64 protein-coding genes, 1 pseudogene and 2 other annotated features (1 of these 67 running past the window's edge) are annotated in these 57671 nt (G+C 46.2%); of the genes and pseudogenes, 61 read left to right on the top strand and 4 right to left on the bottom strand.

Annotated elements, in window-relative coordinates; all coding sequences use genetic code 11:
- The 9 genes from I2H74_RS01590 to I2H74_RS01550 all read left to right on the top strand — a co-directional run.
- Positions 1-666, top strand: partial view of a D-alanyl-D-alanine carboxypeptidase family protein gene (locus I2H74_RS01590; RefSeq protein WP_229106279.1) — the 3' portion only. The gene continues 471 nt to the left of window position 1, outside the view; only the last 666 of its 1137 coding nucleotides appear in the window; its start codon lies beyond the left edge, outside the window; the stop codon is at positions 664-666.
- 65 nt (positions 667-731) lie between these two features.
- Positions 732-1343, top strand: coding sequence for a nucleoside recognition domain-containing protein (locus I2H74_RS01585; RefSeq protein WP_420707414.1), 612 nt, complete (start codon positions 732-734; stop codon positions 1341-1343).
- A gap of 33 nt (positions 1344-1376) precedes the next feature.
- A complete protein-coding gene (locus tag I2H74_RS01580; RefSeq protein WP_195571056.1) occupies positions 1377-1910 on the top strand; it encodes a spore maturation protein in 534 nt (177 codons plus the stop codon).
- 134 nt (positions 1911-2044) lie between these two features.
- On the top strand, positions 2045-2779 hold the full coding sequence (locus I2H74_RS01575; protein WP_195571055.1) for a pseudouridine synthase: 735 nt from the start codon (positions 2045-2047) through the stop codon (positions 2777-2779).
- Positions 2780-2965: 186 nt separating this feature from the next.
- Positions 2966-3499 carry a thiol-disulfide oxidoreductase ResA gene (gene resA / locus I2H74_RS01570; RefSeq protein ID WP_195571053.1) on the top strand — a complete coding sequence of 178 codons (534 nt, stop codon included), beginning with the start codon at positions 2966-2968 and terminating at the stop codon, positions 3497-3499.
- A 16-nt stretch (positions 3500-3515) separates the two neighbouring features.
- On the top strand, positions 3516-5186 hold the full coding sequence (gene resB, locus I2H74_RS01565) for a cytochrome c biogenesis protein ResB (protein WP_324253972.1): 1671 nt from the start codon (positions 3516-3518) through the stop codon (positions 5184-5186).
- Complete coding sequence (gene ccsA, locus I2H74_RS01560) at positions 5183-6436, top strand: cytochrome c biogenesis protein CcsA (protein WP_195571050.1); 1254 nt, start codon at positions 5183-5185, stop codon at positions 6434-6436. The genes resB and ccsA overlap by 4 nt, the downstream gene beginning before the upstream one ends.
- A 72-nt stretch (positions 6437-6508) precedes the next feature.
- The gene (locus tag I2H74_RS01555) at positions 6509-7225 is read left to right on the top strand and encodes a response regulator transcription factor (RefSeq protein ID WP_195571048.1); all 717 of its coding nucleotides are present in this window, start codon (positions 6509-6511) and stop codon (positions 7223-7225) included.
- 1 nt (position 7226) lies between these two features.
- Positions 7227-8675 carry a HAMP domain-containing sensor histidine kinase gene (locus I2H74_RS01550; protein WP_195571047.1) on the top strand — a complete coding sequence of 483 codons (1449 nt, stop codon included), beginning with the start codon at positions 7227-7229 and terminating at the stop codon, positions 8673-8675.
- Between the two features lie 152 nt (positions 8676-8827).
- Here I2H74_RS01550 and serA read toward each other — a convergent pair whose 3' ends face one another.
- Entirely contained in the window at positions 8828-10417 is a 1590-nt protein-coding gene (serA, locus tag I2H74_RS01545; RefSeq protein ID WP_195571045.1) for a phosphoglycerate dehydrogenase, read from the bottom strand.
- Between the two features lie 67 nt (positions 10418-10484).
- Positions 10485-10727: a binding site (T-box leader), on the bottom strand.
- Positions 10728-11082: 355 nt separating this feature from the next.
- On the opposite strand from serA, the gene I2H74_RS01540 reads away from it, so the two are divergent.
- The 8 genes from I2H74_RS01540 (at position 11083) to ypeB (ending at position 16941) form a co-directional block, all read left to right on the top strand.
- Complete coding sequence (locus I2H74_RS01540) at positions 11083-11673, top strand: CPBP family intramembrane glutamic endopeptidase (RefSeq protein ID WP_195571044.1); 591 nt, start codon at positions 11083-11085, stop codon at positions 11671-11673.
- The gene (locus I2H74_RS01535; protein ID WP_195571043.1) at positions 11670-12041 is read left to right on the top strand and encodes a hypothetical protein; all 372 of its coding nucleotides are present in this window, start codon (positions 11670-11672) and stop codon (positions 12039-12041) included. Before I2H74_RS01540 ends, I2H74_RS01535 begins: the two co-directional genes overlap by 4 nt.
- Positions 12042-12057: 16 nt before the next feature.
- Positions 12058-12897, top strand: a complete 840-nt coding sequence (locus I2H74_RS01530) for a metallophosphoesterase (RefSeq protein ID WP_195571041.1) — start codon at positions 12058-12060, stop codon at positions 12895-12897.
- A gap of 75 nt (positions 12898-12972) precedes the next feature.
- Positions 12973-13434 (top strand): DNA-directed RNA polymerase, encoded by a 462-nt coding sequence (locus tag I2H74_RS01525; RefSeq protein WP_195571040.1) that lies wholly within the window; start codon positions 12973-12975, stop codon positions 13432-13434.
- A 296-nt stretch (positions 13435-13730) separates the two neighbouring features.
- Positions 13731-14339 carry a genetic competence negative regulator gene (locus I2H74_RS01520; RefSeq protein WP_195571038.1) on the top strand — a complete coding sequence of 203 codons (609 nt, stop codon included), beginning with the start codon at positions 13731-13733 and terminating at the stop codon, positions 14337-14339.
- A gap of 150 nt (positions 14340-14489) precedes the next feature.
- Positions 14490-15236 (top strand): glutamic-type intramembrane protease PrsW, encoded by a 747-nt coding sequence (gene prsW / locus I2H74_RS01515; RefSeq protein ID WP_420707413.1) that lies wholly within the window; start codon positions 14490-14492, stop codon positions 15234-15236.
- 107 nt (positions 15237-15343) lie between these two features.
- Positions 15344-15493 carry a hypothetical protein gene (locus tag I2H74_RS01510; RefSeq protein WP_195571036.1) on the top strand — a complete coding sequence of 50 codons (150 nt, stop codon included), beginning with the start codon at positions 15344-15346 and terminating at the stop codon, positions 15491-15493.
- Positions 15494-15603: 110 nt separating this feature from the next.
- Complete coding sequence (ypeB, locus tag I2H74_RS01505) at positions 15604-16941, top strand: germination protein YpeB (protein ID WP_195571034.1); 1338 nt, start codon at positions 15604-15606, stop codon at positions 16939-16941.
- Between the two features lie 116 nt (positions 16942-17057).
- Here the strand turns inward: ypeB and I2H74_RS01500 are convergent, their stop codons facing one another.
- Together I2H74_RS01500 and I2H74_RS01490 are read right to left on the bottom strand one after the other, a co-directional pair.
- Entirely contained in the window at positions 17058-17432 is a 375-nt protein-coding gene (locus I2H74_RS01500; protein ID WP_195571032.1) for a hypothetical protein, read from the bottom strand.
- 340 nt (positions 17433-17772) lie between these two features.
- A complete protein-coding gene (locus I2H74_RS01490) occupies positions 17773-17964 on the bottom strand; it encodes a metallophosphoesterase family protein (RefSeq protein ID WP_195571028.1) in 192 nt (63 codons plus the stop codon).
- A 278-nt stretch (positions 17965-18242) separates the two neighbouring features.
- On the opposite strand from I2H74_RS01490, the gene I2H74_RS01485 reads away from it, so the two are divergent.
- The 12 genes and pseudogenes from I2H74_RS01485 (at position 18243) to I2H74_RS01430 (ending at position 29159) form a co-directional block, all read left to right on the top strand.
- Entirely contained in the window at positions 18243-18896 is a 654-nt protein-coding gene (locus I2H74_RS01485; RefSeq protein WP_195571026.1) for a flagellar brake protein, read from the top strand.
- Positions 18897-19020: 124 nt separating this feature from the next.
- Entirely contained in the window at positions 19021-19272 is a 252-nt protein-coding gene (locus tag I2H74_RS01480; RefSeq protein ID WP_195571024.1) for a hypothetical protein, read from the top strand.
- A gap of 161 nt (positions 19273-19433) precedes the next feature.
- Entirely contained in the window at positions 19434-20135 is a 702-nt protein-coding gene (gene cmk / locus I2H74_RS01475) for a (d)CMP kinase (RefSeq protein WP_195571022.1), read from the top strand.
- A gap of 4 nt (positions 20136-20139) precedes the next feature.
- Positions 20140-20730 (top strand): lysophospholipid acyltransferase family protein, encoded by a 591-nt coding sequence (locus I2H74_RS01470; protein ID WP_195572088.1) that lies wholly within the window; start codon positions 20140-20142, stop codon positions 20728-20730.
- A 108-nt stretch (positions 20731-20838) separates the two neighbouring features.
- Positions 20839-22038, top strand: a complete 1200-nt coding sequence (gene rpsA / locus I2H74_RS01465) for a 30S ribosomal protein S1 (RefSeq protein WP_195571020.1) — start codon at positions 20839-20841, stop codon at positions 22036-22038.
- A 107-nt stretch (positions 22039-22145) separates the two neighbouring features.
- The gene (locus I2H74_RS01460; RefSeq protein ID WP_195571018.1) at positions 22146-22760 is read left to right on the top strand and encodes a hypothetical protein; all 615 of its coding nucleotides are present in this window, start codon (positions 22146-22148) and stop codon (positions 22758-22760) included.
- Between the two features lie 71 nt (positions 22761-22831).
- Entirely contained in the window at positions 22832-24154 is a 1323-nt protein-coding gene (der, locus tag I2H74_RS01455) for a ribosome biogenesis GTPase Der (protein WP_195571016.1), read from the top strand.
- 12 nt (positions 24155-24166) lie between these two features.
- The gene (plsY, locus tag I2H74_RS01450; RefSeq protein WP_195571014.1) at positions 24167-24781 is read left to right on the top strand and encodes a glycerol-3-phosphate 1-O-acyltransferase PlsY; all 615 of its coding nucleotides are present in this window, start codon (positions 24167-24169) and stop codon (positions 24779-24781) included.
- Positions 24771-25802, top strand: a complete 1032-nt coding sequence (locus I2H74_RS01445) for an NAD(P)H-dependent glycerol-3-phosphate dehydrogenase (protein ID WP_195571012.1) — start codon at positions 24771-24773, stop codon at positions 25800-25802. The genes plsY and I2H74_RS01445 overlap by 11 nt, the downstream gene beginning before the upstream one ends.
- A gap of 81 nt (positions 25803-25883) precedes the next feature.
- Positions 25884-26165: a stage VI sporulation protein F gene (locus tag I2H74_RS01440; protein ID WP_195571010.1), complete on the top strand. Its 282-nt coding sequence runs from the start codon at positions 25884-25886 to the stop codon at positions 26163-26165.
- A gap of 256 nt (positions 26166-26421) precedes the next feature.
- Positions 26422-27443 (top strand): annotated as a pseudogene (locus tag I2H74_RS01435) (ABC transporter substrate-binding protein).
- A 102-nt stretch (positions 27444-27545) separates the two neighbouring features.
- Positions 27546-29159, top strand: coding sequence for a helix-turn-helix domain-containing protein (locus I2H74_RS01430; RefSeq protein WP_229106278.1), 1614 nt, complete (start codon positions 27546-27548; stop codon positions 29157-29159).
- Here the strand turns inward: I2H74_RS01430 and I2H74_RS25235 are convergent.
- Positions 29043-29318: a hypothetical protein gene (locus I2H74_RS25235; protein WP_195571006.1), complete on the bottom strand. Its 276-nt coding sequence runs from the start codon at positions 29316-29318 to the stop codon at positions 29043-29045. The genes I2H74_RS01430 and I2H74_RS25235 overlap by 117 nt on opposite strands.
- Here I2H74_RS25235 and I2H74_RS01420 point away from each other — a divergent pair.
- The 32 genes from I2H74_RS01420 to I2H74_RS24420 form a co-directional block, all read left to right on the top strand.
- Positions 29278-29457 (top strand): DUF2768 family protein, encoded by a 180-nt coding sequence (locus I2H74_RS01420; protein ID WP_195571004.1) that lies wholly within the window; start codon positions 29278-29280, stop codon positions 29455-29457. The genes I2H74_RS25235 and I2H74_RS01420 overlap by 41 nt on opposite strands.
- 9 nt (positions 29458-29466) lie before the next feature.
- Positions 29467-29766: a 2Fe-2S iron-sulfur cluster-binding protein gene (locus I2H74_RS01415; RefSeq protein ID WP_195571002.1), complete on the top strand. Its 300-nt coding sequence runs from the start codon at positions 29467-29469 to the stop codon at positions 29764-29766.
- 52 nt (positions 29767-29818) lie between these two features.
- Positions 29819-30424 carry a hypothetical protein gene (locus I2H74_RS01410; protein WP_195571001.1) on the top strand — a complete coding sequence of 202 codons (606 nt, stop codon included), beginning with the start codon at positions 29819-29821 and terminating at the stop codon, positions 30422-30424.
- Complete coding sequence (locus I2H74_RS01405; RefSeq protein ID WP_195570999.1) at positions 30421-30771, top strand: 2Fe-2S iron-sulfur cluster-binding protein; 351 nt, start codon at positions 30421-30423, stop codon at positions 30769-30771. The genes I2H74_RS01410 and I2H74_RS01405 overlap by 4 nt, the downstream gene beginning before the upstream one ends.
- A gap of 29 nt (positions 30772-30800) precedes the next feature.
- On the top strand, positions 30801-31520 hold the full coding sequence (locus I2H74_RS01400; protein WP_229106277.1) for a hypothetical protein: 720 nt from the start codon (positions 30801-30803) through the stop codon (positions 31518-31520).
- Between the two features lie 89 nt (positions 31521-31609).
- Positions 31610-31862, top strand: a binding site (T-box leader).
- A gap of 49 nt (positions 31863-31911) precedes the next feature.
- On the top strand, positions 31912-33591 hold the full coding sequence (locus I2H74_RS01395) for a glutamine--tRNA ligase/YqeY domain fusion protein (protein ID WP_229106276.1): 1680 nt from the start codon (positions 31912-31914) through the stop codon (positions 33589-33591).
- Between the two features lie 315 nt (positions 33592-33906).
- Complete coding sequence (gene spoIVA / locus I2H74_RS01390; protein WP_195570997.1) at positions 33907-35385, top strand: stage IV sporulation protein A; 1479 nt, start codon at positions 33907-33909, stop codon at positions 35383-35385.
- A gap of 189 nt (positions 35386-35574) precedes the next feature.
- Complete coding sequence (locus I2H74_RS01385) at positions 35575-35844, top strand: hypothetical protein (protein WP_195570995.1); 270 nt, start codon at positions 35575-35577, stop codon at positions 35842-35844.
- Between the two features lie 130 nt (positions 35845-35974).
- On the top strand, positions 35975-37117 hold the full coding sequence (locus tag I2H74_RS01380; protein ID WP_195570993.1) for a zinc-dependent alcohol dehydrogenase: 1143 nt from the start codon (positions 35975-35977) through the stop codon (positions 37115-37117).
- Between the two features lie 218 nt (positions 37118-37335).
- Positions 37336-38460, top strand: a complete 1125-nt coding sequence (locus I2H74_RS01375; protein ID WP_195570992.1) for a sugar ABC transporter substrate-binding protein — start codon at positions 37336-37338, stop codon at positions 38458-38460.
- Between the two features lie 127 nt (positions 38461-38587).
- A complete protein-coding gene (locus tag I2H74_RS01370; RefSeq protein WP_195572084.1) occupies positions 38588-40072 on the top strand; it encodes a sugar ABC transporter ATP-binding protein in 1485 nt (494 codons plus the stop codon).
- Positions 40073-40077: 5 nt separating this feature from the next.
- Positions 40078-41091, top strand: coding sequence for an ABC transporter permease (locus I2H74_RS01365; RefSeq protein ID WP_195570990.1), 1014 nt, complete (start codon positions 40078-40080; stop codon positions 41089-41091).
- A 167-nt stretch (positions 41092-41258) separates the two neighbouring features.
- Complete coding sequence (locus I2H74_RS01360; protein ID WP_195570988.1) at positions 41259-41531, top strand: HU family DNA-binding protein; 273 nt, start codon at positions 41259-41261, stop codon at positions 41529-41531.
- Between the two features lie 207 nt (positions 41532-41738).
- Positions 41739-41966 (top strand): trp RNA-binding attenuation protein MtrB, encoded by a 228-nt coding sequence (gene mtrB, locus I2H74_RS01355; RefSeq protein ID WP_195570987.1) that lies wholly within the window; start codon positions 41739-41741, stop codon positions 41964-41966.
- Between the two features lie 104 nt (positions 41967-42070).
- On the top strand, positions 42071-42622 hold the full coding sequence (locus I2H74_RS01350) for a hypothetical protein (protein ID WP_195570985.1): 552 nt from the start codon (positions 42071-42073) through the stop codon (positions 42620-42622).
- A gap of 128 nt (positions 42623-42750) precedes the next feature.
- Positions 42751-43581, top strand: a complete 831-nt coding sequence (locus tag I2H74_RS01345) for a heptaprenyl diphosphate synthase component 1 (RefSeq protein ID WP_195570983.1) — start codon at positions 42751-42753, stop codon at positions 43579-43581.
- A gap of 77 nt (positions 43582-43658) precedes the next feature.
- Positions 43659-44396, top strand: a complete 738-nt coding sequence (locus tag I2H74_RS01340) for a demethylmenaquinone methyltransferase (RefSeq protein ID WP_195570981.1) — start codon at positions 43659-43661, stop codon at positions 44394-44396.
- Positions 44389-45258, top strand: coding sequence for a UbiA-like polyprenyltransferase (locus tag I2H74_RS01335; protein WP_195570979.1), 870 nt, complete (start codon positions 44389-44391; stop codon positions 45256-45258). Before I2H74_RS01340 ends, I2H74_RS01335 begins: the two co-directional genes overlap by 8 nt.
- On the top strand, positions 45258-45863 hold the full coding sequence (locus I2H74_RS01330) for a UbiX family flavin prenyltransferase (protein ID WP_195570978.1): 606 nt from the start codon (positions 45258-45260) through the stop codon (positions 45861-45863). Before I2H74_RS01335 ends, I2H74_RS01330 begins: the two co-directional genes overlap by 1 nt.
- Complete coding sequence (locus I2H74_RS01325; protein ID WP_195570976.1) at positions 45853-46734, top strand: menaquinone biosynthesis protein; 882 nt, start codon at positions 45853-45855, stop codon at positions 46732-46734. The genes I2H74_RS01330 and I2H74_RS01325 overlap by 11 nt, the downstream gene beginning before the upstream one ends.
- Before the next feature lie 8 nt (positions 46735-46742).
- A complete protein-coding gene (gene hepT, locus I2H74_RS01320) occupies positions 46743-47717 on the top strand; it encodes a heptaprenyl diphosphate synthase component II (RefSeq protein WP_195570974.1) in 975 nt (324 codons plus the stop codon).
- 240 nt (positions 47718-47957) lie between these two features.
- Positions 47958-48401, top strand: coding sequence for a nucleoside-diphosphate kinase (gene ndk / locus I2H74_RS01315; protein ID WP_195570972.1), 444 nt, complete (start codon positions 47958-47960; stop codon positions 48399-48401).
- Between the two features lie 157 nt (positions 48402-48558).
- Positions 48559-49437, top strand: coding sequence for a CheR family methyltransferase (locus tag I2H74_RS01310; protein ID WP_229106275.1), 879 nt, complete (start codon positions 48559-48561; stop codon positions 49435-49437).
- Positions 49438-49542: 105 nt separating this feature from the next.
- A complete protein-coding gene (locus I2H74_RS01305) occupies positions 49543-49731 on the top strand; it encodes a hypothetical protein (RefSeq protein ID WP_195572154.1) in 189 nt (62 codons plus the stop codon).
- Positions 49732-49945: 214 nt separating this feature from the next.
- Complete coding sequence (aroC, locus tag I2H74_RS01300) at positions 49946-51115, top strand: chorismate synthase (protein ID WP_324253971.1); 1170 nt, start codon at positions 49946-49948, stop codon at positions 51113-51115.
- A gap of 9 nt (positions 51116-51124) precedes the next feature.
- Entirely contained in the window at positions 51125-52243 is a 1119-nt protein-coding gene (gene aroB / locus I2H74_RS01295; protein WP_195570970.1) for a 3-dehydroquinate synthase, read from the top strand.
- A gap of 5 nt (positions 52244-52248) precedes the next feature.
- The gene (gene aroH, locus I2H74_RS01290; RefSeq protein WP_195570968.1) at positions 52249-52623 is read left to right on the top strand and encodes a chorismate mutase; all 375 of its coding nucleotides are present in this window, start codon (positions 52249-52251) and stop codon (positions 52621-52623) included.
- Between the two features lie 388 nt (positions 52624-53011).
- Complete coding sequence (locus tag I2H74_RS01285) at positions 53012-54433, top strand: chorismate-binding protein (protein WP_195570966.1); 1422 nt, start codon at positions 53012-53014, stop codon at positions 54431-54433.
- Complete coding sequence (gene trpD / locus I2H74_RS01280; RefSeq protein WP_195570964.1) at positions 54430-55470, top strand: anthranilate phosphoribosyltransferase; 1041 nt, start codon at positions 54430-54432, stop codon at positions 55468-55470. The genes I2H74_RS01285 and trpD overlap by 4 nt, the downstream gene beginning before the upstream one ends.
- Positions 55460-56281 carry an indole-3-glycerol phosphate synthase TrpC gene (gene trpC, locus I2H74_RS01275; protein WP_195570962.1) on the top strand — a complete coding sequence of 274 codons (822 nt, stop codon included), beginning with the start codon at positions 55460-55462 and terminating at the stop codon, positions 56279-56281. Before trpD ends, trpC begins: the two co-directional genes overlap by 11 nt.
- A 26-nt stretch (positions 56282-56307) precedes the next feature.
- Positions 56308-57030, top strand: coding sequence for a phosphoribosylanthranilate isomerase (locus tag I2H74_RS01270; protein ID WP_195570960.1), 723 nt, complete (start codon positions 56308-56310; stop codon positions 57028-57030).
- The coding region (locus I2H74_RS24420) for a pyridoxal-phosphate dependent enzyme (RefSeq protein ID WP_229106274.1) at positions 56996-57671 on the top strand (676 nt) is incomplete at its 3' end. The genes I2H74_RS01270 and I2H74_RS24420, both read left to right, overlap by 35 nt.

Genomic DNA, 57671 nt, shown 5'->3' with positions numbered 1-57671 from the left:
GAAGGGTTTGTCCATATGATGAATGAGAAAGCCAGAGAGATTGGATTACTGCATACCTCCTTTCGAAACCCGCATGGGCTAGATGATAAAGAGCATTATACAACAGCTAATGATTTAGCGAGACTTACAGCTTATGCCCTGCATAATCCGATCTTTCGCCATATTGTGAAGACTAAGGTTAAAACGGCGCCCAATCCGAATGATGCCTGGGATTATAAGTGGATGAACAAAAATAAAATGCTATCTCTATATGAAGGTGCAGATGGAGTGAAGACGGGTTACACGAAAACAGCACTGCGATGCCTTGTCAGCTCCGCTACTCGTAATGGCCAGCAGCTTGCCGCAGTAACCCTTAATGATGGAAGTGATTGGGTTGACCACAGTCGCATGTTGGATTATGGATTCGAGGCATATCCTTCAACAACCTTGTTCAAGCGTGGCCAGCCTGTAGAAGGAAGCTCATTTGTAGCGATGTTGGATTGGAGCTACCCTTTATCGGAGAGTGAGAAAGGACAGATAAGCTATAAAATTATTCCGTATCCACCTACCAGTGTGGAGTACAAATTCGGTACGCCTGCTAAGCTGGAAATCTACTTTAAAAACGAGCGTATTGGACAGGTTCCATTAAAGTCTAATGCGACTTCATCAACAGAAAAGGTAAGTTGAGTTGAGTTCAGCAATCATCGGCGAGAGGGGAGAGGATCGCGTTGATTAATGCATTATGGATCTTTATGCTTGTCGTGGGCTTTATTGCAGCTGCTGCACAAGGACGGATAGAACTAGTGACAGAAGCTGTTTTTGATGGAGCGAAGACAGGGGTAGGGGTAAGCTTTGGACTAATAAGTGTAATGGTCTTTTGGCTTGGAATGATGAGGATTGCGGAGGATGCTAAATTGCTCGACAAGCTCGCTAAGCTTCTGGGCCCGATCGTGGGCTATTTATTTCCGGATGTGCCCAAAAATCATCCCGCGCTGGGTTTCATTATGTCGAATATGAGTGCGAATTTGCTGGGGCTTGGAAATGCAGCTACGCCAATGGGGATTCGTGCCATGCAGGAGCTTCAGAAGCTGAATCCTGACAAATCGACGGCTTCTCCTGCGATGTGCACGCTTCTGGCCATTAATACAGCCAGCATCACGCTCATTCCAACAACACTGATTGCGATTCGGATGAATTTCAACTCAGCGAATCCCGCAGAGATCGTAGGAACGACCTTGATCGCGACCATGATTGCCACAGCAGCCGCAATTCTGGCTGATCGATGGTACCGGAATCGATACCGGCATGCTCCTCCAACAGGGACAGCAGATTCTGCCACGAGCTCGATAGGCAGAGCAGGGTAGCGATCACCAAGGCTAGGGAGAGGGGGGGGAAGGTTGTACTCAATCATTTCAGCAATATCCGCATGGGCGATCCCGGCGATTATCGTTTTTATACCACTTTATGCTTATTTTCGGCGTGTTCCTGTATATGAATCATTTGTAGAAGGGGCGAAGGATGGCTTTCAAACTTCCATTAATATCATTCCCACCTTGGTTGGGATGATGGTTGCCATCAGCGTCTTTCGTGCTTCAGGTGCTATGGATTGGATTTTAGGCTTTCTGAGACCGTTTCTTGATTGGATTGGCGTACCAAGTGAAGTCGTGCCACTTGCCTTTCTCCGCCCGATCACAGGAGCCGGGTCTTTGGCCTTTACGACAGATCTTATTAAGACATATGGGCCGGATTCCATGATTGGCCGCATTGCTTCAACGATCCAGGGCAGTACGGATACCACACTTTATGTGCTGACGGTTTACTTCGGGGCCGTAGGAATCCGAAAAGGCAGGTATGCCTTGAAAGTGGGGTTGTTTTCGGACTTAGTGGGCTTTGTTGCTGCGGTCATGATTTGTCTTTTTATTTTCTCATGAGATCAAAATGATGGTTCACGTTGCGCCTCTGGCTTATGCTGGAGGCGCTCGTGCAATATAAGGCAAAAGTTTGAACTTTCGCTTGTGGTCTTGTTCACAAACAGATATGATAAGGGTTGAGGTGAATAGCAAACATGGAAGAAAGACTTCAGAAGATATTAGCTAACGCAGGAGTAGCGTCACGGCGCAAGTGTGAACAATACATCCTTGAAGGCAAGGTTCAAGTTAATGATAAGGTCGTGAATACCCTTGGCGTAAAGGCAGATCCAGATGTTGATGTGATCACAGTGAATGGAAGACCGATCAAGCAGCCTGAGAAGATTGTGATTGCGTTGTACAAGCCTAAGGGTGTGATCACGAGCATGTCTGATCCTGAAGGTCGTAAGACGGTGAAGGATTATCTTAAGGGAGTGAAGACACGAGTTTATCCGATCGGTCGTCTTGATTACGATACGGAAGGCTTGTTGCTGCTCACTAACGATGGTGAACTGGCGAATCGATTGATGCATCCGAAGCATCATGTAGGCAAGATGTACTTGGCTACCGTCAAAGGTGTTCCACATGGCGACAATCTGGACAAGCTGAAGAAAGGTATTATGCTTGAGGATGGATTAACACAGCCAGCAGAAGTCGAATACTACGACGTCAATCTAGAGAAGAATGAAGCCACGATCAGCATCATCATATATGAAGGGAAGAATCGTCAGGTTCGTCGGATGTTCGAAGCAATCGGTCATAAGGTAACGCTTCTGAAGCGGGTACAATTCGCTAATATTACCCTTCAAGGCTTGGCAAGAGGCACGCATAGACGTCTAACCAAGTCCGAGGTCAACGAGCTTAAGCAGTCCATCAAAATGCACAAGGATTAAGCATTGCTGCAAGCCACATGATAGTGATAATTCATGTTAAAAAATTGTCAATCTATGACACATAATTTTCATATTAAGGAAGAAGTGAGCCCTTGCTAATGGATTATAATGGATGGAGTAGTGTCGTGAAATTGTCACGATTTCGCCACGCCATTGTGAAACAAATCATAGAAAGGGCGATCTTTCATGGGAAAACGCAATAAAATCGTTCAGATTGCCATTCTTGCGGTCATCCTCATCATCGGAGGCTATGCGATCATTCCTTCGCTGCTCAAGCCCAATGAAGTGCCTGTTGTAGGCAGTACGGTACCCAATATCAAGCTTCAGGAGCTTAATGGTGATGTTCAGTCTTTATCGGATTATCGGGGAAAGACGCTCGTTCTAAACTTCTGGGGTACCTGGTGCGAGCCTTGCAAGCGTGAGATGCCTGCTATGCAAAGCGCTTGGGAGAAGTGGAAGGATAAAGATGTCTACATCATTGGCATTAACTATGGGGAAGATGCGCTTGTCGTCTCTAACTTCATTCAAAAGATGGGTGTTCACTTCCCGATGTGGCTCGATAGCAAGAAGACGGCAGCCAAGGCCTTTGGCATCCGACCATTGCCGACCACTTTTTTTGTTCAACCTGACGGTAAGGTGCATGCGATCAAGCAAGGAGAGGTAACGGCTGAAGAGCTCGACGCCTATCTGACGCAAATGACCGATGCAGCCTCATCGTGATAGGGAGGGACAATCGGTGGCGTTTAAAAATACGAAGTGTGAATGCGGACACCAGAATGCGCTGGGAACGGTATTGTGCGAGTCTTGCGGCAAGCCGCTGCATGAGGATGCCTCAAGCACCGAGATCCTTGAAATGCGTTATGACGGTGTTGCTCGTAAGTCCCAAAAAGCAAATCCAGGACTTATCGATCAGGTCTGGAACTTCTTTTCATCCGTAAAGATTGCCGTAATTCTAATTGTCATTACATTAATAGGAGCATCACTAGGGACGATATACCCGCAAGAGAGCCAATTTATCAACCTTGATGCTTCTGTCTATTACAAGGAGACATACGGTACATTAGGGCATATTTATTACTTGTTAGGACTTTCGCATACATATGAGTCTTGGTGGTTTATTCTCCTGTTAGTCATGATAGGAGCTTCCCTTGTCATATGCAGCTTGGACCGGGTGCTCCCGCTTTACCGTGCTCTTCATAAGCAGAAGGTGCGCAAGCACGATCAATTTCTTAAGCGCCAGCGGATCGTTGTCGATCAAGATCTCCCTCAAGGGGTGACACAGCAAGAAGCGATGGATCGGTTGAGTGCCGCATTAAAGAAGAAGCATTACCGCATTATCTCAGAAGATGGTGCTTTAATGGCTGAGAAGAACCGTTTTAGTCGATGGGGCCCGTACATTAACCATATCGGCCTTATCATATTCTTATTAGCTGTATTGGCTCGAAGCATTCCTGGCTGGCATATGGAATATTACTCCGCATTTCCGCAAGGTAGCCCGCAGCCAATTCCAAACACACCCTATTATTTGCAAAACGATAAGTTCACAGTTGAATACTACAGCGAAGATGAAATGCCTGAGCAATTCGTCCAAGAAGGACGAGTCATGCCGAAGCTATTCGAGACAAAAGCAACGTTGTTCAGATGTACAGCGGATTGTGATGACCCTGTGAAGGAACCGACGCTTGCTGAGGTGGCAAAGCATGATATACGCGTAAATGATCCTTTAGAGTATGAAGGCCTGATGGTCTATCAATATGACTTTGATCTTACGCCGAAGCTAGTTGCGGTCAAGCCAGTTCTGAAAGATGCTACATCTGGAGAAGTACTGGGTTCATTTGAGATTCAGATGGACAAGACGGCATCTTCCTATGAAGTTGGTCCCTATACTTTAGAACTGAAAGAGAAATATTTGGATTTTACGCTTGATGAGAATGGCGAGCCAAGGACACAGTCTCCTGAGCCCAATGCACCTGCATTTGTGTTCTTAATGAAAGGACCGGGGCTTTCTGAGCACGGCGAGCCATACATGTATTTTCCACTGCAAAAAGATAAGGTCCGGTTCAAAGAGGAAGTGTTGAACAAGGATATTATGCAGCATGTCATCATCGACGTAGAATCTATGAATGATGTCACGATTTCAGATTCGAAAAGCTACTTGAATGTTCGAAAGGACACGGCCCTTCCGTTTATCTGGGTAGGAGCGGCTATCAGCATGATTGGGCTTGTGCTCGGATTCTACTGGCAGCACCGCCGAATGTGGCTGAAGCTCAGTGACAATCGCCTTGTTCTTGGCGCACATACCAACAAAAATTGGTATGGCATGCGTCATGAGGTGGTTCGTGTTCTTAAGGAGATCAACGTGGAAGTAGATAGCAAGGCAATTGATCGTGGGGGGAATAAGGCGTGAATTGGTTATCCTTCAGTCAGGATTCATATCTTGTAGCATTCTTCTTGTTTTGTATTGGATTTATAAGCTTCGTCTATACGGTAGCCGGACGTAAAATGAAAACGAAGGATCCGGCAGCTCATGAACGGAAATGGGGAAAAATATCATTTAGTATCACGTTCATTGGCTTCATCGCACAGCTCGCTTACTTTATCACCCGCTGGATTGGTGGCGGACATATTCCTGTCAGCAATATGTATGAGTTTATGTCCTTTTTAGCGATGATGATTGTAGGGGCATATGTCGTCATCTTCTTTATCTATCGTTCCTATGTAATGGGCGTGTTTGCACTGCCGCTCACTGTACTGATTATGGCGTATGCGTCTGTATTTCCAAGCGAGGTGCAGCCGCTCATCCCGCAGCTTGATTCGATTTGGCTGAAGATTCATGTTACGTTGGCAGCTGCAGGTGAAGCTTTCTTCGCGATCGGCTTTGTCGCAGGTTTGATGTATTTGATTCGCACAGCTCGCTGGGATGACCCGTCTGCAAAGCTTGCTCAACGTTCTTTGGAAGTCATTATGGTATTGATTATGATTATTGTTGGCTTTATTGCCGTTGTATTTGGCTATCGTGCCGCCGACTATGAGCTTGCTATTGAGCAAAAGGTTGAAACAGTTGACAATCAGGGTCAGATCAATAGTACAATAGAAACAATTATGTATAAAATGCCGCCTCTTATTGCTCCTTATCAAGGTGAGTTGAAAGAGGATCAGCACTTGCTAGGAGTGAAGCTTCCCTTAATGGAAGCACCGAAATGGATGGAAGGCGCACAAGCGGGCAGAAAGCTAAATACGGTAATTTGGTCGATCGTATCCGGGCTCCTTCTTTATGGATTGGTACGGTTATTGATCCGTAAGCCGATTGCCAAAGCCATTCAGCCGCTGCTTCATGGCCTGGATCCAGAAGATCTCGATGAGATTAGCTACAGAGCTAATGCCATAGGATTTCCGGTATTTACGCTTGGCGGACTCATATTTGCAATGATATGGGCTCAGATTGCTTGGTCTCGATTCTGGGCTTGGGATCCGAAGGAAGTATGGGCGCTGATTACGTGGCTGTTTTATAGTGCATATTTACATCTCCGGTTGTCACGCGGCTATATTGGGGCTAAGTCCTCATGGCTGTCTGTCATTGGATTTATTATCGTGATGTTTACCTTATTAGGGGTGAACCTCATTATTTCCGGACTGCACTCTTATGCAGGCGTGTAAGTCGTTACAACTTGGAATTGAAAATGAGGCGAACATCAATGCACGTTACCGATCTGGAAAGGGGAATTTTTCATGACCGAACACGTGAATCGTATTCTCGTTGTTGATGATGAAGAACGAATCAGAAGACTTTTGAGAATGTACTTAGAAAAAGAAGGCTTCGCCATAGCCGAATCTGAAGATGGCGAAGATGCTCTTCGCAAAGCGATAAATGAAGATTTTGACTTGATTCTGCTTGATCTAATGCTTCCAGGCATTGATGGGATCGAGGTAACGACTCGCTTAAGACAAGTGAAATCAACTCCGATCATCATGCTTACAGCCAAAGGGGAAGAAATGAACCGTGTTCAGGGCTTTGAAGTCGGAGCTGACGATTATGTGGTCAAGCCATTTAGCCCTAGAGAGGTCATCTATCGTGTAAAAGCGGTGTTGAGACGTTCGTCCGCGACAGCGTTCTTGTCTAATGACTCGAAGACAAGCAACAATATCGTCTTTTCACATCTCATTATAGAGCATGACGCTCATCGCGTAACAGCGGGAGGTCAAGAAGTAAGCTTGACACCTAAGGAGTATGAGCTGCTTCATTATCTTGCTGTATCTCCAGACAAGGTATACTCCAGAGAAGAACTGCTAAAGGATGTTTGGAATTATGAATTTTTCGGCGATCTTCGCACCGTTGATACGCATGTGAAGCGTCTTCGCGAAAAATTGAACAAGGTATCTCCTGAAGCCGCTTCGATGATTACGACGGTGTGGGGAGTAGGCTACAAATTAGAGGTGCCTAAATAACGTGAAGTTCTGGCGAAGTGTTGTCGGTAAGCTGTGGATGACGATTATCGGGCTTGTTGCATGTGTGCTTCTGTTTTTGGGCATTTATTTGCTTCCTTATATAGATAGCAACTTTGCGCACCCGAATGATATCAAGCGTTTGTTTATCTATACGTCGATTATAGGGTTTTCTCTAACCACCTTTTTTGCCTTCTTTTTATTCACCAAAATCACGCAGCCTTTGCGCCAGCTTAAAGAAGCGGCAGTAACGATTACGCAGGGCGACTACACCAAGAAGGTGGAGATTCGATCCTCTGACGAGCTTGGTGAGCTCTCTAAGACCTTTAATCATATGGCTGAAGAGCTTCAGTATGTGATCCAGGATCTTCATCAAGAGAAGGAGCATCTATTCAGCATTCTAAGAAGCATGACGGACGCAGTGATTACCTTTGATGCGCATGGCAATGTACTGCTCGCTAATCCGCATGGGCAAGCCAATCTTACAAGCTGGAGCTCCATCGTATGGGAGGATGAAGACGACGGGGCAGAGAAGATCTCTGTTCCGGGTCCGCTTCGCTCCTTGTATATGAAAGTGCTTTCTGAGGCGACAGAGGTAACGGATCGGATTCTCGTGAAGCAGGAAGTATGGTCGGTTGTGATGGGGCCGTTGTATAATTCCGATCGTGTGCGTGGAGTAGTCGCAGTACTTCGTAATGTGACGCAGGAAGTGAAGCTTGAGAAGCTGCGGAAAGACTTTGTTGCGAATGTGTCCCATGAACTGAGAACCCCGCTATCTATGCTTCAAGGCTACTCTGAAGCGCTGCTTGATGACATTGTATCATCGCCTGAGGAGCGCAAAGAGCTGGTGCAAGTCATTCATGACGAATCACTTCGCATGGGACGATTGGTTCGGGATCTGCTTGATTTGGCTAGAATGGAAGCAGGACATATGCAAATGCATTGGGGTCAAGTTCACGTAAACGAAGTCGTTGAAAAGGTGATTCGCAAATACACGGTGCTTTCAAATGAGCGGGACATTAAAGTTACGGCGGAATGCGAACCAGAGCTTCCGATACTGGAACGAGCCGATGAGGATCGGCTTGAGCAAGTGATGACGAACCTGATGGACAATGCATTTCGACATTCGCAATCCGGAGAGCCGATTGTGATCCGGACCGAATACACCCCAGCTCAGCACTATGAGGAAGCGCGTGTATGGATTCATATTCAAGATCATGGACAAGGAATCCCGAAAGAAGATGTTCCTTATATATTTGAAAGATTCTATAAGGCTGATAAGGCGAGGACAAGAGGAACAGCCTCGGGAACAGGCTTAGGTCTTGCTATTGTGCGCAACATTGTTGAAGCTCATAGAGGCATAATTAAGGTTCAAAGTGAGCTAGGGGAAGGAACGATCTTCTCGATTGGAATCCCGGTAGCTCCGATTTTCGAGAATTCGCTTATTGGTTAATCGCATATTCAGAAAGCTTGCCGATCAGGCAAGCTTTTTTTGTCGAGATGAAAGAGAGCTATTCGTCGTCCTAACAAGCAAAATGACGTTTGCGCACGGCAAACGTCATCTCTTCACACTAAATCTTGTTGTTCGTGAAACAATAATCGAATTTAGAAAAATACGATTTCTTTTGCTTTATTAAGATCAGGGATATTTTTGAGCACTTGGATAACATCAGCATTCACGGCTTTATCCACCGATAGAACCATGATTGCCGAACCTCCAACGATTTTGCGTCCTACCTGCATCGTTGCGATATTGATGCCGTTATCGCCAAGCAGCGTTCCTACAGAGCCGATCAGACCCGGCTTATCGTTATGCTTGATCAGTAGAAGGTGACCCTCTGGAGCTACGTCTACTGGGTACTTATCGATCTGAACAATGCGCTCTCCATAACCGTTCAATAGGGTGCCAGCGACATGACGCTCCTCTTCATTCGTGCGCAGCGTTACAGAGATAAGGTTCGTAAAGCCCTTAGCAACATGAGATTGCTGAACCAGAATATTAATATCTCTTACTTTCGCCAGGTGCATCGAGTTTACCACATTGACATCAGAGCCTAAATGCTGGCGAAGCACACCTTTTACAATATAACGTGTAATTGGCTGTGTATCGACTTCAGCAAGCTCTCCTGAGTAATTCACCACAATCTCAAGCAATGGTCCCTTTGACATTTGAGCAGTGAAATAACCGAGCTTTTCTGCAAGATTGAAATACGGCTGGATCTTGTTCATGACAGTCGCTGGAACAGGCGGCATGTTGACGGCATTCTTGAACGGCTGATCACGAAGGATGTGAAGCACCTGCTCGGAAACGTCGATAGCGACATTCTCCTGAGCTTCAATCGTGGATGCGCCAAGATGCGGGGTCACGATGATCTTCGGATGGCTCAAGAAAGGATGATCCGCTTCAGGCGGCTCTGCTTCGAATACGTCGAAGGCAGCTCCCGCAACGATACCTTCATCGATCGCTTCTACAAGTGCAAGCTCATCGATAATACCTCCGCGTGCGCAGTTGACGATTCGCATTCCTTTTTTCATGACCTCAAATTGAGGTCTTGCAATCATATGCTTTGTCTCGGCTGTGAGCGGTGTATGTACCGTCAAAAAATCAGCCTGACGAATGATTTCATCTACCGAAGCAAGCTTAATGCCCATCTTCTCAGCACGTTCTGCTGTCATGAACGGATCATATCCGATAATATCCATTCCGAATGCTTTAGCACGCTTTGCGACCTCGCTTCCGATACGTCCCATACCGAGGACGCCGAGTGTCTTGTTGCGGAGCTCAACGCCTACAAAGGACTTTCTATCCCATACTCCTTGAATCGTCTTTGTATAAGCTTGTGGGATATGTCTGGCAAGTGCCATCATCATCGCAAAGGCGTGCTCGCATGTTGTAATAGTGTTGCCGTCTGGCGCATTAATCACGATGATACCGTTCTTTGTAGCTGCATCTAAGTCAATGTTGTCGACCCCAACGCCAGCTCGGCCGATAACCTTAAGCTTGCTGCCTGCCTTCATAATGCGAGGCGTTACTTTTGTCTGGCTTCGAACAAGCAAGCCGTCGTATTCCCCAATGATCTCGACAAGCTCATCCTCCGTTAACCCTGGCTTTTTATCCACCGTGACATCAGCGGCATCCATCAACATTTGAATCCCAAAATCGCTAATTGGATCAGATACTAGTACTTTAAACATCGCATAATCCTCCTCAAATTACGTTATGATTGCATAAAAAAACTCTCGATCACATACTACGGCCGTAGTAAGGGACGAGAGTTGGTTCCGTGGTGCCACCCTTATTCGTTGACTGTTCGCACAGTCAACCTTAAGATCTTCAGAGAAGATCTAGAACGCTAACGGGTTCTACTCGATTGCACCTAATCAGGGAGTGACTTCAGTGCAATAACTCTGGAATGCTGGAACACTGTTGTGCTGTCACCGATTCACACCAACCATCGGCTCTCTGAAAGACATCATAACCGTTCGTTTCCTTCAACGTTTCTAACTCATGAAATTTTTACTAAATGTACCATGTCGATGCGAAGGTGTCAATAGGCCAAAATACGAATGTTATTTAGAATATAATGTGATAATGTTAAGAAATAATAAATTGAATTTTTGAATTGTTCGACTTTTACAACAATTATACGTTAATTTTCTCGAAAATGTGGATATTATATTTTGACTCTGTTGTAAAAATCCATTTATCCTTCCTCCTTCCCTACAAAAAGAAGGGGAATAATGATATTTTGGAGTCTAATAAGAATATTGTCGAACGAAACTGACATTTGTAATTTTGTGCGGTATGATAGACGTAGGATATTGACGCTAATTTTAGATGAATTATAGGCAGGGATGGCATGAAGAAGAAGTGGGATGAATTCAAGACCAGACAAGTACAAATTGACCAGTTGGACGATCGTATGCTCCTGCTGAATTTATATCTGACTCAGGCGATTACCCTTGTTGTTGGAGTGATATGGGTATTAGTTAGCAGACGGAATCCTATACAGCTGCTGGAGATTCCGATTCAATACACACCGTTCCTGTGGGGGGCAGGATTTGCTGCCATAGCCATTATTCTTGATTTGCTTGTCTCCAGATTTGTTCCTGAGGAAGCAACGGATGATGGCGGCATCAATGAACGATTGTTTCGTGATCGGCCGCTGTGGCATATTGTTGTCATTGCTTTCATCGTCAGCATTTGCGAGGAACTTCTCTTTCGAGGAGCCATCCAGCATACATTGGGTATTTATTGGACAAGCATCGTATTTGCAGCTATACATGTTCGGTACCTTCGTCACTGGGTGCCGACCGCAATGGTCTTTGGCATCAGCTATGGATTAGGCTATATTTATCAATATACGGAATCGTTATGGGCACCGATTACCGCTCATTTTATTATTGATCTCATCATGGGATTGATTCTTCGATACCGGAGGGAAGTATGAGTAAGTCGCAGTGGACATCTTATTATCAAACAAAAGAACAGGATAACTTCGTAAAGAGAACAGCTTCTTCTTCTGATGAGGTTCAAAGCCCCGCTCTTGAAGCCTTGAGAAGCCTTAAGGAAAGCAGAGAGAAAAAGTTCAAGGAAATTGAGCTGGAGCAGCAAATCATTGAGATGGAGAGAGAACTGGAACGTCAGCGTTTATTGGAGGAAGGGAAAGTGGAGGAGGAAGATGAGCTTCCCTCACGCAAAGAATTGTTTCCTTCGAATTATGCTCAAATTACAAAATGGTTTTACAATCTTATTTTCATCGGTTTTTTAGCTGTACTGGTGGCATTGTTATTATGGGGGCGTCATATGGTAGCATGAGAAGGGTAGTGGAGGAGTGTTACTTATTGACCTATTGATTTATGGAGGGCTTCTCATATCGATTATTGCCGGGGCGCTCTTGCTTGTGATGTATCTGGAAGCTAAGCAGTTTCATGTAACAGAGGAAGTGGTTGTTCTCGATGAGCTGGACCCAGCTTTTGATGGGACAAGACTCTTTTTTATAAGCGATCTGCATCGCAGGCCAATAAAACAATCCCATATGGACATGATTGCATCTCATGAGCGAGCAAAGCTCATTATCATTGGAGGAGATGTTATCGAAAGAGGAGATACCTTCGAATGCTGCAGAGCGAATCTGCAGCTTCTTCGATCATTAGGGCCAGCCGTTATGGTGCATGGCAATCATGATAATAAAGCAGACGTCAGAGTGCTGGATGCCTATGCGGAATCGATTGGTATTCGAGTGCTGGACAATGAAGCGATGCGTTGTGAGTCGCAGGATGGCGTGCTATGGTTCGCAGGCATCGATGATTTAAGATCAGGTCGAGCGAATGTTCAAGCGTCTATGGCAGAGGTGTTTGAAGAGCCGGCATGCACACTGCTGATTAGCCATGATCCAGCAGTCTTAAGAAGAACGATACCAAGCGAGGTTCAGCTTATTCTGTGCGGACACACGCATGGAGGGCAAATTAACTTGCCGTTTTACGGCCCTGTCCGTACAGGAGCAATATATCGAAGATTCCAAGCAGGCTGGTATGACGTTCCAAGAGGAGACGGGACTCATTACAAAATGTTTATCTCCAGAGGATTCGGAACGTCGCACATCCCTTTTCGTTGGTTTTCACCGCCTGAGGCGCATTTTATAACCTTAAAGTCAAAAACACTCTTTTCCTAAAATTGAAGCGCATGTGAAGATGCCGTTGTGCTCACACTACAACTGATCCTAAACATCCTGAAGGAGGGAACAGCGGTGAGAATCACAACTTTTATCGCAGGTATGGCTATAGGTGCTCTAGCTGGAATGTGCCTGGCTGACCGCCGATCACTGTCTCAGCTTCAATCTAAATTTCAGTTAGCTGGAGATGTTGTTACTGATGTTATGGGTAAAGCGAAAGGCAAAGTAATGGAAACAGCCTTCCAAGTAGCCACGAACACAGATGCATCCCAAATGAGCAGCGGTTCTTCTGCTCAAAGCTCAACAAATGCTTCTTCCGCTTCAACTCAGCAAACATCCTCTGCTTCTTCATCCTACAGCTTGGAGACAGTAAAGGACTTGATCGAGCGTGATCCTGAAGTAAAGCGTCAAGTTGATGCTATCATTCGTGAGAGCAGCGCGGTAAAGCCTCAGGCTACGGTAACGACACACGTGCAGCCTGAAGTAAAGTCCATAGACTCCGCTCGCAAGCAAGGAGGTCAAGCGACGCCTCATTGAAAGGCTGAGCTCGTCCGCAGAAGAAAAAAACGCCATCATCGCCGTCATAACATCAAGAGTATGTAGGGATATGGCCCAACATTGAATAATCTTCTAAGAACAAAGCCGTTGGATGGAATTTCAACGGCTTTTTCTTGTATTCATCTCATATGATGGTAGAAGTGGTGGATTTCAATATTAGTAGGTGCAAAAGCTGAAAAATAATGATAACATGTTTTACATAGAACCATTTTCAGCACATATTATATGTTGCTTCATAATCTGTTATAACTGGAGCAGTAAAGGAGGGTCCTGTCATGAAGATCGAACGATTAAGCCAAGATAAAATCCGTATTTTCCTTACGTTCGATGACCTATCAGAACGCGGGATCCAGCGTGAGGACCTGTGGAAGGAAATGTCTAAGCTGCAGGATCTCTTTGCCGAAATGATGGATCAAGCATACACAGAACTCGGATTTGATGCGACGGGACCATTAGCCGTTGAAGTATACGCAATGCCAGCACAAGGCATGGTAGTCATTGTAACACGCACACGTTGGCAGGGAGCGCAGGCTTCAGACGACGATGAGCTCGATGATGTATACGAGATGGAAGTTACATTAGAGGAGAGCGATACTGTTGTGTTCGCCTTCCGCGATTTTGATGATTTCATCGAGGCAGCTCATGGAGTGAACGGTCAATTTGACGTATCCGGGGCGCTTTACCAATATAACGGCCAATGGATATACCACGTTGAACCTACTACTCTTGAGGGCAGCCGATTGCAAGCCCTTATCGCAATTCTAGCGGAATATGGCGAAGCCACTTCTGTCACGACTGCGATATTGGAAGAGTACGGCAAGGTCATTATTGCTGAAAATGCCATTGCGGTTACGGTTCAACATTTCAAACCGCGTAGTGTATAAGTACACCGCTTAGGGAGTGCTCAGCCTTGTGGTTGAGGCTCCTTTTTGCTGTGTATGAGCTGTCTGCATGTTTACTATATGCATGTTTTAGCGATAAGGTGTACATGGAAGGAGTTCCACAAAATGATGTCAATAGGGAGTGGTGCAGCCATGCTTTATGCAGATTCAGCCCTTCAGTCTATGACGATATCCACTCCGATTGCCGCATTGTTAACTGCAGCTATCGCACCGGGAATCGCACTGCTTGTTTATTTTTACTTAAAAGACATTTATGCTTCTGAGCCAATTGTTATGGTGCTTCGCATCTTTCTTGTTGGCTTTCTCATTGTACTTCCGATTATGGCGATTCAGCATGGCTTCGTTGCCTTGTGGGGTGATCAGCCTCTTGTATACTCCTTTTTCATATCAGCAGGTGTAGAGGAAACGATCAAGTGGTTCGTCTTGTATTACTTGATCTATAATCATATTGAGTTTGATGAGCATTATGACGGAATCTTATACGCGGTTGCCGTCTCGTTGGGGTTTGCTACGGTTGAAAATGTAATGTACGCCCTCACGAATCCAGCGTCTTTTGGCTACTTGCTGATACGTGCGCTGTTGCCGGTGTCTGGACATGCTTTGTTCGGGGTGCTAATGGGGTATTACCTAGGCAAAGCCAAATTCTCAAATGGCAATAAGGGTAGGCGCTACCTTTGGTTCTCCATTTTTATCCCCATCTTTTGGCACGGCATTTATGATTGGATCATGCTGACGATGGTGCGCAATTGGGTATGGTTTATCGTTCCGCTTATGCTGTTCCTATGGTATTTTGGCATGGCGAAGGTAAGAAGAGCCAATTTGCGTTCGCCGTTTCGTATGATGAAAGCCGAAGACGACACCACAAATTTCAATTCGTAAAGTCTGGAAAAAATAACTTGTGGATATACTGGTGAATACTAAACTGCTATGTGCTTAATTGAAAGCAATCGACGCATAGCGTGTATGCAAAGGAGTGTATATGCAAGTTGCGTGTTAAAGTAACCATTCGATGCAAACGTTGTGGTGAGAAGTTTGTGCTCCGAGGCAAAAGGGAAAAAGGAAAGATTGAAACAGGATTCAAGCAGTGTCTATGCGACAATCGCGAGGAATTCATGATTGAAGAGCAGCACGGCTAAGCGTGACGCAAGAAACATCCGCATTGTGACTCATGGATGCATAAAGAAAGTTCATTACTAGCAAAATAGCTATAAATCGACTAATTTGCTGTGTGAGGAGCTGTGTATTCATGTATCAACGATTGAGTGCGGTGATGTTTCCCATCGTCACGCTTTTTTTAATAGGAGCCGTTGTCTGGGGATATCAAGAGCATCAAGAAAAAAACAGTATTCTGTTGAAGGCCGAGAACCAGTATCAGCGTGCTTTCCATGATCTTTCTTATCACATGAACAAGCTACATAATGAGCTCGGTCAAACGCTTGCTGTGCATTCTACTTCTCAAGGGATGCATCGTAAAGGGTTGGTGAATGTTTGGCGGCTAACTAGTGAAGCCCAAAACGAAATCAACCAATTGCCGCTGACATTAATGCCATTTAGCCAGACAGAGGATTTCCTATCCAGAATTTCAAACTTCTCGTATCGTGCGGCTGTCCGAGATATGACAAAGGAACCGCTCAACGAGGATGAGCTCAAAACACTAAAGACGTTATATGCGAACTCCAAACAGATCTCAGAGGATCTGCTTCAAGTAGAGAAAAAGGTCATTGATCATAACCTGCGATGGATGGATGTTGAATCGGCGATTGCAAGTGAAAAGCAAGTGAACGACAACACGATCATCGATGGCTTCAAAACGGTGGATAACAAGGTCGGAGAATATCCTGAGATCAATTGGGGTCCTTCAGTTTCGAGCATTTATTCGAAGCGTTCCGTAAAGATGCTGGAGGGGCCGCCTGCAACTGAGCAGGAAGTCAAGGATAAGGCGATGAAGTTCCTAAGAGCCTATGAAGTGCAAGATGTTAAAGTCCAGAAGAATGGCAAGTCTAAGGAGCATGAAACGTATACGGTCAGTGCAAAGCGGGCAGATGGTAATGGAACGATCAGCATGGACTATACGCTGCAAGGACAGCTCATGTCGTACTTCAACACTAGAGACGTCGATAAAAAGGATATCTCAAGCGATGATGCGATCAAGAGTGCCTCAAACTTCTTAAAGAAGCATAAGTATCCCCAAATGGAGCCTGTACGCTACCAGGTTAACAATAATATTGAGAACCTGACCTTTGTTCCTGTTGAGAACGGGGTGTACATGTATCCGAAGCAGCTTCAAGTGCGCGTAGCGCTAGATAATGGAGAAGTAACGGGGTTCCAAGCTACAGATTATCTGTATCATATGGCGGACAAGACGAAGGTGGATCTGAAGCCGACCCTAACGAAGGAAGAAGCGATGAAGCGTCTGAATCCTGATATGAAGGTAACCTACAGTCATCTTTCTCTGATCACGAATGAAGTGTCTCAAAAAGTGCTTTGCTACGAATTTAGCGGTACGTTTGACAAACAGGGATATCGAATCTACATTAATGCAGATACGGGCCTTGAGGAGAGTATTGAGCCCGTATCAAGCTAATGATAAATAGAAGAAACGCAATGGTCTGCAGGATAAGGCCATTGCGGTTTTTTTGATAATCAGTATCTATGCAAATGTGTGAAGGCTGCGCGTTCCTTATGTAACCGCCATGCAGATCAGAAATGGATCAGACTTCTGGACTGGATCGAGGCCGTTACACTTCTCCCATCCCATGCATGAATGCCAAGTACTGACGGGGAGAAATGATCTTGATAGCCACCCTCCATGCCCTGTATCTCGATATCGTTATTGTCATGAATGACAAATACGGCCGACAAAGGTTGTTCATGTAGAATCATATCCGGAAGGTCTGGATGATTGGTACGTATCTCCTCTGAAAATGGATAGCTCTGAAAACCGAACCACTTATAGGAGATGGAGTTTACTGTAATGTAATGAGTGCTATTCATCTTCTCCACGGAGTCGGCATGGTCATGCCCATTAATGCAGGCGAGAATATTCTTCCCTTTTCTGATTTCACGGGTAAGCATGTCTTGAACAGCCTTGCGATTTGCAATGCCTCTTCTCTTAAAGGAATTCGCTAGACTATGGTGTGAAAAAATGATGATGGGATAAATGCTGCCTGTTATCTCTTTTTCAAGCTAAGCGATTTGTTCCTCTGGAAGGTAGGGGTATTCGCCTTCAATCGATTTGTAATTTTTATGGCTGCAAGGGATAACTTCATCGCCATGTTTGATATCATTTGCATCCAACATCATGAAATGCACATCCTTGCATATAAAGGAGTAATAATCACGTTCCATTCCTAACCAATTTAACATAGCGCTTTTACTGAATTTGTCGGTGTCGTGGTTGCCAAGTAGGTGATATTTAGGCTTTACAAAGCGATCTAAGTCGTGCAGCAAGATGCGGTTCTTTTCGGTTGGATAAATCACCAAGCTGAATAATAAAATCTGCATTCGCTTTGTTTGCTCTGTCAACAAAAGCTTCCACTCTTTGCAAGCTATCAGCGACATGCTCATGATGCAAATCTGTCATTACAGCAAATGTTACTTTACTCATATCTGCACCTCCATACTCGTTTTGATCAAGCGCAAACCTTAATATAGCACAGCAAGACAGCAGTAGTGAAGGAAAAGAGAAGGTTAGGTAACAAACTGCGTGGTGAAACGAGAAGAATTTATTAGGGCTAAAAATTTGTATTCCCATCCTCCACGTTATTGCCTATAATTGATAGGTATATTGGACTATATAATCAAACATCATCCTATTAACCGTCTAGGTAAATTCATAATGATACGGATGATTTTATGAATAATGGGTCATTAGGAGGATATAAAATGCTACCCAAGATCAATGATATGCTATTTATTGTACCTGATCATGCATCACCTGAAGACGGGGTATACAAAGCTCGTGTAACAGAAGTTGACAGCAAGAGCATATGGTTTGAGCTCCCAATCCAAGAAGGAACGGCGAGGAGCAGCAAATTCAGTCATGAGCGATTGGAAATATCATTTGTGCAAGCAGATGGAATGAAATACTCTTTCTTCACAAAGGTATCAGGGAGCAAACAGGATGGAATCCTTATGCTCGCTGTTCCAAAGCCGAAGGCTGCCGAGATTAGAAAGCTGCAGCGCAGAGCCTACCTGCGCGTAAAGGCAGATTTGGAACTAAAGGTTCACAATGCGGACGAGCCTACGCAAGAAGTGAGAACCATTGATATCAGCGGCGGGGGATTATCGTTTACTGCACAGAAGCGCTGGAAGCTGACACCAGATCAGCAGCTGCAGTGCACCCTGTACTTGCCACAGAAGTTAGGCGAACATGACTATATTTCTTTTTCGGGAAAAGTCGTGAGAACGGAATCAAGAACAGAAGTGACAGAACTCGTTATGATGGAATTTGAAGCGATTACCGACATCGAGCGCGAGAAAATTATACGCTATTGCTTCGATAAGCAAATTGAAGACCGCAGACGCTTGAGAGGGTAGGTAAGTATTCGTAAACGAAACTTGTTTTACTATATTTTTACATACATAAAAACAAGCTGCATGCATAGTTTAATTCGCGTTAAGACACACTACATTTCATACATATTGGTAGGAGTGTATGACGATGAAGCAAGTCCTTTCAGCCAAGCAGCGAAAAAAAATCCATCAACAGCGGCTTAAGCAATCGGATTGGTATGACCTATTCATCCATTGGTGGGATCAGTGGCTTCGTATCCTGTCAAAATCCTTAGTTGTTTGCGTGATTCTCTGCATTCTGTTCCAATTGCTGCTGCTTCAGCCGCAAGTAAGAAAGTGGCTCTGCCCTGTTGAGGAACTGGAAGGGATTCCGTACTCCACCAAGATTACCATTCCATAGCCCTTTCAAGCCCCTGTTTTATGATGGATAAGGGCTTATTCTTATTTTGCATCCCTTTTCAAGGTGTGGTATAATTTTCACGTCCGCAGGCAATGCCTGCTTTTTGTTTGAAGGGGCTTGCGCGTGATTTGCGGATGATGGATGAGAGGAGATAGACCCGGTTGAGCACACTTTATCAGCAGACGAATACTCGATTCAATATTGCCATTGACGGCCCTGCAGGCGCTGGAAAGAGCACCGTCGCAAGACATGTCGCACGTAAGCTTGGATATGTTTATATCGATACGGGTGCCATGTATCGAGCTGTTGCCCTACATATGATTCAACATGGTATTCAAGCTACAGAGCCAGAGAAAGCGGCAAAGGCAATGCGTGATGTACATATTGAGCTGCTGCCTGGTGAAGATAGTCAACGCGTTCTTCTAAATGGTCGAGATGTGACCCAGCAGATCCGAACACCTGAGATTAGCCTCGAAGCTTCGCAATTTGCTCAGATCGAAGAGATTCGTGAGCAATTGGTTGCCATGCAGCGAGAGCTTGCGAAGAAGAAAGGAATTGTCATGGATGGACGTGATATTGGGACAACCGTGCTTCCGTCAGCGGAACTCAAGTGGTTCTTAACCGCTTCTGTTGAAGAGCGTGCCCGGAGGAGATACGCTGAGCTTAAGGATAAGTCGGATGTCTCTCTTGAACAGCTCATGCATGAGATTGCAGAACGTGATCGTCAAGATGAGAATCGGACCATATCTCCGCTTCGTCAGGCAGAGGATGCGTACCTGCTAGATACGACTCACATGACGATAGAAGAGATTGTGGATCTTATGGTCAATGAGACGTTGTCACGAATTGAAGGTGAACAATAACGATATGTTCTATCATTTTGCGAGAAATCTTCTAAAATTTATTTATCAATTATTATTCCGGCTTGAAGCAAAGAATCTTCATTACGTGCCTGCTACAGGCGGTGTTGTTCTTTGTTCGAATCATATTAGTTTGCTCGATCCCCCTGCGATCGGGGTCTTTATCAAAAGGCGCATCAGCTTTATGGCCAAGAAGGAATTGTTCGATGTTCCTCTCTTAGGTTCGATTATAAAGAGGCTAGGAGCGTTCCCCGTTAATCGCAGCGGCGTAGGCAAGGAAACCATCAAGACGGCGATGAAGCTGCTGCGCGAAGGCGAAATGATGGGAATCTTCCCGGAAGGGACTCGCAATCAGGGTGGAGCGGCAGCGAAGAAGGGTGCGGCTATGATCGCTCTTAAGAGTGGGGCTGCGATTATCCCGGTGGCTGTCGTTGGATCTTACAAGCTCTTTGGAAAGACACGCATCGTATACGGTCCTGCGATTGACATGACGGATATTCTCGAAGAGAAAAGCAGTGACATGCTGGAAAAGGCAACAGATCGAATCATGGATCACATCCATCGGATTTTGCGTGAAGAGCAAGGGTTACGTGCATAATTTACACTCTTGGTAAGATACTACAGGTATTATTTTGTTACTCATGGTTATGGACACTGCAATCATGCAGGTTTCTATAAATGGGGTTCTAATCGAGGAGGTTATGACATGTCTGAAGAAACAAAAGTCAACGAGCAACAAGAAGCAATGGATAATATGATTGCTGTCAAAAAAGGAGATACCGTCAAAGGTACTATTGTCAAAATTGACGATGAACAAGCAGTAGTAAGCATTGGATATAAATATGACGGTGTTATCCCGGTACGCGAATTGTCTTCCTTGGCTGTAGACAAAGCTTCTGATGTTGTAGAAGTTGGTCAAGAAGTTGAAGCGAAGGTTGTTAGCGTTGATGACAACAAGGAGCGTTTGGTTCTTTCGAAGCGTCAAGTAGACAGCGAATCCGCATGGGAAACGATGCAAGCACGCTTTGATAGCCAAGAAGTATTCGAAGTTGCTGTAGCAGACGTTGTAAAAGGCGGGCTTGTTGCAGATGTGGGCGTTCGCGCATTCATCCCTGCTTCGATGGTTGAGCGTCATTTTGTTGAAGATTTCAGCGACTACAAAGGCCGCACGCTTCGCGTGAAAGTAAAAGAGATCGACCGTGAAAACAACAAGTTGATCCTTTCCCAAAAAGATGTGCTTGATGCTGAATTTGAAGCAAACAAGCAGCAAGTGCTTGAAAGCCTCCAAGAAGGCCAAGAGCTTGAAGGAACGGTTCAACGCTTGACTCAATTCGGCGCATTCATCGATGTAGGCGGCGTGGATGGATTGGTTCACATCTCTGAGCTTGCATGGCAACATGTTGAGAAGCCTTCTGATGTTGTTGAAGAAGGACAAAAGGTTAAGGTTAAAGTATTGAAAGTAGATCCTGCAAACGGCAAGATCAGCTTGAGCCTTAAAGCAACATTGCCAGGACCTTGGGAAACTTCCGCGGAGCAGTTCAAGATTGGCGATATTATCACGGGTACGGTGAAACGTCTTGTTAACTTTGGTGCATTCGTTGAGGTTGCTCCAGGAGTAGAAGGACTCGTTCACATCTCCCAAATCTCTCACCGTCACATCGGAACTCCGTTCGAAGTTCTAAAAGAAGGTCAAGAGGTTCAAGTGAAGGTATTGGACTTCAATCCTGCTGAGAAGCGTATCAGCTTGAGCATTAAGGAGACGGAAGAAGCTCCAGCTCCAACACCTAAGCCTGAGAAAAAGGCGAAGCAACCGGAAATTAACAACCCGAATGTTTCCTTGAGCAACGAAAGCATGAGCTTTACGCTTGCTGAGCGTTTCGGTGATAAGCTGAACAAGTTGAAATAAGATCCAGCAAATCAAACGGATGATAAAGATCGGCGGGCCTAATTCTTAAGCCCGCCGATTATTTTTCCCTCCTTATCAAATACTATGGCAAGAAGGAGGGAAGGTAGATGGAAGATATGCCGGGCATGCTTTCCACCATTATTGCCGTTTGTGTGCTTATTCTTGTACTAACAGGCTGGAGAGGTATTCTCTTTGATTCCGTATCACCCGTGCTGCTTCTTGGTGGAGTCCTACTGTGGATGGGATTAGCAGGGCGAATGGTAACTATGGGACCAGTGAAAATAGATGCGGCTTGGGCTTTATGGCTGACAGTCGCAATCGCCTGTGGATGGGATTATTTCAGACCAGGGAGAGACTCGGGACCAAGGCTGCTCTTGCTCTCGCAAATGCTGATCTTAACCTGCTGCTATTTCATTTTGGAAATGGAGCGTTATACCGGTCGAGGATTCATCCCAATTATCCCTCTATGGGGCTATGCAATATTAGCTGGAATTGTTGTAGGTATTTCGACCCCTTCTATCACTGGACAATGGATGTTTCTAACGATCAGTTTGTGGATTGGGGAAGGGCTTATTCAATGGAGAGTAACTGGGATGAGTGGTCTTGAGCTTGGGAGTTTGTCGACTTTTGATGTATGGTGGCTGGCATTTATACTTGCACGCTGTTGTACGGCAGCCATTATGATTTTTCAGCAATTATTCAGCCTGAGAAGCTCGGAATAGTTAGCCAATCCGTACATTTTTTGATATGATGAAGTACGTGTATATGCTTTAGAAGATGAGGAGTGAACTGCATGGCAAAACCCGTTGTTGCCATCGTCGGGCGTCCGAATGTCGGAAAGTCCACGATTTTTAACCGCATCATCGGTGACCGACTGGCAATTGTAGAAGACAAGCCTGGCGTGACGAGAGATCGGATTTACGGTTCAGGTGAATGGGGCGGGAAGCCGTTTAACATCATTGACACCGGAGGAATTGAAATTGACGGCGTAGATGAAATTCTGCGCTCTATTCGTATGCAAGCTGAGCTGGCTATCGAAGAAGCGGATGTCATCATTTTTATGTGTGATGCCAAGTCTGGCGTTGTTCAAGCGGATGAAGAGGTCGCACAGATCCTATATCGCTCTGGCAAGCCGGTCATTGTTGCTGTAAATAAAGTAGATAATCTGAATCGCGTAGATGACATCTATGAATTCTACAGCTTTGGTTTCGGCGATCCAATCGCTATTTCAGGATCTCATGGTACGGGAATCGGTGATTTGCTGGATGCTGTAATCGAGAATTTGCCTGAGCCTAAAGATGATGAGTATGATGACGATGTCATTAAGGTTGCGCTCATTGGCAGACCGAATGTGGGCAAATCGTCTCTAGTTAACGCTATCCTAGGCGAAGAGCGCGTTATTGTCAGCTCTATAGCAGGAACAACGCGCGATGCGGTCGATACACCGTTTGAGAAGGATGGCCAAAAGTACGTTATTATTGATACTGCCGGTATGCGTAAGCGCGGCAAAGTTTATGAAACAACAGAGAAGTATAGTGTCATGCGTTCCCTTAAGGCGATTGAGCGTGCCGATGTTGTACTTGTTGTCATTAACGGCGAGGAAGGCATTATTGAGCAGGACAAGCATATCGCAGGATATGCGCATGAAGCAGGAAAGGCGACGCTCTTTGTCGTGAATAAGTGGGATGCCGTCGAGAAGAATGACCGTACGATGCAGGAATTCGAGCAGTCCATTCGAGATCATTTCTTGTTCATGTCCTACGCGCCAATCGTATTCTTGTCTGCGAAGACGAAGCAGCGCCTGCATAAACTGATTCCGGTAATTCAGCACGTGGCTGAGCAGCATTCGAAGCGTATTTCCACGCATCTGTTGAATGACGTTGTGTCTGATGCAGTTGCTTACAATCCGCCTCCTACCGATAAAGGTAGAAGACTTCGCATCAACTATGTGACGCAGGTGTCGGTGAAACCGCCAACGCTCGTTATATTTGTCAATGATCCAGAGCTCATGCATTTCTCCTATGAACGCTACTTGGAGAACCGGATCCGAGCTTCATTTGATTTTGAGGGTACACCGATTCGATTGTTTACTCGTAGAAAATCAGATGAAGGTTAGGAGAGAACGCTCGTGACATTTCCAATCTTAGCGATCATAGGTAGTTATTTATTGGGTTCTGTCAGCTTCAGTGTACTAATTGCAAAGTGGTTAAAGGGAATAGACATTAGGCATCATGGAAGCGGCAATGCTGGGGCCACGAATACGCTTCGCGTGCTTGGTAAAGGGCCTGCAATCGGCGTCCTGCTTCTGGATGCGTGTAAAGGCATTGCCGCCGTTTTGGTGGGAAGTCTGGTATCGGATGCCGAGTGGGTCCCAGTAGCTTGCGGGATCGCTGCGATAGCTGGACATAACTGGCCGATATTCTTTCGGTTTCGCGGTGGAAAAGGGATTGCGACGACCATCGGTGTCCTTGCGATGCTTTCCTTTTTCCCGGCTTTGTTTGCGGGTATTATCGCAATTCTTGCGATCGTTTGGAAACGCTACGTGTCTTTAGGTTCCTTGATTTTCACGGGGTTAACCCCGATCTTTATGTGGATTTATGGTGACGACCTCAGCATCATTCTTGGTAGTACCCTGCTCTTTATCTTTGCGGTATATCGCCATCGGACGAATATCAAGAAGCTGCTGCAAGGCACGGAGAATCGATTAGGGTCTAACAAGGGGGGCGTAACTCGTGTCCGATAAAGTTGCAGTAATCGTTGCAGGAAGCTGGGGGACGGCACTCTGTCAGGTCCTTGCCGATAATGGGCATCAGGTCATGGTCTGGACTCGAAGTAAAGAACAGGCTGATGAGATTAATACGATGCACACGAATTCGAAATATCTGCCAGGTAGTGTGCTTCATCCAGGCATCGTTGCTACCACGAATATGGACGAGGCGATGAAGGATGCAAAGCTTTGTCTGGTCGTAGCCCCTTCCTCAGCCATGAGGCAGGTCGCCAAGCAAATGAAGCCTTTTGTCACCGAATCGATGACCGTTATTCATGCGACGAAGGGATTCGAGATCGAGACACTTGAACGGATGTCTCAGGTGCTCCTCCAAGAGCTTGCTTGTTCAGAAGACCAAATTGCGGTGCTTTCTGGTCCAAGTCATGCAGAGGAGGTTGTCATGAAGCGGCCAACAACGGTAGTTGTGGCTTCAACATCCGAAGCAGCTGCGGAGAAAGCACAAGACTTCTTCATGAACGATGCCTATTTCCGAGTGTACACGAATCGTGATGTCGTAGGTGTGGAGCTTGCAGGTGCGCTAAAAAATATTATCGCGCTTAGTGCGGGGCTGTCAGATGGTCTTGGCTATGGTGACAATGCAAAGGCAGCGCTTGTTACACGCGGTCTAGCAGAGATTGCAAGACTCGGCGTCGAAATGGGCGCTGATGTACTGACCTTTGCGGGTCTTGCTGGAGTGGGTGACCTCGTCGTGACCTCTACAAGTAAGCACAGCCGCAACTGGCGTGCTGGATATATGATTGGTCAAGGCAAAGCCTTGTCTGAGGTATTAGAGAGCATGGGAATGGTTGTAGAGGGGATTCGCACAACGAAAGCTGCTCATGAGCTGTCTAAAAAGTATCAGGTGCAAATGCCGATTGCAGATGTTCTTTTCCACGTTCTTTTTGAAGGTCTTGCACCTAAGACTGGAGTAGAGCTGTTGATGGGTCGAGTGCGGAAGAATGAGCAGGAGGACATCGCACAGACCAAGTGGATCTAATCATGTAAAAGGCGGGCAGGGCTCACCTCTCTTAGCTTTTGTACATACACTGTATAGAGTACAAAGCTAGGGAGGGACAACATGAGTAACGGTAAGATCCCCAAGGATGCGCTTAATGCCATCAATAAAAAAGTGAAGAAACCCATATCAGAGAATCAGATTAAGAAGGTAGCAAGCTCGGTGAATGCCTCTACCCTGCAGAACGAAGCTCAGCTTCGCCAGCTTATTAAGCAGGTTGCACAGATGGCAAAAGTACCTGTTACCGAATCTACGGTCAATGATATCGTATCCACGATTAAGAAGAGCGGGATGAATGCGAATAATCTGGAGTCGCTAATGGGGCTTCTTATGAAAAAAAGATAGTTCATATGAGCAGAGGAAGGCGATAATGCGTTGGACATTGTCGCCTTTTTTGTTAGTTCTAAAGCAGGTTAGCAGGCTGAGTAACAGGCATTGTCGATTGTAATTCAATTATGTATAAAAAAGCTCCCCAAAATGTGCATTGTCTCCAAGCTGCCAATAAGCATAAAATGAGTCATGTATTAGTGAGAATGATTATCGTTGTTATCGGTAATCGTCAATCACAGGATATACTACTTGGTTATAGGAGTGGAGAAACATGTTTGGGGTAAACGGAAAAAAGCTATTATGGCAAATCATTATTCTTCTAACGGTATTAGGGTTGGCTGCTTGCAGCTCAACAGGCCCGTCAAGTGAACAGGGGCAGCCATCACCAGCTCCCGCGTCAAACTCTGAAGAAGCATCTACGGAGAATAATGGCTCAGCTAGTCAAGAGGGAGCAACTCGTGTTGTAAAAGACGAGTTTGGGGAAGTCACCATCCCTGTTCATCCCAAACGGGTCATGGGCGTCTACTTGGAGGATTATTTAACTGCACTAGGTGAAACACCTGTGATGCAGTGGTATCATCCAAGCTGGGGGAAACAGGACTATTTAGGACTTAACGTGCAAACCTTTGATATAACGGGCAGTCTCGAGGTATTATTGGACGCCAATCCGGATCTTATCATTGTGGATGGTGCTGTAGATGCTGCAAAGTACGAGCAGTACTCCAAAATAGCACCTACTTATCGAATGCCTGAAAACATATTGCAGCGTCCGTCCGATATTTTAAAAACAATCGCTGATTTGCTTAACGTACCAGATAAAGGCGAACAGATCATCGCTAAATATACGAAGAAGATGGAGGACACGAAAGAGAAGCTTAAACATGCAGTTGGTGATGAAACCGTGGCCGTTGTTCGGATCAATATTGGCGATAAAACGCTCGCTTTATTCGGACTTGAGAATCGATACACAGGAACCATTTATAAGGAAATGGGCTTGACGCCGCATCCATTCGCTAGAGACATGAAAGATTTCCATGCGGTTCTATCTGAGGAGAAGATCCCTGAGCTTGATGCAGACCATATTATTCTGTTCCCATCCAATGGGACTTGGACTTCTGAGGAGAACAAGGAGGCCAGCGAGCTGCTTGAGCATCCACTATGGAAGTCGCTTCCAGCGGTGCAAGCAGGGCATGTGTACAAAGCAGAACGGACCCATTGGCAATCCGGAGCGATTATGGCAAACATGAAAAGGCTGACGACCTGATCAATTGGTTCGTGACATCATCCAATTAAAGCTCAAAAATAAAGAAGGTGATCAACAATAGTTGATTCACTTTCTTTTTTTATTTATAGTAACTGTGATAATCATTCTCAATAAAAGGGGTGAATGTGGGTATGAACGACCTAGATCATATACAACCCTATTCATGGACCTATCGATTAAAAAAAATAGAGCAAGTGAAAGAGCAGACGGGATGGGAACAGCTCATCGAGTGGGGCGAGGCATACATCCTACTGTTCGTCACAAATGGCTCTGGACGATTAACGATAGAACATCATGCATTAAGCTTGGAAAAAGGAAGGTCCTATCTGATTCCACCTCATAGCGCATCGATAATAGCAAGCGGACTTGGAGGCATTCACTTTTACCAATTGACGTGCAAAGCCGAAGGAACGCGCGCTGAGGCTTCAAATGACTTTCAACAAGGACATGTCGGCCCTTTTCCGCTGGCAGGAGAATTTCGATGCACACCCTTTTCACAGTCCATTGCTTATTTGGAAAATATGATTCAGCAATTTAAAAGACAGGATCCCCTGCGCTTCTTTCATATTCATGTGCGATTTCAGGAGCTGCTTCTCTTTATTTTTGAGCAAAATATCGGAACATTCGAAGAGCGAAATCTGCGCCAATCCGTTGAGCACTCGATTGATTACGTGAAGCATCACTATAGCGAGCAGCTTACCGTGGACATGCTTGCCGATATGTTCGATGTGTCCCGTTGGCAGTATTCGCGAACCTTCAAAGAATTAACAGGTCAGAATCCGCTTCAGTTCATGAATCATGTACGAATCGACCGCTCGAAAAAGCTGCTGTTGGCTTCCCATGATCGGCTATCGGATATTGCGGAAAGTGTTGGATTTCAAAATGAATATTACTTCAGTCGGCGATTCAAGCAGGAGGTGGGCATCTCTCCCGGTCAATACCGTCGCAATCATCGCGGCAATTTACGAATATTTGCTCCCTTTCTTGAGGATTTCTTACTGGCTCTAGGAATTACGCCGATCATGCAGTGCTATCATGATCAATGGGGGAAACAGGATTATCTCGGCTTAGAGCATGTGCCCGTGTATGATCTTGGTTCGAAAGATGTGGATCAACTGTCGGTCTATAAACCTGACTTTATTGTGCTAGATGGCGGGTCAGATCGATGGTTCTCCAGCAAGAGCTTAAATGAATTTGCTCCTACCTATATCATTAAGCATTATGGGGAAGACTGGCGTCTCACATTGCGCACACTAGCTGACTTGCTTGGACAAATGGACATGGTTAATGATGTCATTGCGGAGTATCAACAGAAAGTATGCGTCGCAAAAGAACGGCTTAAGCCAAAGACGAAAGGAAAAACGGTTTCGTTCTTGCGCATCTCAGCATTAGGCATGAGCTTATATTCAAGTTCTGAGCACGGTTATACCGGTCCAATTCTCCACAAGGACCTTGGTCTGAAAGCAGATCCTATCGCATGTCAGCTTGCAGGCAACCAAAGAAAAGTTCCATTCCGCCTCGACCAGTTGTCCTTGCTCCAAGCAGACCATCTCTTTGTGACTTTTGACAAGAGGCATTCGATTAGAGAAGGAGAAGAAAGGGAGGTACTCGAAACCTCCCAATGGCGATCACTTGATGCTGTCCGAAATCAGAACGTGCATGAGGTGGACTTCTTCACATGGATGAATTATGGCGTACTCTCTCATTGTCAGAAGATCGAAGATGTATTGGAAGCACTTCTCTAATCGAGCCGAGACTTGAATAACGTTCCATTCCGAACCCCTTTGTCGATGGGATAACTGTTTCTTCTTGTTTTGTCGAATGGTATAATAAGGATACTTTTGGGAGAATGGAGACATGCGCATGGATAGTATGACGAAGATGTGGGTTTCGTTAATTGGCATTGGCCTTATGGCTTTTTCCGCGATTATTGTTGCATTTGCTCGTCATAAAACGAAGGGCTGGATGAAAGGAATCCTTACGACGGTCGCTTTTATCATGCTGATGATCGGTGCACTTTATGGACTCATTTCGATGTTTTAGGAGGTACTTATGGGAGAGCTTCGACTTAAAGGGAGAACCATTGAAGAGACCATGCCAACACCTGTAGGTTCATCGCTTTTGCAAGCGGCCCTTCATTTAAAAGTAGATTGGAACTATAATTGCTCTAGAGGAACCTGTGCGCGCTGCAGATGCCAGGTGATCGAAGGCGAGCAATATTTGAATGATATTACGGATGCTGAATGGAATCGGATGGACGAGGAAGAATTTGAAGAAGGCTACCGCTTAAGCTGTCAAGCCGTTATCGAGCAAGAGGGCAATATCGTTGCGATCCATAAGCCTTACTTCTAGCCATCGCCTCCGCAAGGCATGATTGGAAATAGCAGAGTATTGGAGTCAGAAGATGAATGAATACCCATTTAACCCCGCTTTGGCGGAAGCGATCATCGCGTTGAAGTCAACGGATAGGAACATCGCAAGTTGGCTGCTTGGGGGCAGCTGCGGACTGCTGCTTCAAGGCGTAGCTTTAGCGAAGGAACCACAGGATATTGATATTTACGCCGATGAGCAAGAGACGGTAAGCTTGCAGCAAGCTTGGAAGGAATGTTCGATTGACGAACCGGAATGGAACGAGACAGCCATGTATCGCTCGCTACTCAGCCATTATCGGCTTGGCACTTCCGTTGTGGAACTGGTAGGCGACTTTCATGTACGGACAAGCTGGTGCAGCTACAGCATAAGGATCAAGGATGGACTGGATAAGCATGCTGTGGATTGGATGTATGCAGGGCAGCATCTAAAGCTCATGCCGCTTGCTCATGAGCTCGTATTCAATATCTTACGAGAGCGTGACGATCGCACGAAGCCTATTGCGAGGACTATGGAAGAAGAGCCTGAACGGCACCGCAAAGCTATACCGTTCGTGATGAGCCGCTGCGAGCCTCAAGGCGAATTGATGATGAAGCTCAAGCAGCTTGTCCCGCAATGCATGAGAGGAATAGAAGAATGAAGCACCAGATTCGCTTTATGCCAGAGGATAAATGCATAGCGGCTCGACCAGGCCAGAGTGTATTGGACGCAGCGCGAATAGCGCGTGTCCCGATTCGCACACGTTGTCAAGGAAGAGCGGCCTGCCTGATGTGCAAGGTTCAAATTGAAGGGGAAGGGATCGAATCCCCAACTAAGCAGGAGCAATTAAAGCTTGGGATTAGAGAGAGGAACGGCCTCAGGCTTGCATGTCAGGCTCGTGTATCGCGTGATGGTACAAGTGATATCACGGTAACGGTTCCAGAGGACCGATTAAGGGCGATTATTCGCCAGCAGCTGGAAGCACAAGAGGATGATTCATTGTGGTAGTGTGATGATAGACGGGGGGAGAACGTCTTTTGAAGGGAAAACAAGGAATCAAGCTGGCTATTGTTATCATGGTTGTGGCGCTGCTTCAAGGCTGTCTGTATCCTAAGGAGCTTCGTAAAGAGAATCAGAACTCCGTACGGGAAGGCATTATGCTGGTTCAACATGCTGTTGATGAATATCAGCGAAAGACGGGGCTTCTGCCTTTAATAACAGCGGGTGAGAGCGTCCCTCGGTACGAGAAGTATGAGGTTGACTTTCAGGAGCTGCTTGTTCATGATCTGATAAGTGAGATCCCGAAAAATGCGTTTCAGAGCGGTGGGCATCATCGATACTTGATTGTGAATGAGGAGACGAAACCTTTAGTGCGTGTCATGGATCTGAATACGGCTCAAAGGGTAAATGACCTTGAAAGAAGCATACGCCAGTATAAGCAGAAGCAGGGCAAGCTCCCCATTGGTGACGAGCGCTATCCAGGATTCTACGATATTGATGAAAAACTGTTGAATGTCAAGCTTCGTCCTATTCTAAGCCCATATAGCGGAGAAGCTTTAAGCTTCATGGCGAATGAGGATGGAAATGTATTCGCAGACTACGCTTCTGATCTGATGAAAGCAATCGAACAAGTCCAAGCAGCGCCGAGTGGGGAAGAGGAGGATCTGCGCCCTATCCTAGTTGAAGCTGGGATGTTTACTCCTGTAAAGTCAACAGGATACCAATGGGAAGAAAGCATGCCGATCCCAGTACCATGATCTCTTCTGGCTGCGCTCACTTGATCTCATTTTATGAATATGATAAAGTACGTTCTAATACCTTGAATCGAACAACCTCAAATCAATATTTAAATGCGATGATGAGAAGAGTAGATATTCGTTCGCCTGTACAGAGAACCCCGTACCGCTGAGAAGGGGGAGGAAACGTTTATTGAAACAAGTCTCTGAGCGGCACATCGGAACGGACATGGGATGGTGTGACAGGAGCTCCTGTTATAGAGCTAGGGTATAACCACGCGAATGCTGTGCCGTACCTGAAGAGATGTATATGGCGACATATAGATGAAGCCGGGGTGGCAACACGAGAATCTCGTCCCCAAGACCAAGTGTCTTGGAGGCGGGATTTTTTTATTTTATAAAGGAGGTAAGGATGATGGAAAAGGAATTTGGATATGAAAATGAGTCGCATCTGCTAGAAAAAATGATGGAGAAGGATTTTCAAAGTCAAAGATTCCATCGACCGATCTGTACGAGGTTTCCACCGGAGCCGAATGGATATTTGCATGTGGGCAGTGCGTATGCGATCCATATGAACGCAACACTCGCTCAAAAGTTCGGCGGGAAATTCCATCTTCGCTTTGACGATACGAATCCGCTAAAAGAAGACGCCAAATTCGTAGAGGCTATATTAGAGGATATTAAATGGCTGGGCTATGATCCGGGACATCATGTCTATTATGGATCTGATTATGCAGAAATGATCTATGAAGCTGCGGTAAAGCTGATTCGAAAAGGGGTGGCTTATGTCTGCGAGCTACGCAATGAGGAGATGGTCATGTATCGCGGCACACTTACGGAAGCCGGCAAGGATAGCCCCTATCGAAACCGATCTGTTGAAGAGAATCTTGAACGCTTTCAAGACATGAGAGAAGGTCGAATGTCTGCTGGAGCCGGCGTATTGAGAGCTAAGATCGATATGGGGAGTCCGAATATGAATCTTCGAGATCCCGTGCTGTATCGGATTATTCATACCGAACATTACCGAACGGGAAATGATTGGTGCATCTATCCGATGTATGACTTTGCACATCCGATTCAGGATAGGATTGAAGGCATTACCCATTCATTATGTTCCATTGAATTTAAGGATCATCGTCCTCTGTATGAATGGGTGCTGGAGCAGCTCGAATGCGAGGAACCTCCTTATCAAAGAGAATTCGGACGTCTAAACGTATCAGGAACCGTGACGAGCAAGCGATATCTGCGTCAGCTCGTGGAAGAGGGATTCGTGGACGGCTGGGATGATCCCAGACTGCCGACATTAAGAGGGATGCGCAGAAGAGGGTATAGTCCAGAGAGCATCAAGAGCTGGTTGAATGCATTAGGACTGATACGCCACCAATCCACAGTCGATCCGCAACTGCTCGATCATTTTGCTCGGATAGAGCTAAAGAAGAAAGCAAAGGGATACATGATTGTAATCGATCCCATCAAGGTTGTCATTACAAACCTGAAGGAGGAAGAGGTGGAGTGGCTGACGATTCCTTGCCATACGGAGGATGAGCAGCTGGGCAGCCGTGAGGTCGCATTTACAAAGGAGCTGTATATCGAACGTGAAGACTTTATGGAGAACCCGATTGAAGGGTTCCATCGCTTAACAAGAGATGGAGAGGTTCGGTTAAAGGGAGCCTATTTCATTCGATGTCAGCAAGCCATTAAGGATGAGCGTACCGGATTGATTACAGAGCTGCATTGCACCTATGATCCTCTGACGAAGAGCGGCACTGGATTCAAAGGAAGAAAAGTAAAAGGGACGATTCACTGGGTGTCGGCTAAGGATGCTGTACCGCTCGAAGTTCGCTTATATCGTTCTCTTTTAAAGTCTGATGTCCATATTGCTGAGGAGCATCCTGACTGGGCGTCATGCATACAGCCGGATTCTCTAGTGAGATATACGAACGCAGTTGCAGAACCTATGCTTCAATTGCATGCAGGTGAAGCTGTTCAATTTGTGCGTCATGGCTATTTTATTGAAGATGCCAAGGACTCAAGCAAGGAAAGATTGGTGTTCAATCGGATCGTTCCTTTGAAAGACACGTGGAAGAAATAGTTTTTTACGCGCATACTTTCTCGAAACCCTCATATACCTAGCTAGGAAGGAAAAATGGGCGAATGTTGACATTCCGAGAAATTATTTTGAGCGAATGCGTCATAATCTCGTGAATCTCTAAATAAGATGATACTAGTCCAAGAGCATGTACGAGTTGCGTCGCAATGCCCATGTACGACGTTCTAGCTCGGCGGCGAACACTGGCGACAACGGCAACAGCTCAAATCTAGCAACGGTGCCAATCGTTTCTGATGGACGGTGGCGGCGTTCGTCGCGTCAAAGTCCGTCGGGAATTAATTGAGGAGGGGATATCATTTGGAGAAAGTAGACATTTTTAAGGACATAGCCGAGCGTACCGGCGGGGATATTTACCTCGGGGTCGTTGGTGCGGTCCGTACGGGGAAGTCGACATTTATTAAGCGCTTTATGGAGACCGTAGTGCTGCCTAATATCACGAATGAAGCGGATCGCATCCGAGCGGTCGATGAGCTGCCTCAAAGCGCAGCGGGCAAAACCATCATGACGACAGAGCCGAAGTTTGTACCTAACAATGCAGTGCAAATCAAGGTGGACGAAGGTCTTGAGGTCAACGTCAGACTCGTTGACTGCGTTGGATACGCGGTTGAAGGCGCAAAGGGATACGAGGATGAAAATGGTCCGAGAATGATCAGCACGCCTTGGTTCGAGGATCCAATCCCTTTCCAAGAAGCAGCTGAGATTGGAACTCGCAAGGTCATTCAGGAGCATTCCACGCTGGGTGTTGTCGTCACAACTGATGGCACGATTGCTGAGATTCCTCGCCATTCTTATGTAACTTCTGAAGAGCGTGTCGTTGAAGAGCTCAAGCAAGTGGGCAAACCTTTCATCATGATTATCAACTCCACTCGTCCTAAGAGTGAGGAGACGCAGGCTCTTCGCAGCGAGCTTCAAGCGAAGTATGACATTCCAGTACTCGCACTCAGTGCTCAAAACATGAATGAGGACGATGTGATGGGAGTTCTCCGCGAGGTGCTCTACGAATTCCCAGTTCACGAAGTAAACGTCAACCTGCCTAGCTGGGTGATGGTGCTTCAAGAACAGCATTGGCTTCGCAGCTCCTATGAGAATTCGGTGCGAGACACTGTCAAAGATATTCGCAGACTTCGTGATGTGGACCGAGTCGTACAGCAGTTCCTAGAGTATGACTTTATCACGCGTGCGGGTCTAAGCGGCATGAATATGGGCCAAGGTGTCGCAGAAATTGATCTCTATGCTCCAGATGAGCTCTATGATCAGATTCTGATGGAAGTTGTGGGAGTTGAGATCCGAGGCAAGGATCACCTTCTTCAGTTGATGCAGGAATTTTCTCATGCGAAGCGCGAATATGATCGGTTTGCAGAAGCACTGGAGATGGTGAAGACAACAGGCTATGGCATTGCAGCGCCAACGCTTGCTGAGATGGCGCTAGATGAGCCGGAGCTCATTCGCCAAGGCTCGCGCTTTGGGGTACGCTTGAAGGCAACAGCGCCTTCGATTCATATGATTCGAGTAGATGTTGAATCTGAGTTTGCACCGATTATTGGCACCGAGAAGCAAAGTGAAGAGCTGATGCGCTATCTGATGCAGGACTTTGAGAACGATCCGACGAAGATTTGGGAATCTGACATCTTCGGCAGATCTTTGCACTCCATCGTCCGTGAAGGTATCTCAGGCAAGATTGCAATGATGCCTGATAACGCTCGCTATAAGCTGCAAGAAACCCTTGGACGCATAATCAATGAAGGATCAGGCGGATTGATCGCGATCATCCTATAAAAATGTGAAGAGCTCCTTGCATTAGAGACGAATCTAATGGGGAGCTCTTCTTGCTATCGATCAATCCCATGATATAGGGGGAATGGCACGGGAACAGATAGATTACACTGTACAGAATGATTTTTTAGGTTATGATAATAGAAGTGCGTTGGATTGGCTAAGGATTATAGAAATGAGGGTAAAATAGAGATGGAACTACATATTCAAGAAGCGAAGATGACGGAAAATACGGACAAGGAGCTCCAAGGAAGTGCAGTTTTTAGGCTTGAAGGCTATCAGTTTCCATATGAGATTTCCTTCTTTAGCAAGAATGGACGCGATTGGGACTACAGCCTTCACTTTACCTCTGAATCAGGTGAGGAAGAGGAGTTTATGAAGCTGGATCAACGACTGACGGATGACGATGATCTCTTTGACGCACTGCTGGATGCGGCGCTGGAGAAGCTTGATTCGAAGTAAACGCGGAAAACGCAATAGATGATGGACAATCATGGGACAGGCGATACGCGCTGTCCCTTTTCTAATGGGAATAGCTGAATAGCGGAGAAGCAACAGGACAAGCTACATGATGAGAAAAGGAGTGATCATCATGAAGGCAGTGACATACCAGGGCATGAAAAATGTTCAGCTAAAGGACGTACGAGATCCTGTATTGCAAAAGAAGGATGATGTTATTGTTCGGATTACGACATCGGCCATTTGCGGCTCGGATTTACATATATACAATGGTGAGATACCGAATATGCCAAAGGACTTTGTCATTGGACACGAGCCGATCGGCATTATAGAGGAAGCAGGTCCTGAGGTGACCAAAGTTAAAAAAGGAGATCGGGTCATTATCCCATTCAACGTCGCCTGCGGGCAGTGCTGGTTCTGCAAGCATCAGCTAGAGAGCCAATGTGACAACTCAAATGAGTTTTTGCATGGGGGAACGGGTGGATACTTTGGCTATTCCGAGACATTTGGCGGCTATGCCGGGGGACAGGCGGAACTGATGAGAGTTCCTTATGGCAACTTCATTCCCTTTAAAGTACCTGAGGATGCAGAGCTGGAAGATGAATCAATCCTGTTCCTCTCGGATATTGTCCCAACCGCTTATTGGAGCGTGAACCAAGCAGGGGTGAAGGCTGGAGACACAGTCATCATACTTGGCTGTGGTCCTGTTGGCCTCTTGGCGCAAAAGTTTGCATGGCTAAAGGGAGCGAAGCGGGTCATTGCCATTGACCATGTTCCATATCGCCTTCACCATGCGAAGAAGACCAATCAGGTCGAAACCTTTAATTTTAAGGAGCATGATGACCTGCTCGGCCATTTGCAGGAGCTTACCGGTGGCGGAGCGGATGTCGTTATTGACTGTGTAGGACTCGATGCGGAGAAGTCGGTGATCGAAAAAATCGAAACACTGTTGAAGCTGCAAGGCGGTGGGCTTGGCGCATTTCGGATGGCAGCCAAACTAGTCCGTAAAGGCGGTACCATTCAAGTGACCGGAGTGTATGGGACCAACTATAATGCTTTTCCGTTTGGAGATTTGTTCAGTCGCAATATTACGCTCAAAATGGGACAGGCTCCGGTAATCCATTACATGCCAGAACTTTTTAAACAAATCAAACAAGGCATATTTGACCCCACAGATATCATAACCCATCGTGTTCCCTTGCAGGATGCTGAGTGGGGATACCGCGTATTTAACAATAAAGAGGATGACGCAATAAAAGTCATTTTGAAGCCGTAATCGCTGAATGAGAGAAAAGCTCGATCTTTGAGATCGGGCTTTTTGTCTATTTTAGAGTCGAGAGCGTTTACATTCGACATCATCGATAAAAAACGTCAATTAATTACTAAAAACCGATTTACATACTAGGAATTAGCGTTTATATTATTGTTAATGAACGGAAGGAAAAACATGGAACGTTCAACACGAGGAGATTGACGTAGGGGGAGAATGTGAAGATGAAACAAAGGATTCATGGTAAACAAAGATTTGTGGTCATGCTGACCTTGCTTCTCGTGCTGGCGGCGCTCGTGAGCGCTTGCGGAGTGAAGACGGCTGGAAGCAATGAGAATGCAGGTAAGGGGGCTGGAACGACTGAGCCGGTCATCGAAGCACCTGCAGATCAGCCAACGGATTTGAAAGGAAAGAAAATTGCGCTTGTTATGGAGTTTAATTCGGGCACCTTTTCCCAGCAGTATTTATCAGGAGTGAAGGAAGAGGTGGAGCGCTTTGGCGGTGAGTTGACAACGTTCGTGGCGGAGACGGACAAGTCCAAGATGGCTTCGCAATTAGAAATGGCGGTCAATCAGAAGTTTGATGGCATTCTGACCGACCATGGCGATGCTGCAACGCTTACGGCTGGCATGAATAAAGCAAAGCAAGCGAACATTCCAGTTGTAGCCTTTGATGCACTCGTTGAGATACCGGGCATTACGGTAGTAGAGCAAGGCGATCAGAAAATGGCTGAAATGACGCTTGAGCAGCTTGCTAAGGACGCCGGAGGCAAGGGAAATATCGTGAAGATCTGGACGGCAGGCTTTGCTCCAATGGAACGCCGTCAGGTTGCATATGAAGCGTTTCTCAAGAAGTATACCGATATTAAAGAAATAGCAGCATTCGGCAGCGTATCGAGCAGCACGGCATTGGATACACAGGCCAAGATGGAGGCGATCTTGAAGCAATATCCGAAGGAAGGCGACATTACGGCAGTATGGGCCTCCTACGATGAATTTGCGAAGGGAGCCGCACGTGCGATTCAACAAGCTGGGCGTACAGACATTAAGGTGTATGGAATTGATATGAGCGATGAAGATCTTCAGATGCTTCAGGATCCAAAAAGCCCTTGGATAGCAAGCGCCGCAGTTGATCCAAAAGATATCGGACGGATTCAAGTTCGCTACTTGTATCAGAAGCTGCACGGGGATCAAACGGAAGATAAAGTCATCCTAGAGCCGGTGTATGTACATCGCGATACTTTGCCAACTGACAAGCAAATTTCGACGGATGAGCTCGGTCAATATGTGAAGGGCTGGGGCGGAAGCTCACAAGGCGAGCAGGACTGGATGAAGGAATATAAGAAGTAATTTTTGATTGAGGGTGGGGACTTCTATGAGGATGAGCAATCACTCGATCTCTGCTCCCTTGTCAAATCAAAGTGAGCCTTTGCCTACGGGAAATGCGGATCCTCGCATTTCCCGTTCCTTGCTTCGCATGGATGGCATTGGCAAAGCATTCAGCGGCGTAAAGGCCTTGAAGCAAGTCAGCTTTGAAGCAAGAGGTGGAGAGATCCATGCTTTGTTAGGCGCAAATGGCGCGGGCAAGAGCACTCTAATGAAAATATTATCAGGTGCATATCCCTTGGATGAAGGGCAGATCGAGCTTGACGGGAAACACTTGCATATTCAGGATCCGATTGATGCCAAGCACTTTGGGATTCATTGTGTATATCAAGAAGTGGATACTGCGTTAGTTCCACAACTAAGCGTCGCGGAAAATATTCTGCTGGACCGAATGGCAGCACCAGGCAGTAGAAAGTGGGTAAATCCAGCTGCGATGGAGCGACAAGCTGAGCAAGCCTGTAAGCAGCTTGGAATTACATTATCATTAGCTCAGCCTGTAGAGCGTCTAAGCCTTGCAGAAAAGCAAATGGTGCTCATTGCGAGAACAGTCATCGAAGCAGCGAAGGTTGTCATTTTTGATGAACCAACTGCTCCGCTTAGTCAGCAGGAAACAGAGATCCTATTCCGAGTTATGCGAGAGATGCGAGACAAAGGAATTGTGGTCATCTTCATTTCTCATCGGCTGCCGGAAGTATTCGGAGAGTGTGATAGATTGACCGTGATGCGTGACGGTTCCCAAGTGTTCACGTCACGTATTGTAGATACAAGTTCGGAAGAAGTGATAAGCCAAATGCTTGGAGAACAGTTTCAAGAGGAATTTCCAAAGGCTAAGGTCGATATTCAGGAAGTGCTGCTTGAAGCAAGGGGGCTTAAGTCTGGCACGAAGGTGCGAGGTGTTGATTTTACGGTGCGTGCCGGTGAAATTGTCGCAATTGTAGGCTTGGTCGGTGCGGGGAAGACCGAGTGTGCGAGGCTTCTTTCTGGGGCAGATCTACTTGAGGAAGGTCAGATTTTCATGAGCGGTAAGTTGGTACGCATCAAGGACCCTTCGGATGCATTGCTGACAGGCATTGCCCACATTCCGGAGGAGAGACGAAAGCAGGGGGTGTTTGTTCAGGAGTCCGTGAAGAAAAATCTGAGCCTGCCGATCATCGGCACCTTAAGTCGAATCGGATTTATTCGCAGCAAGCAAGAGAACCAGCTGTCTAGCCAAATTGTCGAGCGCTTCGGGATCAAGACTGCCTCTAATGATACAGAAGTGACCTACTTAAGCGGTGGTAATCAGCAGAAAGTATCCATTGGGAAATGGGTAGAAAGCAAAGCGAGGCTATACATCTTTGACGAGCCGACGAAGGGCGTCGATGTTGGAGCGAAGAGGGATATATTCCGGATTATTGGAGAACTTGCCTCCCAGCACAAAGGGATTCTGTACTTTACGAGTGAACTGGCAGAGGCGATCGGCATAGCGGACCGAATAATCGTAATGTGCGATGGACAATTCGTCAAGCAATTTGGCCGTAATGAAGTGACACAAGAGCAATTGTTGTTCTATGCTAGCGCAGGGCGGGGGGAATAAGACACATGGAATCATCTTTTAAGGACAGGCTTCTACAGTTTGCATTCCGTTATGGAGCTATAATCGTCATATTGGGGGTATTCGCGTTCTTTGCGATTAAGCTGGATTACTTCTTCTCCGGCTCCAACATTGCGGATATTCTGCGATCCATATCGATTGTGACCTTCGTGGCGATAGGCGTTACGTTCTCGCTTATTGTGGACGGGTTTGACTTATCCGTTGGCTCAACGGTATCGCTAACAACGGTTGCTGCTGCTTCGCTTATGGTGTGGTACGAGATGCCTCTGTACGTAGTCATTATCGTTCCGCTGCTGATTGGAGCAGCAGTAGGTCTCATAAATGCATTCTTTATTGTTAGATTCAAAATACCGGATTTGCTTGCTACGCTGGCTGTGATGTACATTGTCGCAGGCATCCACAAGACCTATACCAAGGGGTACTCCATCTATAATAATATGCAGCTGCCTGATGGATCAAAGGCTCCAGGCACGATGTCAAATGCCTTCCTGACAATTGGACAAGGTGAATTCTATATCGGCAGCTTTTCAATTCCGATTCCAGTCATCCTTATGCTGCTTGCCGTCGTGATCGCTCATGTATTTTTGACCTACACGGCATTCGGCCGCCAAATGTATATGACTGGTGGCAATGAGGAAGCCGCCCGTCTGTCAGGCATCAAGGTAAAGCGTGTGCGTACTTGGGCATATGTCCTGTCTGGAATATGCGCTGCGATCGGGGGGATCTTGTTTGCTTCTCGTGTTGGTACGGGACAGATCGATGCTGGGGCACCGCTTCTAATGGAAGCTGTCGCAGCTGTATTTGTAGGGTTCTCTGTATTTGGGGCGGGCAAGCCGAATGTGCTTGGAACTTTTATCGGTTCTGTCCTCATCGGTGTATTGGTCAATGGTTTGACGATGATGAATCTGCAATATTATACACATGACATCATAAAGGGAACCGTGCTTATCTTAGCGCTTGCGGTAACGTTCTACGTTGTAAAAAAGCGCAGGCAGGCATAAAAACAGGAATTTTCTTGCAATCAGAATCTCCATATATTACTATAAATCTGGTGAAACGGCAAAAAGCCCATAAAAATGCGACATTCTGCCTTTTTTAAGGTATAAAGTATAGGAATTCCGTGCATGAATGGGATCATAAGCATATTTCAATTGGGAGGTGAGCTTAAATGAACAAATCTGAATTGATTACAGACGTATCTGAAGCAACGGAACTGTCTAAGAAGGATGTTACAAAAGTGGTGGATGCAGTATTTGACGCTATTTCCAAAGCCCTTCAAAATGGCGACAAAGTTCAGCTTGTAGGATTCGGAAACTTTGAGGTGCGCGAGCGTTCCGCTCGTAAAGGACGCAACCCGCAAACGGGTGAAGAAATCGAGATTGCAGCAAGCAAAGTTCCAGCTTTCAAGCCAGGAAAAGCGTTGAAAGATGGCATTAACTAAGGAATAGATGACTTGTTCTGATCAAGCCGTGGCCACGACGTCACGGCTTGATTCCTTAATGGGTGTGAAGGACATGATGAAATCCAGATGAAGTGCAAAGGCTTGGAAGGATGGTTGACAAGCCCACTTCAAGCATTCATGATTAAAGGTATGGACAGGCTTGCTGGACATTGAGTCCAGCCTGCACGCTGGAGGAGGACATCACATATGGAACAGAATCATAATGACTATATCGTCGTTAAAGCGAAGGAACAAGGGGTACAGGTTATCGGTTTGACACGCGGACAGGATACCCGTTTTCATCATATGGAGAAACTTGACAAGAACGAGGTGCTGATCGCCCAGTTTACAGATCACACTTCGGCTGTCAAAGTAAGAGGCAAGGCCATGATCATGACGAAGCACGGTGTCATTCATACAGATAAGGATGAATAATGCAGGCATAGCCTGCTTTTTTTCGTTGTAGAATGAGGTATGGACATCCTTGCATCCGACGAGACTGAATAGCATGCAAGGAAATGCTTGTGAGGTGATTCTTCGTGAAGAAGCTTCAATTATTCATTGGTTCCATCCTTGCTACATTCGTAATCATGGCAGGCTTGGGGATGCTCGCATCCTTAAAGGAGCTGGAGCAGGGCAAAGGGTATGATTTGCCTGTTTTTACTTCTCAACAAGCGGTTAAAGGGTTAAGTGAAGAAATGCTTGTCGACCAATTGGAAGCAGCCAAGCATTCATTTCCACTGTCACGTGCACATTACAGCTCCAATGGAAGCCTATCACTTGATATTAAGGTAGCGGCTTCCATTATGACGCCCTCTCTTCTATATGAAGAACTGTATCACTGGCTGAACTTCAGCTTCGTGGAGATGAACAATGTGGATCGCTTACAGCTTCGGATTGTAGTAGATGATCGAAAAGCACATAAGAAGCAGATTCTTCTCGGGCTTGATGCACGAAAGGATCAAGTGGCAGAAGCGCATTTGCAAGAGCTTAAGGCAGCCTCTTCAGAGCTGTCGAAAACAACGGAGCAAGCGCTTCGCCTTACATATACCACAATGTGGCACAAGAAATTTGCGCCTGCAGGACAATGATTCACGATGATTAGCTGGCAGAGACTGGAGATTTCTGCCCAATAAATGTTGTCCGCATGATTATAACCTATGCTATAATGATTTAGATCACGACATCCAGATGGATGACAACACTCGGAGGCATTATCATGAAGGGTTACCGTATACCGCAACTTGTACATTTCTATGCATCGCATGATATGATTCAAGCGCACACAAAGCTCCCTGAATTGGCTAGCGCCAGAGCAGGTCTTTTGTGTGCTTTTATGAGTCGCAATCATGCTAAGCTGGGGGAACTGCCCGAAGTTGTCACCTCGCTTGTTCAACTTGCCTTGGATACGCATGACACCGTTGAACTGGCAAGTGATCATGGAGATGATCGCAATATGCGTTCCAGACAATTGAAGGTGCTCGCGGGAGATTATTTTAGTAGCCGATTCTATCACCTTCTAGCACAGGCCGGACAGATCGAAGCCATACAGCTGTTAAGCCGTGCGGTATGCGAAGTGAATCGCATGAAGATGACGATGGTGGACAAGATGAAGCAGTTTAGGATGACCGCTGAAAGCTATATTTCGGACAAAACGAAGCTGAAGCAATGTGTATTCCAAGCATGGGATACGCACATGAGTGCGCATGATGTGGAATTGTGGGGGAAAGCATTGCACGAATTGTCCAAGCTGGAAGTTGTCGAGCAAGAAACAGAAAGAGCGAGTGCGTATTCCGCCTTCGATGGAAGCTATGGATATTGGCGCATCCTGCAGCAGGGAACGCGTGAAGAAAGAGAGCTTCTGATGAATCGAGCTTGGGATGAGGATACGTGGAAGGGACTCATGAAGAAGTACCAAGTTCAACACGTTCTGCAGGACATGCTGAAGCAGGCTAGACGGCAGGTGGAAGAAGTCTTGGATGAATGCAAACGGCAGCTTCATTTAGATATCGAAGTGATCAAGAACGAGGTGCCGTCATTTTCCTCGTAAAGAGAATCAGAACGATGAGCTGGATCCTCCCAAACATAATGATAAAGATAGGCGATATAAGGGAAGGGTGACGAAACGTGAATACACAATCGCCGAAGACCGGGGAACAAAAGGAGAAGCACGTTCACGCTGTGTTCGAAAGTATAGCTCCGAAATACGATATTATGAATGATATCTTGAGCTTCCGTAGACATAAAGCTTGGCGTCGTTTCACGATGAGAAAGATGAATGTGCAGGTCGGCCAGAATGCACTGGATTTGTGCTGTGGTACTTGCGACTGGACGATTCAGCTTGCACAGGCGAGCAAGACGGGGCAGATTACAGGACTTGATTTCAGTCCGAATATGCTTATGCATGGCCAACAAAAGATCGACAAGATTGGATTAACGAGACAGATTCGCTTGATTGAAGGCAATGCGATGGAGCTTCCGTTTGAGGACAATACGTTTGATTATATTACGATTGGCTTCGGACTTCGCAATGTGCCTGATTACATGCAAGTTATTCGCGAGATGCGAAGAGTCGTCAAGCCAGGAGGCAAGGTTGTATGCCTGGAACTGTCCAAGCCTACATGGCAGCCATTTAAGAGCATTTATTATTTTTACTTCCAAAGGCTTCTTCCAATGCTTGGAAAGTGGATTGCAAAGCGTTATGATCAATATAAGTGGCTTCCAGAATCACTTGCAGCATTCCCCGACCATAAGGAGCTTAAGCAGATGTTCATCGAAGCGGGTCTTAACGATGTCGAAGCGTATCCGTTAATGAGTGGAATCGCAGCTCTTCATATCGGAACAAAGGGGAATGAACATGTTTAAGAAAGTAAAGGTCTTTCTTGAGATGATCAAGATTGAGCATACGTTATTTGCACTGCCATTTGCATTTATGGGTGCCCTCGTCGGTTCCATGCTGGTGAACGGCCATCTTCCGTCGTGGGGACAAGTCGGTTGGATTCTAGTTGCAATGGTAGGAGCGAGAAGTGCTGCCATGGCGCTTAATCGATTAATTGATGCGGCGATTGATGCGAAGAATCCTCGCACAGCGAATCGTGCAATCCCAGCCGGACTATTGAAGGCGGGAGAGGTTCTTCTCTTTACGGTAGTGTCATTTGGCCTTCTCATATTAGCGGCGGCGATGCTTGAGCCATTATCTTTTTATCTTCTGCCAATCGCTGTATTTATGCTTGTCTTTTATTCTTTCACAAAGCGCTTTACTTGGCTCTGCCATGTTATTCTGGGCTTTACGATTGCGCTCGCTCCCCTCGGGGGCTGGGTCGCGGTGACCAATGTTATCGATTGGACAGCGATTATATTCTTTATCACGATCGCATGCTGGACAACCGGCTTTGATATCGTCTATGCATGTCAGGACTATGATTTCGATAAAAAGGAAGGCTTGCATTCCATCCCAGTTCGATTTGGAATTGCAAAGTCATTGAAGATCGCCAGAGGCTTTCATATTGTGACAGCGATTGGATTTTTGCTCTTAATTTGGCTCACGAATCTAAGCTGGATCTATATTCTCGGCATCGTCATTGCTTGTGGTCTCTTGATCTATGAGCACCTTATTGTGAAGGCTAATGACCTTACTCGTTTGAATACGGCATTCTTCACTATGAATGGAGCACTCAGCATGGTAGTGTTCTTCTTTACCTTGATTGACTTGGTGGTGTTAAGCTGATGAAGCAAATGGATCGATGGATTGTAGGGATTACAGGGGCGAGCGGCGCAATTTACGGCGTTCGCCTTGTTCAATCTTTGCTGGATGCCGGACATTTTGTGCATCTGCTGATTACAGAAGCTGGATGGCGGGTATTGAAGGAAGAGTTGGACTGGAAAGTAACGAAGCGCCAAGAAGCGATTGAGCAGGCATTTGGACAAGATGCAGCGATTCAGATGCATCCGATTGCCGACATTGGAGCAAGTATTGCAAGCGGATCGTTCCGAGTCAAAGGCATGATCATTATGCCATGCTCTATGGGAACGCTCTCTTCTATCGCGCATGGGGCATCTGACAACCTTATGGCGAGAGCAGCTGATGTGATGATGAAAGAAGGAAGGCCATTGGTGCTTGTTCCTAGAGAAACGCCAATGCATGCCATTCATCTTGAAAATATGCTCAAGTTGTCAAACATGGGCGTAAAGCTTATCCCAGCAATGCCGGCTTTCTACCATAAGCCGAAGACGCTTGATGATATCGTCAATTTTTTGGTTGGTAAAGTCCTTGACAGTCTAAATATTGAACATGAACTGTTTACACGGTGGGGGGATCCGAATGAATCATGAACAAAGTCAGCAGGAGCAGGAGACGGCAACGATTCGTATCGGAAGAATTAACTACACGAATGTATGGCCAATGTTCTACCACTTCAATCCGCAGCTAAGCAGCGCGCATGTTGAAATGATACCAGCTGTTCCTTCTTCTCTTAACAAAGCGATGAAGGAAGGGTCGATCGACATGGGGCCGATATCCTCCTTTGCTTATGGAGTATCGAGTGAGCGTTATGCGCTCTTTCCAGATTTATCGGTTAGTGCCCATGGCAAGGTGAATTCAATTCTATTGTTCTTGAAGAAGCCGCTTGCTGAGGTGTTAAAAGGCAAGATTGCCTTAACCACAACTTCTGCTACCTCTATCAATTTGCTCAAGATCATTGTAGCAAAACGATACGAAGCAAGCCCTGAGTACTTGCCGATGGAGCCTGTGCTAGAGGACATGATGGCTGTGGCGGATGGGGCTTTGCTTATCGGAGACCATGCGATTCGGGCATACTGGGATAATGTTCGGAACCCGCAGTATGAGGTCGTGGACCTGTGCGAAAGCTGGCATGAATGGACAGGAGAGTGGATGACCTTTGCGGTTTGGGCCGTTCGAAAGGATATCATTGAACGATGCCCGGCAGAGATCAGAGAAATCGTGGATGCCTTTGAAGCCAGCAAGCAGCTTAGCATCGCTAACCCTGAGCCGCTGGTTCAGGAAGCAGTGAAGCAGATCGGTGGCACGGCAGAATATTGGCGCTATTATTTTGCGGGCTTAAATCATGACTTTGGCCCAGAACAGCAGCGTGGTCTGCAGCGTTATTTCGAATATGCCTACGAGTTAGGCTTGATTGATCATAAGGTACACCTTGATATTTGGTCGGAAAATACAGTTGGTTAGGTGAAAGCATGAAACTGTGGGACATTTACGCAACAATGAAATCAGACGTCTCGTTTATCGAGCGTGAGCTGGAACGCACGATCGTTTCGGATCATGAGCTTTTAAATGAGACTTCCCTGCACTTGTTAAAGTCAGGAGGCAAGCGGATACGCCCTGTATTCGTCTTGCTTTCTGGCAAGTTCGGTACATACGATTTGGATCAGTTGAAGCGGGTTGCGGTCCCATTGGAGCTCATTCATATGGCTTCGCTCGTACATGATGATGTGATTGACGATGCCAGCACACGAAGAGGAAACCTCACGGTTAAATCAAAGTGGGATAATCGAATAGCGATGTATACGGGGGATTATATTTACGGTAAGGCACTCATGTTGATCACGGAGCTGAAAAATCCATCCATTCATCAAATCCTCTCCCGTGCGATGGTGCAGATGTGCCTGGGGGAGATGGAACAGATTCGGGATTTCTTCAATACTGAGCAGTCGGTACGACAATACCTGCTTCGCATTCGCAGAAAGACTGCGATCCTGATCGCGATCAGCTGTCAGCTTGGCGCTATTGCAGCTGGAGCAGATTCGAAGATCAGCAATGCCTTGTATCGTTATGGCTACAATGTCGGAATGACCTTCCAAATCCGTGATGATGTTCTAGACTTGACGGGCACAGAGGCGCAGCTGGGAAAGCCTCCGGGCAATGATATTAAGCAAGGCAATATTACGCTACCTGTCTTGTTTGCGCTGCAGGAATCCAAGCTTCGCGATCCGCTTCTTGAACAGATCAAGCATATTCACAAGTTGAACGGGGAAACGGACGTTACCGAAGCCTTGGACATGATACGAGCTAGCCGCGGCATTCAAAAAGCCGAGGAGCTTGCTAATCAATATTTGGAGAAGGCGTTGGATGCACTTAAGGCGCTTCCTGATCAGCGTGCGAAGAGAAGCTTGAGAGATATTGCTCACTTTATTGCGAGCCGTTCTCATTGACCAGTGTTCATGTCCAAAACATGAGGGGCATAATGGGTATTTGCATGAAGGAATGTCTCGAGTCGGAAGTACGATGAAGTTTGCAGTATCTATACAATCGTTGATGGGAAAAAGGATGAACTCAGCGGCGTTGAGTTCATTTTCTTTTCTCCTCTTTGAAACTTTCATGTGTACGAACATGAAAAATTTGGTATAATGCTTGTGTTATAGGACATAACCATTTTATCAAGGAGTGAACGTATGGAACGCACATTCATCATGGTAAAGCCAGACGGCGTGCAACGCGGTCTTATTGGTGAGATTGTAAGTCGCTTTGAGCGAAAAGGATTCAAGCTTATTGGCGGTAAATTGATGCTGGTTTCTCGTGAGCAAGCGGAGTTTCATTATGCAGAGCATAAAGAGAAGCCTTTCTTTGGTGAATTGGTGGATTTTATTACGTCAGGACCTGTGTTTGCGATGGTATGGGAAGGTGATGATGTAATTGCATTATCACGCGCCGTTATCGGCAAGACAAAGGTGACGGATGCCGTTCCAGGCACCATTCGTGGCGACTTCGCTTCACATACGAACTTTAATCTTGTTCACGGCTCAGATTCTGTTGAGAGCGCTGAACGAGAAATAGGAAATATGTTTGTAGAAAGTGAACTGGTACGCTTCGAGCGCTCGATTGAGCCTTGGTTATAATTTTTTCGTCCTACGTTTGAATGGTCTATATTATTGTAAGAGCTTACATGACAGCAATGAATGGAATGAACACGGCGGATATAACATTCAGCCGTGTTTTTTCGATATATATAATAAGATGTAGATTTGGAACGTGGAGTAGGGAGAGGGAGAAACAATGTCAGATAGAGAAGCCAAACGTCCAATGCTGCGATCAACATTTGAACAGCAAACGGATCAGCAAGCTGGAACGATTACGTATACCGAAGAAGAGACAAAGGACTATTGTTTGTTTATTGAGCGCATCAAACAGAAAAGCGGCATTGACCTTGCCCAATATAAAGAGGCTCAGATGCGCAGAAGACTGAATACTCTTCGAATGAAGCTGGGCTATGCCTCATTTGCAGCATTTGCAGATGCCATGAACAAGGACGCCAATATTTATCACGAATTTCTGGATCGGATGACGATCAACGTGTCTGAATTCTGGCGGAATCCTACGCGCTGGCATACGCTTAAGGATCTTATTATTCCTGAATTGGTGAAAGAATCAAAGCGTCTAAAGTGTTGGAGCGCTGCATGCTCAACAGGAGAGGAGCCTTACAGTCTAGCTATGATTCTAGATGATGCTGGCTTGATTCAGCAATCGTCCATTACCGCTACAGACATCGATGAGAATGTGTTGGCCAAAGCGAAGGAAGCCGTCTACTTGGAGCGGGCGTTTAAGGATGTGCCGCCTTCATTCAAAGCGCGTTATTCTACGCAAGCAGGAGATACGATTCGAATCAATGAATCGCTGAAGCGTGAGATTCAATTTCGCAAACACAACTTATTGACTGATTCATTTGAAACAAATCATGACCTAATCATATGCAGAAACGTCATGATCTACTTTACGGAAGAAGCCAAGCAGCAATTGTATATGAAATTTGCACAGGCACTGAGACCTGGCGGTGTATTATTTGTTGGGAGCACGGAGCAAATCTTTAATCCAAGCCAGTATGATCTGGAATCGATGGAGACCTTTTTCTATCGGAAAAAGAAAGCCTCGGAATAGAAATCTACTGTTCTACGAATACTAGGATTATCGGATATTCGTTATTGTACGTTCACGATGCACATTAACGATGGAAACGATGAGTGATGTTCGGAGGGATGCGGCTTGGACAAAGCTAAGGTGATATCCGCCTATCGCAGAGGACTTCTCTCGCTTCAGGAGTGCGCACAGATCCTTGGATTGGAACTGTGCCCGATGGAGCGATGCGTAGAGCAGTGGAAGCATGATCGAGACTTTAGGCAGCAATATGAATGGTCTTACGTACAGTTGCTGTCCAATCGTCAAATGGAATAGAAGGTTTGATCTGAAGAGAAAAAGAGTTCGTTTAAAGTTTTCTTTTTCGTCTTAAACATGAGGAATTCACCAACTAACACGTCGATTGGCAGCGTTATGTGCTGCAGCGGCGTGTTTTTGCTTTCTTGTCAAACGTATCCTGCTATACTATAATGAGCAAAAGAGTTTTGGAATTTTAGCCATTTACAGCGGCAAAGTAATAGGGGGAGTTCTTGTGAGTTTGCGATACTTAACAGCAGGTGAGACACATGGTCCTCAATTGACTGCCATCATTGAAGGCATGCCAAGCAATTTGACCATTGATTTTGAAGAATTGAATTTCCAATTGCACCGTCGTCAGAAAGGGTATGGCCGTGGACGTCGCATGCAAATTGAAAAAGATACAGCACAGATTGTTGGTGGTGTTCGCCATGGCCGCACGACAGGAGCGCCTATTGCTCTCGTTGTAGAGAACAAGGACTGGACCCATTGGACGAAAATCATGAACGTGGAGCCGATAGAAGGAACGGATGAAGAGAAGCGCCGTGTTCATCGCCCGCGTCCAGGCCATGCTGATCTTAATGGTGGCTTAAAATATAATCAGAAGGACCTGCGCAATGTTCTGGAGCGTTCCAGTGCTCGTGAGACAGCTGCCCGCGTAGCGGTTGGCGCAGTCGCAAGACAATTCCTGCAAGCCTTTGGCATTAAGGTTGCTGGACAAGTTATTCGAATTGGAGAGATCGAAGCTCCTCCTCATCAACTCGGCATTGACGAATTGATTGAGCAAACAGAGGCTTCGTCTGTTCGTGTTGTAGATAAAGAGACGGAAGCGCGCATGGAGGCTTATATTGATCAGATCAAGGCTGAAGGAGACTCCATCGGTGGCATCGTAGAATGCATCATTGAGGGCGTTCCTGTAGGACTAGGCTCTTATGTTCAATATGACCGCAAACTCGATGGCCGTATTGCTCAAGCAGTCATGTCGATCAATGCTTTTAAAGGCGTTGAGATTGGGATTGGTTTTGAAGCTGGCAAGATTCGCGGTTCTCAGGTGCACGATGAGATTGAGTATCAGGAAGGAACAGGATACACCCGCTCATCCAATCGACTTGGCGGATTCGAAGGCGGAACAACGAATGGCATGCCAATTGTTGTCCGCGGCGTTATGAAGCCGATTCCGACACTGTACAAGCCGCTTCGCAGTGTGGATATCGATACGAAGGAGCCGTTCACTGCTCAAGTTGAACGTTCAGATGCATGTGCTGTTCCAGCAGCAAGTGTCGTTATGGAGCATGTGGTTGCTTGGGAAGTTGCAAAGGCGTTGCTTGAAAAGTTCGGTGGCGACTCCATGGAAGAAATTCAAGCGAACCTTAACAACTACCTTGAGCAAATCTCTCGATACTAGGTGATCGCAATGCAAATCAATAAGCAATTACAAACAGCAGAGTTACAAGTAGAGCTTGGAGAACGCAGCTACCCGATATGGATCGGTTCCGGGCTCGTACTGCGCCTTGGCGAGTTATGTCAGCTGAAGGATCTGTCTACGAGGAGCCCAATGCTGATCATTACGGATGAGAGTGTTGCTGCTCTGCACCTTGAAACAGCCAAGCAATCGCTCACCGAAGCAGGCTATAACGTTGCTGTGCATATCGTTCCTTCCGGTGAGAGTTCCAAGTCTTTAGCGAATCTCGAAGCATGCATTACGACTGCGCTTCAGGCGGGCTTGGACCGCAAGTCAACCGTTATCGCGCTTGGTGGCGGTGTTGTAGGGGACTTGGCTGGATTCGTAGCTGCTTCTTATATGAGAGGTGTGCGCTTTGTTCAGGTGCCAACTACAATTCTTGCTCACGATAGCAGTGTAGGCGGCAAGGTTGCCGTTAATCATCCTCTTGCCAAAAATATAATTGGTGCATTCTATCAGCCTGAGATGGTTGTCTATGATACAAGCACCTTATTAACGCTGCCGATTCGTGAGGTAAGAGCAGGCTTAGCAGAGATGCTGAAGCATGGTTTAATATGGGATCGTGCTTTTGCGGATTGGTGCTTGGAGCATGCCTCTGATCTCTTATCCCTTAAAGAAGATGTGCTGCAATACGGGTTATATACCGGCTGCTCCGTAAAGGCTCAGGTTGTCTCAAAGGATGAGCGTGAGCAGGATCTTCGAGCGATCCTGAACCTTGGCCACACGATCGGGCATGCGCTTGAAGCCGTTGGTCACTACGGGGAACTGCTTCATGGGGAGGCCATATCCATCGGAATGATTGGTTCGGCTATGCTTGCTGAGCGGTTAGGAGAGGATCCAGAGATCTTGCCGTATACTCGCCGTTTGATAGAAGCGTTTGGACTGCCTACACAGATACCGGCATCGTACGAGACAGATGACATCATGTCTGCAATGATGCATGACAAGAAATTCAGTGAAGGCGAGATGGTATTCGTCGTTCCAACGGCGATTGGCAAGGTCGATATTCGCCGCGATGTTCCCGTTCGACTCGTACGTGAGATCGTAGAATTACTGAAGAGAGGAGAATGAGGATCATGCTTGTAAGAGGAATTCGTGGAGCAACGACCGTCACGGAAAATGACCGTGAGGAGATACTCCATGCGACGGCAGAGCTATTGCATCAGATTATCGAGGACAATGAACTTGATCCTGAGATGGTCGCAAGCATCTGGATTACTGTTACAGAGGATCTGAATGCGGTATTTCCAGCCGTAGCGGTTCGCTCCTTGCCTGGTTGGGAACTGGTACCTATAATGTGCTCCACGGAAATGCCGGTGCCAGGTAGCTTGCCGTTTTGCGTTCGCTTTATGATTCATGTGAATACAGAGAAGGGGCAGGCAGAAATTCAGCATGTGTACTTGAACGAGGCTGCTAAACTTCGCCCTGACCTCGCCAAGAAGCAGAAATAATGCCCTTATTAAGGGTAATCAAAGAGCAGGGACTCCTACATTATGGTGTTTACCTGCTTTTTTTAATGGATGCATGAAGATTGTGGATTGACGCTGAATCCGAACTTGTTGTATAGTGGCAGTAGCAGAGTTGAGCAGAGTTTTAGATGAGTTGAGTAGAGTTTAGTTGAGAGCAATGGAATATATCTCCGCAGCACAGCAGAGTGAATGGGAGGAGAAGTGCATTCATCAGGATGTCTTTCTCTTATTTGAATCCATATTCTGTTTGGTGATGCGATCTACTCATATTCTCGTGTGAAATGTAGCCTCTACTTTGGTAGAGGCTTTTTTTATTACTCTCTGCTTCATTTTTCTCACCGAGTTGGCGAGATTTGAAGGAGTGAAGAGAATGGTTCTGAGTATAGACCAAGTCATGGAGCTATCAAAGACTTATAATGTCATTCCGCTGATTGAAGCGATGCTTGCAGATACGGAGACGCCGATCAGAGTATATCAGCGGATGCAAAAACAGCCATATGCGTTCTTGTTGGAGAGCGTCGATGAACAAAGAAAACAAGGGAGATACTCCTTTATCGGTACAGATCCATTATTCATTCTGCGGGGGAAGAATGGAGTAACCGTGCTTCATGAGAATGGACAGCAGCATGCGATTCAAGAGGACCCCATGGCTGCCATGAAGATATTAATGAAAAGGTATCGCAGTCCATATCTAGCAGAACTGCCCGCATTTTCCGGAGGAGCTGTTGGTTATATCGGATACGATTTGATTCAACAGTTGGAGCAGATACCTAGGCACAGAAAAGATGATCTTGGCATGTATGATCTGCATTTTATGATGGTGAGTGAGTTTGTTGTATTTGATCATCACATGCAGCAGATGCAAGTGGTGGTCAACCTCCATTTGCCTGACGAAGCGGATGAAGATCTGATTCAAATCCTTTACCAAGAAGCGGCCTTAAGGCTTAAGCGTTTGAAGAGACGGGCAACCGCACCGCTTGCACAAGAACGATTGAATGATGTGGATCTCGCTGAACACTCCATTACAGATACAACACTTACCGAGGATAGATCCGCTAGGAGTGCCTTCATTGAAAAAGTGAAATGTGCTCAGCAGCACATGCAAACGGGGGAGATAAGAGAGTTGTTCCTTTCACACCGTATGGAGCAACCAACCTATGTGCCTCCGCTTGACGCATACCGAGTTCTGCGGGCAACGAATTCTTCTCCTTATATGTACTGCATGAAAATGGACGAGGAAACGATCATTGGATCCGCTTCGGAATCATTTAGCAAAGCTGGTGAAGAGAACGAGGTCTTTCTCACTTTCAAAGCAGATGATGAATCGATTGGAGATCGAAAAGAGGATGATTTCAATCAGCTTCTCGCTCGTTTCCCTAGTGAAAGGTTAGTTGGCTCACCAAAGCTTCATGCCATTCATCTTCTTGCCGAGCTTGAGGATACGGCTCGTGGAACGTTTGGCGGTGCAATCGGTTATCTAAGCTTTAATGGATGCAGTGATGCATGCGGAATGGACCAAAGCATCATTTTCAAGCATGGTAAGACTTATGTGCAAGCAGGTGCAACCATCCATAAGGATTCCGATCCGGAAGAAGTATACCAGGAAACCTTAAATCAAGCGCTCGCGCTTCTTGAGAAGGTGGAGACCGCCGCCCAAGTATTCAGAAGTAACATGATAGAGAATCGCTCCATCAGCACAAGAATAAACCCATACCCTCGATTCTCTCATGTCAATATGGATTATTTCACGATGGAATCAATGGATGAGATGGAGAGGGGGACATTGGGATGAGTCAAGATATTCGAATTCGAGAAGCGCTGTCGCGTGTCGTAATAGGGGAGCATTTGTCCAGAACGGAAGCGCGTCAAGTCATGGAAGATATTATGGATGGTCACGCTACTGCAGCTCAGATCGGAGCAATCCTTGCCGCACTTCGTTTAAACCGAGAAACGGTGGAAGAAATCACTGGCTTTGCGGAAGCAATGAGAAGCAGATGCAACCTGGTTCACACGAATCGAGAGCAGTTGTTGGATACTTGCGGTACTGGCGGATCCGGGATTCATAAGTTCAATATTTCCACCTTATCCGCAATCATCGCGTCTTCTGTATCCGTTAGAGTGGCGAAGCACGGTAACCGTTCAGCATCAAGCAAGTCGGGAAGCGCGGATGTCCTTGAAGCATTAGGAGTGAATATTCATCTAACAAGCAAGCAGGCTGCACAGTGCTTAGAGGAAATTGGCATATGCTTTATGTTTGCACAGGTGTATCATCCTGCCATGAAGCATGCTGCCGGACCTAGGAAAGAGCTGGGCGTCCGGACAATCTTCAACATGCTCGGCCCTTTAACGAATCCAGCGGGTGCCGATAGACAGCTGCTCGGAATCTATGATCGTTCTCGAACAGAGACGGTAGCAGCCGTGTTAAGAGAGCTAGGTCTGAAGCGGGCAATGGTCGTATCCAGTGAGGATGGACTTGATGAGATCAGCTTGTCTGCTCCAACACGAGTAAGCGAGCTTCGCAATGGCGATATCATCACATACGATATCATTCCGGAAGATATTGGACTTTGCACACAGCCACTAACAGAGGTGCTTGGCGGAGATGCCACGGTAAATGCCGCACTTGTTCATCGTGTGCTACAGGGCGAGCGGGGAGCCCTTCGAGATATCGTGCTGGCTAATACTGCAGCATGCATCTACGTTTCTGGCCTAGCTGACAGCATTCATGAAGGCGTGCTTATCGCAGCTGACGCGATAGATTCAGGCAAGGCGAAGCGTAAACTCGAGCAATGGATTGAAACGTCAGGAGGATTATGCCATGTTTCTTGATCGAATTATTGAGACGAAGCGTGTCGAAGTAGAGCTGCTTCGAAGCGAGATGAACCGTCAGGCATCGGAGGAGGCAATCCTAAAGCTTCCTCCTTGCCGAAGCTTTAAGGCCGCGTTGACAATGAACCGTAACCGAGAAGTCGGGCTGATTGCTGAGGTGAAGAAGGCTTCTCCCTCCAAAGGCCTCATTCGTGAGGATTTCGACCCTGTTCGTATTGCCAAAGCCTATGAACGTGCGGGAGCTGATACCTTGTCGGTGTTAACCGATGTTCAATATTTTCAGGGCGGGATCGATATTTTCAAACAAGTCCGACAGACTGTTGATCTTCCTCTGTTAAGGAAGGAATTTATCATCAGTGAAGAGCAAATTGTTGAAGCTAGATTAATTGGAGCAGATGCGATTCTTTTGATTGCCGCGGTCTTAAATGATAAAGAGCTTCAGCAGTATATACGGCTAACCGCTGCTTTAGGAATGGAGTCCTTAATAGAAGTGCATGACGACGAAGAGCTTGCACGGGTTCAACAGTTAGATGGTGTAGAGCTGTTAGGCATCAATAATCGCAATCTGAAGACGTTCGTGACAGATATCGAGCAAACCTATCGCCTTCAGGAGCAGATTACGAGAGATGTGGTCATCGTTAGCGAAAGCGGCATTCATTTGCCAGAACATATGGCTCGTTGTGCAGAGCAAGGCATTGATGCGGTGCTGATCGGGGAGCACTTTATGAGACAAGCAGATGTAGAGCAGGGCGTGCTGGATTTGATGAGCGGACTTCAGAGCCCCTCTGCATCGCCCACAACTGTTCAATAAGGATCTTGTAAAGCGAGGCTAATCGAATGAAGGCAAAGATATGCGGAATTACTAGCGCAGAATTGGCTGTCCAGGTAGCAGAACTTCATCCTGACTATATGGGCTTTGTGTTCGCCAAAAGCAAGCGGCAGGTGAAGCCAGCAGAGGTTAATACGTTTATTAGCCGTATGCGTGAAGTAACGGAGACTTTACCAAAGCTCGTGGGCGTGTTTGGACATACGAGCCAAGGGGACATCGAGCAGGTCTTGCATCAAGTTAAGCTCGATGCCATTCAATTTCATTTTCCAGCGGATATCGAATGGCTGCCAGCTATCAAGCAGCAATACGAGGTTGAGATATGGCTTACGATACCCATTCCTCATTTTAACGACGAAGAATTTGATAAGATCAGCATCAAGCATTTGCTTCACATGAAAGAATTCGAGAATTTGGAAAAGGTGAGCTCTCATATTGACGGATTGCTGCTAGATACCCATGATCCGGTATATGGCGGTGGCAGCGGCAAGGCCTTCCGCTGGGAGCTTATTCCGATAGTAATCGAGCTCGTTGATCACTATCGCTTGCCTCTATTTGCAGCAGGCGGACTGACTCCTTCGAATGTTGCTGAGCTGAAGCAATATCCGCTTGCGGGAGTAGACGTGTCAAGCGGCGTTGAGAGCAACGGAGTGAAGGATATCGATAAAGTAAGACAATTCATTGAAAGGGTGAGAAATCATGACGAATCCCGTACTAACCTATCCTTATCCTGATACAGCTGGCCGATTTGGCAGCTTTGGAGGGCGCTATGTCCCAGAAACGCTAATGAATGCATTGACTGAGCTTGAAGAGGCTTATAAGACACATATTGCAGATCCAGAATTTCAAAAGGAACTGATTGATCTGCTCAAAAATTACTCTGGCAGACCAACGGCGCTCTATTATGCTGAGCGACTTAGCAAGCAGCTTGGCGGCGCTAAAATTTACTTAAAGCGCGAAGATCTCAATCATACTGGTGCGCATAAAATCAACAATACGATTGGGCAAGCACTGCTGGCGAAACGTATGGGTAAAACGAAAATTATTGCAGAGACGGGAGCAGGCCAGCATGGCGTAGCCTCCGCGACGGTAGCGGCACTGCTTGGCATGGAGTGCAAGGTATTCATGGGCGAAGAGGATATGAGACGCCAAGAGCTAAATGTATTTCGAATGAGATTGCTGGGTGCAGAGGTCGTTCCCGTTACTTCTGGAACTCGTACATTAAAGGATGCCGGTAATGAGACGCTTCGATACTGGGTTGCGAATGTTGAGGATACCTTTTATATTCTAGGCTCTGTCGTAGGCCCGCATCCCTATCCGATGATCGTACGTGATTTTCAACGGATCATTGGCGATGAGACGCGCAAGCAGATCT

It is taken from the genome of Paenibacillus sp. 1001270B_150601_E10, assembly GCF_015558675.1.
GTDB lineage: Bacteria > Bacillota > Bacilli > Paenibacillales > Paenibacillaceae > Paenibacillus_B.
The sequence above is the reverse complement of the archived record's forward strand: the minus strand, read 5'-3'. Positions and strand labels throughout refer to the sequence as shown.

Excerpts from the sequence above, each read along its gene's own strand:
- I2H74_RS01410 (WP_195571001.1), top strand. The coding sequence starts at position 29,819 with ATGAATGAATACCCATTTAACCCCGCTTTGGCGGAAGCGATCATCGCG.
- rpsA (WP_195571020.1), top strand. The coding sequence starts at position 20,839 with ATGTCTGAAGAAACAAAAGTCAACGAGCAACAAGAAGCAATGGATAAT.
- I2H74_RS01490 (WP_195571028.1), bottom strand. The coding sequence starts at position 17,964 with ATGAGTAAAGTAACATTTGCTGTAATGACAGATTTGCATCATGAGCAT.
- I2H74_RS01360 (WP_195570988.1), top strand. The coding sequence starts at position 41,259 with ATGAACAAATCTGAATTGATTACAGACGTATCTGAAGCAACGGAACTG.
- I2H74_RS01345 (WP_195570983.1), top strand. The coding sequence starts at position 42,751 with ATGAAGGGTTACCGTATACCGCAACTTGTACATTTCTATGCATCGCAT.
- I2H74_RS01330 (WP_195570978.1), top strand. The coding sequence starts at position 45,258 with ATGAAGCAAATGGATCGATGGATTGTAGGGATTACAGGGGCGAGCGGC.
- I2H74_RS01420 (WP_195571004.1), top strand. The coding sequence starts at position 29,278 with ATGGATAGTATGACGAAGATGTGGGTTTCGTTAATTGGCATTGGCCTT.
- I2H74_RS01440 (WP_195571010.1), top strand. The coding sequence starts at position 25,884 with ATGAGTAACGGTAAGATCCCCAAGGATGCGCTTAATGCCATCAATAAA.
- I2H74_RS01520 (WP_195571038.1), top strand. The coding sequence starts at position 13,731 with ATGAAGATCGAACGATTAAGCCAAGATAAAATCCGTATTTTCCTTACG.
- serA (WP_195571045.1), bottom strand. The coding sequence starts at position 10,417 with ATGTTTAAAGTACTAGTATCTGATCCAATTAGCGATTTTGGGATTCAA.
- I2H74_RS01385 (WP_195570995.1), top strand. The coding sequence starts at position 35,575 with ATGGAACTACATATTCAAGAAGCGAAGATGACGGAAAATACGGACAAG.
- I2H74_RS01460 (WP_195571018.1), top strand. The coding sequence starts at position 22,146 with ATGGAAGATATGCCGGGCATGCTTTCCACCATTATTGCCGTTTGTGTG.
- I2H74_RS01470 (WP_195572088.1), top strand. The coding sequence starts at position 20,140 with ATGTTCTATCATTTTGCGAGAAATCTTCTAAAATTTATTTATCAATTA.
- I2H74_RS01365 (WP_195570990.1), top strand. The coding sequence starts at position 40,078 with ATGGAATCATCTTTTAAGGACAGGCTTCTACAGTTTGCATTCCGTTAT.
- aroB (WP_195570970.1), top strand. The coding sequence starts at position 51,125 with ATGCAAATCAATAAGCAATTACAAACAGCAGAGTTACAAGTAGAGCTT.
- aroH (WP_195570968.1), top strand. The coding sequence starts at position 52,249 with ATGCTTGTAAGAGGAATTCGTGGAGCAACGACCGTCACGGAAAATGAC.
- I2H74_RS01325 (WP_195570976.1), top strand. The coding sequence starts at position 45,853 with ATGAATCATGAACAAAGTCAGCAGGAGCAGGAGACGGCAACGATTCGT.
- I2H74_RS01335 (WP_195570979.1), top strand. The coding sequence starts at position 44,389 with ATGTTTAAGAAAGTAAAGGTCTTTCTTGAGATGATCAAGATTGAGCAT.
- I2H74_RS01430 (WP_229106278.1), top strand. The coding sequence starts at position 27,546 with ATGAACGACCTAGATCATATACAACCCTATTCATGGACCTATCGATTA.
- I2H74_RS01555 (WP_195571048.1), top strand. The coding sequence starts at position 6,509 with ATGACCGAACACGTGAATCGTATTCTCGTTGTTGATGATGAAGAACGA.
- I2H74_RS01270 (WP_195570960.1), top strand. The coding sequence starts at position 56,308 with ATGAAGGCAAAGATATGCGGAATTACTAGCGCAGAATTGGCTGTCCAG.
- prsW (WP_420707413.1), top strand. The coding sequence starts at position 14,490 with ATGCTTTATGCAGATTCAGCCCTTCAGTCTATGACGATATCCACTCCG.
- I2H74_RS01480 (WP_195571024.1), top strand. The coding sequence starts at position 19,021 with ATGAAGCAAGTCCTTTCAGCCAAGCAGCGAAAAAAAATCCATCAACAG.
- der (WP_195571016.1), top strand. The coding sequence starts at position 22,832 with ATGGCAAAACCCGTTGTTGCCATCGTCGGGCGTCCGAATGTCGGAAAG.
- I2H74_RS01370 (WP_195572084.1), top strand. The coding sequence starts at position 38,588 with ATGGATGGCATTGGCAAAGCATTCAGCGGCGTAAAGGCCTTGAAGCAA.
- trpC (WP_195570962.1), top strand. The coding sequence starts at position 55,460 with ATGTTTCTTGATCGAATTATTGAGACGAAGCGTGTCGAAGTAGAGCTG.
- trpD (WP_195570964.1), top strand. The coding sequence starts at position 54,430 with ATGAGTCAAGATATTCGAATTCGAGAAGCGCTGTCGCGTGTCGTAATA.
- I2H74_RS01535 (WP_195571043.1), top strand. The coding sequence starts at position 11,670 with ATGAGTAAGTCGCAGTGGACATCTTATTATCAAACAAAAGAACAGGAT.
- I2H74_RS01375 (WP_195570992.1), top strand. The coding sequence starts at position 37,336 with ATGAAACAAAGGATTCATGGTAAACAAAGATTTGTGGTCATGCTGACC.
- I2H74_RS01380 (WP_195570993.1), top strand. The coding sequence starts at position 35,975 with ATGAAGGCAGTGACATACCAGGGCATGAAAAATGTTCAGCTAAAGGAC.
- I2H74_RS01540 (WP_195571044.1), top strand. The coding sequence starts at position 11,083 with ATGAAGAAGAAGTGGGATGAATTCAAGACCAGACAAGTACAAATTGAC.
- I2H74_RS01395 (WP_229106276.1), top strand. The coding sequence starts at position 31,912 with ATGATGGAAAAGGAATTTGGATATGAAAATGAGTCGCATCTGCTAGAA.
- mtrB (WP_195570987.1), top strand. The coding sequence starts at position 41,739 with ATGGAACAGAATCATAATGACTATATCGTCGTTAAAGCGAAGGAACAA.
- I2H74_RS01585 (WP_420707414.1), top strand. The coding sequence starts at position 732 with ATGCTTGTCGTGGGCTTTATTGCAGCTGCTGCACAAGGACGGATAGAA.
- I2H74_RS01415 (WP_195571002.1), top strand. The coding sequence starts at position 29,467 with ATGGGAGAGCTTCGACTTAAAGGGAGAACCATTGAAGAGACCATGCCA.
- I2H74_RS01405 (WP_195570999.1), top strand. The coding sequence starts at position 30,421 with ATGAAGCACCAGATTCGCTTTATGCCAGAGGATAAATGCATAGCGGCT.
- I2H74_RS01285 (WP_195570966.1), top strand. The coding sequence starts at position 53,012 with ATGGTTCTGAGTATAGACCAAGTCATGGAGCTATCAAAGACTTATAAT.
- I2H74_RS25235 (WP_195571006.1), bottom strand. The coding sequence starts at position 29,318 with ATGCCAATTAACGAAACCCACATCTTCGTCATACTATCCATGCGCATG.
- ypeB (WP_195571034.1), top strand. The coding sequence starts at position 15,604 with ATGTATCAACGATTGAGTGCGGTGATGTTTCCCATCGTCACGCTTTTT.
- I2H74_RS01500 (WP_195571032.1), bottom strand. The coding sequence starts at position 17,432 with ATGCTTACCCGTGAAATCAGAAAAGGGAAGAATATTCTCGCCTGCATT.
- ndk (WP_195570972.1), top strand. The coding sequence starts at position 47,958 with ATGGAACGCACATTCATCATGGTAAAGCCAGACGGCGTGCAACGCGGT.
- hepT (WP_195570974.1), top strand. The coding sequence starts at position 46,743 with ATGAAACTGTGGGACATTTACGCAACAATGAAATCAGACGTCTCGTTT.
- resA (WP_195571053.1), top strand. The coding sequence starts at position 2,966 with ATGGGAAAACGCAATAAAATCGTTCAGATTGCCATTCTTGCGGTCATC.
- I2H74_RS01310 (WP_229106275.1), top strand. The coding sequence starts at position 48,559 with ATGTCAGATAGAGAAGCCAAACGTCCAATGCTGCGATCAACATTTGAA.
- I2H74_RS01575 (WP_195571055.1), top strand. The coding sequence starts at position 2,045 with ATGGAAGAAAGACTTCAGAAGATATTAGCTAACGCAGGAGTAGCGTCA.
- I2H74_RS01485 (WP_195571026.1), top strand. The coding sequence starts at position 18,243 with ATGCTACCCAAGATCAATGATATGCTATTTATTGTACCTGATCATGCA.